This window comes from bacterium, assembly GCA_028820935.1.
Classification (GTDB): domain Bacteria; phylum Actinomycetota; class Acidimicrobiia; order Spongiisociales; family Spongiisociaceae; genus Spongiisocius.
In genome coordinates this window covers 55975-113645 of record JAPPHZ010000030.1, presented here as the reverse complement: position 1 = coordinate 113645, position 57671 = coordinate 55975, and the positions used below count along the sequence as shown (strand labels likewise).

Below are 57671 nucleotides of genomic sequence, written 5' to 3'. Positions count from 1 at the left end.
GATGAAGCCTCCCCAGAAAATGGCGTTGTACATGGTCGCCGCGTACTGGCTGATTCCCCCGCCGACCGAGTCGGACACCCGGTCACCCACCCAGGTATCCGCCGGCACGTAACCCTTCGCGGCGGTCCGCCGCCCTACCAGCCTGTTGAGGCTGAGCCGTTCGCCAGCGTCCACCACCACCCCGGTCACGGTGTCGGAGAAGAGTTCTAGGTTGGCAACCCGGGACTCGCAACAGTCGTGATGGATGGTGTACCCGGATATCAGGTGGAGGATCCCATGCTCCTCCGCCACCTCCTCGTAGATTGCGGGAGGCGCCAGGTCGAACGCCCTGGCCAGGACGGTGACCATCTCGACCCGGGTGACCGGTTGGCCGGAACAGAAGCGGAGCCCGTCCTCGGAACAGGCGGTCACCAGCCCGGCCGCCACCGCCGAGTCGATGTTCGGGGAATGCACCGTCCCGGCCAGGTCGATGAAGCCCACCTCCTCGGCAGGTCCCAGACCGAACGCCCTGGTGAGGAAGGTGGCCATCTCCCCCCTCGTTACCGGGCCGGAAGGGCAGAAGCGCGGCGGGATCAGACCGCATCCTTGAGTGATCCCCAACTCGGCGAGCCGCTCCGGGTAACCCGACCACCACGCCTCCCGGTCAACGTCGGTGAAACGGCCTGCCAGAGGACCGGGTTCGTCCATGTGGTCGACCGCCCTCACCAGCCAGACGGCCATGACCCATCGCTCGATCTGCTCGTCGGGACAGAAGCGCCGGGGTCCGCACTCGGTTCCACCCAGGATTCCGAGCGCGTCGAGCGCATCGATCATGGCGGCGTCGGGACCACCCGGCGGGACATCCGCGAACGGGCGGTCCGCCGCGGCGACGCTCGGTGGCGCCGTCGTTCCGGCCGCCGCCGGATACACGAGCATGGAGGTCAGTGCCAGCAACAGGCCGGCGACCAAGACCGGGGTTCGCCTCATCCTTACCGGTCGCCCGCGGGCACGGCGCCGGGAGCTAGCCCCAATTCTTCATGGTGGGGGTCTGAGCGGGTGAGGAGACTAGGAGCCTCGGGCCCCTGGCCTGGGACTATGACTATTGGTTGCTCCGTTCGGGTCTAGGCGCGACACGAATCCGCCAGGTTATGCAGGCCGCCTGCGAAGCTCAGTTTGAAGTGGCCTGAAAGCGCCGGTGTGTCGGAGACAGGAAGAATCAGGGCTGGGAACAGGTCAGACCTCTTGGAAGACAAAGCGAGCCAGCACTTCGAGGCGATCGCCGAAGCCGCCCGGATGCAGGTACCACAGGGTCGCGGCCACGGTGGACAGCATCGGGTTGCCGTCCTGGGGCGTGAAGCAGAACCCGACGATGCGGTTGCCTCCCCGCACCGCCAGCGTCTCGACCGGAACCACCGTCTGGCTGAGTATGCGCCCGTAGTAGCCGTGATCCCGCCCGAAGGAGAAGATCTCGCCGGCCGAACGCTTGTAGGTGACCGCAACCCTCGGGTTCTCCATGAGGCGCTCCTGGGCCTCCTCAACGGTGATCTCCCGATCCAGCACGATCTCGAAGTGCAGGGCGTGCATGTACTGGCTGTTGACCTTGATCGCCGACGAGAACAGGTCGAGGTCCTCTCCGATGGTCCGGAAGAGGTGGTGGGCATCCCGCGCGTGGTGGGTGCCGAATCTCCCCTTGGAATGGGTCCCTACCTCCGGAGACGGGATGAACCCGCCTGCCTGGCTGATGTCATTGGCCCGCCGGATACAGAGGAAGGACCCCTCGACTATGTGGTTGGTCCCGTCGGCGTCGAATCCGAGCGTCTTGAGCAGAACCGCGATGTTGTGCGTGTTGCATGACACGATGTGGAGGAACCGGTCCTCCTCCCGGTCGAGAGCCTGATCGTTGATGCCCCGGGCGTACATCTTGCCGAAGCCGAACTCCGAACCCTGGGCGAGGAAACCGCGGACGCCGGAGGCCTTCCCGTAGTACTTGTCCTTGTTCTCGTTGCCCGCCGGGGTGCAGTCGACCACCACCGTGGCCCGCTCGATGGCTTCCCAGGCCTCCAGCTTGGGAGCGTGACCCAGCTCCTCGAAGCCGGACCACCGATCCCGGTCGACCGAGAGATGAGCGCCCCGGCTCACCAGATCGTTCACCTTGCCCCGCTCACGCAGCAGGGGCGTTCGCTTGTGGAACGTCACCTCGTCGATGCCGAATGCTTCCTGGTTGTCGGCCATGAGACCGATCAAGGGTTCCCCGATGGTCCCCGTTCCAACGATATGCACGATCCTGGCCATTCAGAACTCCGCCTCCCGGCTATATCCGACGGGATCTCATAGTAGGCGGCCGGCAGCCGGATCGCACGACCGGGACGGGGCGGAGTCCCCGGCCGTCCGCCTCCTTTCGACGGGAGGCATGCGCAGGGCCGGCAGCGTGTACCTTTCACCTCTGAGCGGATCGGTATGGCCGGTCCCGCAGTACCCATCCGTCCTGGGAGCTTCCGTTGAACCCGCCCGACCTGCCATCGCCCGCAGACACCGGCCCGGCAATCCGCGAGCTGCGATCCGGGGAACGCAAGGCGGCGGTCGGGGTGATCAACACCGCGGCCGGTTGGTACCGCGAGTTCCTTCCGCCCGAGGAGCTGCAGGGTCCGGAGATGGACGAGTCCGGCTGGGATGCCGAGGCGGAGCGGATGACATGGTGGGGCGCCTTCTCGGACCATGGCCTGGTGGGGGTCACGGGTAGCGAGCCCATCGGGGACGTGGTGCTCCTTCGCCACCTGTACGTCCTTCCCGAGCACCAGCGAAGCGGTGTCGCCGGCGCCCTCATCCGCCATGTCGAGGCGTCTGCGCCCGGCTCCACCAGGATGATCGTGGCCGGCACCTACCAGGCCAACTACAAGGCCCGCGGCGTCCTGGAGAAGCACGGCTACCGGCCGGCCGGCGACTCCGAGTCCGTTCTCCGCACCTACTACGACATACCCGAGGACCGCCTCCTCGGCTCGATCGCCTACGTGAGGCGAGTGGGCCCGCCACGGCGATAGCCGGGAGAGAGATGGAGCGGGATTACGGGGTATCCTGGTCGGGATGGTCCCTGTGACACCGGGTTGGCTCGCCGCTACGGGCCCGAACCATCGCCCCAATACGTCCATCGTGCGGCCGACCGCGGGATCGATGCCTTGAGCGCCCTGTTGCGCATGTTCGGTCCGGCCTCCGGATACCGCCGGGATGACTGGCGGCTGCTGGGCCTGATGTACCTGGCCGGCCTGTTCCAGGGATACGTCCAGACCCAGGCCGTCAACACCCTCCCGTTCGTCCGGCTCGCGTTCGACCTGTCCAAGGCCGACATGAGCTACCTGTTCGCCGTCGCCCGCATCGGTTCCCTTGTAGCCGTCGTGTACGCGGTGTTCGGCGACCGCTGGGGACGTCGAGGACCCTTCCTGGCGGCGTACCTGATGCTCATGTTGGCCACCGGCGCCACGGCGGCGGCCTTCTCCCCCACCGTGTACACCGCCCTGCAAGTGGCCGCCCGCATGGGTTCGGCAGCGATGGCGATGCTCGCTACGGTCCTGCTGGCCGAGCGGGTCAACTGGAACAACCGGGCCTGGGCGATCAGCCTCTACTCCACCGCCGTGGCGCTCGGCTCCGGAGCGGGGCTCCTCGCCCTTCCGATCGCCCAGACCAGCGAGGCCGGTTGGCGCCTCCTGTTCGCGGCGTCGGTGGCCGGCCTTCCCATCTACCTCTGGTTGAGGGTGAGGGTCGAGGAGAGCAGGGTGTTCCAGTTCGACACCGGCGGTGGCAGCGTGTTCCCACCCCTGTTCGGTCGCTTCTCCGGACGTTTCTGGCTGGCCGGCATCTACAGCCTCTCGTTAAGCGCCTTCTCGGTGGTGGCGGTCACCTTCGCTCTCGAACGCCTCGTCAACGGTCTGGGCCTGACCTCCTCCGAGGCGGCGCGCATCCTGCTGATCGGAGGCACGCTGGGAGGAACCGGCTTCTTCCTCGGTGGGCGCATGGGCGACACTCTGGGACGCAAGCCGGCCATTCTCCTCTCGCTGGTCGTGGGGCTGGCGGGCGGGATCGGCTTCTACTGGACGTCGAGCCGGGACCTGCTCATCGTGGCCGCCACGCTGTCGGCCTTCGGTAGCTCGGCCGCCCTGCCCGTGAGCGCCGCCCAGCGGACCGAGCTGTTCCCCACGGCCATCAGGGCCACCGCCACCCAGTGGCTGCATACGGTGGCCGTGCTCGGGTCGATTATCGGCCTGACCATCGCCGGCACCACGATCGAACTCTGGGGCTTGCCGCTGACCGTGACCGCGCTGGGCGCGGGGGTGGTGGTAGCCATGCTCGCCCAACTCGTCATCCCCGAGACGTTGGGCGACGACATGAGTCACATGACCACCACCCGGTAGCGCCGGTACAGGGTTGCCAGGCGGAGGGCGTTCATGGTGAGCAGCGCCCACCAGACGGCGCTGATCGAATCCGCCATGACCATCAGCGAGCACGCCACCACCGCGGCGAAGACCATCGCCTTGGCCATGTACGCGAAGTCGGTGGCACCGATCATGATCCCGTCCAGCACGAAGATCAGGCCGTTGAGGGGCTGGCTCAGCGCGACGAACGGCATCAGGATGACTACGAGCGCAGCCACCGCCGGATCGGTGGTGAACCACCCGGGCAGGTCGTTGCGCACGAACCAGAAAGCCACCGCCAGGAGCACTCCCCAGCACAGTCCCCAGAAGAGCATCCGCTGGGAGAAGCGGCGGGCGGCCGCCCGGTCGGTGGCGAGATGGCCCGCCACCAGGTTCTGGGCGGCGATCGCTACCGCATCGACCACGAGGCTCAGGAAGATCCACACCTGCGCCGCCACCTGGTGGGCGGCCACCTCGGCGTCGCCCAGGCGAGCGGCGACCGCCACCGCGACGGTGAGTGCGGCCACGATCGCCGAAGTCCGCACGAAGAGGGCCGACGCGGCGCCGACCAGTTCCCTCAGGTCCGCCCACCGGGGCCGGACCCGGCGCAGGACCAGCCCGGTGTGCCCGGTCACGAAGAAGAACAGGAAGGCGCCGCCGCCCGCTGTCTGGGCGATCACCGAGGCGAACCCGGCGCCGGGAAGTCCCCATCCGAATCCGAAGATGAACAGGGGATCGAGAACCAGGTTGACGAGGCTCAGGCCGATGCTGATGAACATCGGGGTCCGGGTGTCGCCCACCCCCCGGTACACCGAGTGTCCGACGGAGATCATGAGGAGAGCAGGCAGGCCGAGGCCGCGGATCCGCAGGTAGGAGACCGCATGCGGCGCCACATCCGGCCCGGCGCCCATCAGGCCGACCAGCTGGGGGGCGGCCCCCTCGAGCAGGATCAGGCCGGCAGCCCCCAGCACCGCGGCCACTAACAGCGACTGGCCGGCCAACTGCGCCGCCCGGTCGTGGTCGCCGATCCCGATCGCCCGGGCGATGAGCGGGGTTCCGGCATAGGCCAGAGCGATGAAGACGAAGAACGCCAGGCCGAGAATGCCGGTCACCACCCCCATCGCCGCCAGAGGATCCTCGCCGAGCCGCCCCACGAAGGCGGTGTCGACCAGAGCCACCAGCGGCTCGGCCGCCAGCGCGCCCAGAGCAGGTACAGCCAGGCGGGCGATGGTGCGGTCGTCTTCGGTTATCCGGAACATGATGGAGCCCCGGAAGCTTATGCCGTCGACCGCCGTCGGCGCGCCTGCGGGGTCCGGACGTACATCTAACCTGCGAAGACTATGGCAAAAGGTGAGGCACGGGCGGACGGGACCGTCCCGACCGCAAGGCAACGGGGCTACGCCCGGCGTATCGTCAACCGGCTCGCCTCCCGATATCCGGAGATCAGCACGGCTCTCGCCTACACCAACCCCTTCGAGCTGCTGGTTTCGACGGTCATATCCGCGCAGACCACCGATGAGAACGTCAACCGGGCCACCCCGGACCTGTTCGCCCGCTGGCCGACCCCCGACGACCTGGCCGCCGCCGACCCCGAAGAGGTCGAGAGGGTGATCTTCTCCACCGGCTTCTACCGGCAGAAGACCCGCTCGATCATCGCCCTGTCACAGGACCTGGTGGAGCGGTATGACGGAGTCGTTCCCGATGAGATGGCCGAGTTGGTGACGCTGAAGGGTGTGGGGCGCAAGACCGCTTCGGTGGTGCTGGCGGAGGCGTTCGGCCAACCGGCCATCGCGGTGGACACCCATGTCCGGAGGATCACCAACCGGCTCTCGCTCACGACCGAGGACGACCCCACCAGGATCGAGCAGGACCTCAAGGCCCTCGTGCCGAAGCACGAGTGGCAGCATCTCTCGATGCGGATCATCCAGTTCGGCAGGGACGTCTGCAGCGCTCGCAAGCCCCGGTGCTGGGAGTGCGAGCTCGCCAGGCTGTGCCCGTTCGAGCCGAAGTCCCTCCCGCCGGACTGAGCCGGCCCCCGGCGTCGGCGGACCTGGTGCGGGTTATCGTGCAGGCCGCATGGACCTGGAGCGGTACATACTCGAGCGGTCAAGCGTCAGCGGTGAGATCATCAGCGCCGACACCTTCCTCAACCATCGGGTCGACCCCTCCGTCATGGTCGAGTTCGGCCGCCGGATAGCCGCCATCGCCGCACCGCTCCGGCCGGATGTCATCGTCACCGCCGAGGCGAGCGGGATACCTCCCGCCCTCACCGCCGCCTCGGAACTGGGGCTCCCCATGGTCTATGCCAAGAAGTACGTCCTGCCCGGGCCGAGGAAGGCGGTGAGCAAAGAGGTCAGGTCGGCCACGAAAGGCTTCGAGTACACGATCGAGATCCGCAGGCACGTGCTGGAGCCCGGCATGAGGGCGCTGATCGTGGACGACTTCCTCGCCCAGGGCCGGACCGCGGTGGCGCTGGGCGAGATCGTCGAGGAACTCGGTTGCGAGATGCTGGGGGCGGTGTTCGCCATCGAGAAGGCCTGGGTGGGCGCCCGCCGCCTGCTGGAGGAACGGGGTTGGCCGGTCTGGGCGGTCACCAGCGTGGTGTCGGTCGAGGGCGGCGTGATCCGTTTTGGCTGAACCTGTCCCGCCGATCGCCCCGATAGTCGATGCTCTCAGGCGACATACCGGCGACGGCTGCTTCGCCTGCGGGCGGTCCAACCCGATCGGCCTCCACATCGACAATTTCGACATCCGGGGGGAAGAAGTCGTGGCGACCTTCACCGCCCGCGACGACTTACAAGGCACCATCGGGAACCTCCACGGAGGGATCGCCGCCGTCGCCCTTGACGAGATCCTGGTGTGGGCCGGGATCCTCCAGGAGGAGGTCCTATCGGTCACGGGAAGGCTGGAGCTGCGCTACCGCCGGCCGGTCGGCGTCGCCGGGGAGATCGAACTGCGGGGCCGGGTCGAAGAACGCAGGGGCAACCGGCTGGTGATCAGTGGATCGCTCGACCCGGGCGACGGCGGCATGAGCGTGACCGCCAAGGGCCTGTATCTCGTCAGCCACACCATCGCCGAGATCATGGAGGAGGCCGGCTTATAGGAGGTCGGTTACCGGAGGCGGTCGGCCCACTCGGCTAGATCCGAGTAGCGGGATCGGGCGTCCGCATAGCGGCGGTCCTTTTCGACCCGGCTGACGATCCGGGAGATCACCCGGACGGCGGCGGCAACCATGAGCAGCCCGAGGCAGATGCGGGCCGCCACTGCCGGTCCGGTCAGGAAGGCGGTATCGCACCTCGCCAGACCGTCAGCGCACAGGCCGTATCCCGTACCACCGGTCAGCAGGCTGATCAGCATCACCAGGGGGATCACCGCCAGCAGCAGAGCGACCAGGATCAGCAACCCGCGAATCGCCTTCAGGAGACCTATCACAACCGGGCAGTTTATAGGGTCGAGGTGCTATCGCCTCGTCACCCGCCTAACTTCCATGCGGCCAACCGGGCACCGCCACCGGAGCCACTGCCTGGCCGGATACCGCCTCGAGCAGGTCAGCCGCCGCGGTGCCGTCCGGGTCGCGGGCATCGGGCCATACCTCGACCAGAGGTTCCAGGACGAACCGGCGCTGCCGGTAGCGAGGATGGGGAACCTCCACGGACGCCGTACGGATAGTGCGGTCGCCGTACAGGATCAGGTCGAGGTCGATGAGCCGGGGGCCCCATCGCGGCCCTCTCACCCTGCCCATCTCCCGCTCGATGCCGAGCAGCCGGCCCACCAACTCGACCGGGTCGAGCTGGGTGTCGACCAGGACCACCGCGTTGTAGAAGGGCTCTTGGTCGACCACGCCCTGGGGAGCCGTCTCGTACACACTGGAACTCGCCACTACCCGCCCCACCAACCGGATGCCCTCCACAGCCTCTTCGAGGTTGGCCGCCCGGTCACCCAGGTTGGTCCCCAGGGCGATGGCCGCCCGCGTGCCGTGCGACGACCTCACCACCGTCACGGAGACATCCTCGAACTCGACGTCGATGGGCGCCCGGGGTTTGTGAACGGTCACCGCCACCCTCGAGACGCGGCCGTCCTCGAGAACCAACCGGGCTACCCGTTCCGCCACCCTCTCGATCAGGTTCCATCGTTCGCCCGACACCCGGCGGTGTATCTCGGTGGCCAGCTTGCCGTAGTCGATGGTCGCGTCCAGGTCGTCGTGCCCTCCGGCCTCCGAGAGATCCAGCCATACCGTCACATCCACCACGAACGGCTGGCCCTCCCGCCGTTCGCTGTCCAGGACACCGTGATGGGCCTCGATCCGCAGACCCTTCAGAGTGATCGAGTCGCCGGACTCCCCCGGGGCCGTCCCGCCGGATGTGATCAAGACCTCGCTCACACCCCCGCCGCCGGAATGAGGCCCCTCCCGCTGGGACCGAGCGGCCGTCCGATGATCTCCTGGATGACCATCGCAGCCACGCGGGGATCGTCCACCAGACCGGCGAAGACCACGTACCCGGCCAGGATGCCACCCACCGTGTCGTCAACGAAGTCCCTGTGGACCAGTACCTTGGCGTCCGGATCGGCCAGGACCTTGGCCAGGACCTCGAATGCGTGCTCGACCGCCGCCTCTTCGTGTTCGCTGTCAACCGGCGCCAGGTGGACCTCGATGCCGGCTCGCTCGTAGCTGCGAACGTTCTGGTTGCCGGGGAGCAGCGACACCACGGTGGTGAATCCGGCCTCGACCAGCCAGGATATCTCCTGCTCCCGCCGGACCCGCCGGTGCTGGATGCCCTGACCACCCACCCGGGAAGATGCGGCCAGGCGATCCTGGATAACCCAGGCAAAGTCCCGTGGCCTACTGCCGGTCGGCATCACCCTCATCCATGGCCGCCACCATAGCGTCAGCCAGCGCCAGCGCATCCCGGGTGGAGGGCACGTCGTGGACCCTCATCACGGAAGCGCCCAGGATCGCCCCGATACCCGACGCCACCGCGGTCACGCCGTCTCTCTCCTCCACGGACCGGTCGGTGAGGGCGCCCAGGAAGGCCTTCCTCGAGGCTCCCACCAGGACCGGCCGGCCCAGGCCCGCGAGGTCGGGCAGGCCGTTGAGCAGGGCCAGGTTGTGGTGGAGCGTCTTGCCGAAGCCGATCCCCGGATCGACCGCGATCGCACGCCGGTCGACGCCCGCCTCCGTGGCCGCCCCGATCCTCCGGCGGAGGTACTCGCCGACCTCGGCGACCACGTCGGCGTAGTAGGGGTCGACCTGCATGGTCCGGGGGTTGCCTTGCATGTGCATGAGCACCACCCCCACCCCGGTGGACGCGCACAGTCGCGCCATGGCGGGGTCCTCCAGAGCCGTGACATCGTTCAGCACCGCCGCCCCGGCTTCGATGGCTGCCTCGGCCACCCCCGGCTTCGACGTGTCGATCGACACCGGCACACCGGCGGACGCCAACCTCGCCACCACGCCGACCACCCGCCCGAGCTCCTCCTGCTCGGAGACCTCGGCTGCGCCCGGTCGGGTCGACTCGCCTCCCACGTCCACGATGTGGGCGCCCTGGCGCCACATCCGGAGACCCATGGCAACGGCCGAGTCCTCGGACAGGCAGCGGCCGCCGTCCGAGAAGGAGTCCGGGGTGACGTTGACCACCCCCATGATGACGGTGCCCCGGTTCGGGTCGAGGACGGCACCCCTGACGTGCCACCTCGGTCGCCTCACACGCGGCCCCGGTTGATCAGCGAGAAGGCCTCGGCCCGGGTGGCGGCGCTACGCCGGAACTGTCCCCGCACCGCGGAGGTCTGGGTGACGGCGCCCGGCTTCTCCACCCCTCGCATCTCCATGCACAGGTGTCGAGCCTCCATGACCACCAGCGCACCCCGGGGCGCCAGGACTTCCACGAGGGCATCGGCGACCTGGGTGGTGAGCCTCTCCTGCATCTGGGGCCGGCGGGCGAAACCGTCCACCAGCCGCGCCAGCTTGGAGAGACCGGTCACGCGGCCATCCGGCACGTAGGCCACGTGGGCGGTGCCGTAGAAGGGAAGCAGGTGGTGCTCGCACATCGAGTAGAACGGGATGTCGCTCACCAGCACCATCTCCTCGTGCTGGTCGGCCACGAAGACCCGGTACAGGTCCTCCCTGGGGTCGCGCTGGATCCCGTCGAACACCTCGGCATACATGCGGGCCACCCGCAGCGGGGTCTCGGTCAGGCCCTCCCGGTCGGGATCCTCTCCGATCGCGATCAGTATCTGCCGTACGGCGTCGCGGATCGCAGCCTGGTCGATCCCCTGGCTGCGCATGATCAGCGCGAGATCGGATCGGCCGCTGCCGCGGCCGCCACCCCCTCCACCAGCCCCGGACTGCCGGCCGGCGCCTGGATGCGGGGATCCGAGCCATGCCTGGCCTCCCACTTGGGCACGTCAGAGAGTATCTCAACGATCTCGTCGGCCGCCAGGGTCTCGACCGTGATCAGCCGGTCGGCCAGCCGGTGCAGTGCTTCGATGTGCGTGGTGAGTATCCGCCTGGCCTCCTCATGAGCCTGGCCGAGCAGTGCCCGGACCGCGTCATCGATGGCCGCCGCCACCTCGTTGGAGTAATCCTGCTGGCTCGAGTAATCCCGGCCGAGGAACACTTCGGCGTTGTTCTTCCCGTACTTCATGGGACCGAGCTCGTCGCTCATCCCGTACTCCATGACCATCCGCCGGGCCTGCTCGGTGGCCTTCTCGATGTCGTTGGACGCACCGGTCGTGGGGTCGACGAATATCAATTCCTCGGCTGCCCGTCCCCCCATCAGCATGGCCAGCTGGTCGGTAAGCTCCGACCGGCGCATGTAGTTCCGGTCTTCCGTCGGGAGCGCCAGCGTGTAGCCGCCCGCCCGCCCCCGGGGGATGATGGTCACCTTGTGGATCGGGTCGGCGTTGGGAAGGGCGAAGCCCACCAGGGCGTGCCCACCCTCGTGGTAGGCGGTGACCTTCTTCTCGTGATCGCTCATCACCCGGCTCTTGCGCTCGGGACCGGCGATCACCCGGTCGATGGCCTCCTCGAGTTCCCCGGGCTCGACCAACTCCTTGTCACGGCGCGCCGCCAGCAGGGCGGCCTCGTTGATCAGGTTGGCGAGGTCGGCGCCGGTGAATCCGGGGGTCTGGCGGGCGATGGCCTCCATATCCACGTCGTCGGAGATCGGCTTGCCCTTGGCGTGGACATCGAGGATGGCTCTCCGGCCCCTGAGATCGGGACGATCGACCACCACTTGTCGGTCGAAACGGCCCGGCCGGAGCAGCGCCGGGTCGAGGATGTCGGGCCGGTTGGTGGCGGCGATCACGATTACCCCGCTCGCCACGTCGAAACCGTCCAACTCCACGAGGAGTTGGTTCAGCGTCTGCTCCCGCTCGTCGTGGCCTCCCCCGAGACCGGCGCCCCGGTGCCGTCCCACCGCGTCGATCTCGTCGATGAAGATGATCGCCGGCGCCGAGGACTTGGCCTTCTCGAAGAGGTCACGGACCCGGCTGGCCCCCACGCCCACGAACATCTCGACGAAATCGGATCCGGAGATCGAGAAGAACGGGACGCCGGCCTCACCGGCCACGGCCCTCGCCAGGAGGGTCTTGCCGGTGCCGGGAGGCCCGTAGAGGAGTACTCCCTTGGGAATCTTGGCGCCCATTGCCCGGAACTTCTGCGGGGACTCCAGGAAGTCCCTTATCTCTCCCAACTCCTCGATGGCCTCTTTGAGCCCGGCCACGTCTTCGAACGTGACCTTGGGCTGGTCCTTGGTCACCTGCTTGGCCTTGGCCTTGCCGAACTGCATGATCCGGCTTCCACCGCTCTGCATCTGCATGATCACGAAGATCATGAAGCCGAAGATCAGGAGCCATGGCAGGAATCCGACGATCAGACCCCAGAAACCGGGGGGCTCCGGATCGATGATCACCTTGACATCGTTACTGAGGAGCAGTTCGGTGAGCGCTCCCTCGTACTCGGCCGGGTAGAGAACGCGGAACTCGGTCGGTACGTCCGGGACGAGTGTTCCGGGAGCCAGCATGCCCTCGATGGCGTTGGAACGCTCGAGGATGGTCGCCTCGGCTACGGAGCCGTCCTCCACCACCTGTTCGAATACGGTCAGATCAATCTCACCCGATTCGGCCGCCTGGTCGAGAAACCGCTGGCCCAGCAGCACGAGGGCCATCACCACGAGACCGTAGAGAACGATGGTGCGGGTGGTCTTACTCAATTCATCTTTCCCCTGTTGTTGCCATGGCGCGGCGAGAGACCCGGTGAGCCCGGTATGGTGGCGTAGCGGAGGTTCGCGTTCCCCATCCTACGGGAGAAACGAGCGTATGACCACCCCTCTAAATCATATGTTCGTCAAGGACCCCCACATAGGGAAGGTTTCGGTAGAGCTGGTCGTAGTCAAGGCCGTATCCCACCACGAACTCGGGGCCGATCCGGAAGCCGACGTATCTGGCCTCGACCGGGACCCGTTGCACCCCCTCCTTCAGCAGCAGCGTGGCCAGCTCGATGGAGCTCGGGTTCCTCAACCGGAGGGTGCGCAGCAGGTAATCGAGGGTGAGTCCCGAATCCACGATGTCCTCCACCAGCAGCACGTGGCGGCCGGCTATCTCCTCATCCAGGTCCTTGAGAATCCGCACCACACCCGAAGTCTTGGTGCTCGATCCGTACGAGGACACCGCCATGAAATCGAACTCCACGGGGATGCTGATATGCCGGGCCAGGTCGGCCATCACCATGAAGGCCCCCCGCAACACCCCCACCACCAGCAGCCTCTCGCCGTTGTAGGCACGGGAAATCTCGTCGCCCATCTCCTTCAGGCGTTGAGCGATCTCCTCCTCGCTGATCAAGACCCGACCGGCTTCCACCTGTCCTCCCTCGTCGCCTCTACCAGGACGAACCCCATCGTATCCTCGCCGATCCATCCACGGTAGGCCCGGCGGACTCCCGGCACCCATACCACCTCGCCACCCACGGCCAGCACCGGCCATGCCGCCCGCTCGGCACGGGGGATGCGAGCCTCGGACAGGGCGTCCGCCACCCGCTTGCCTCCCCGGGCCATGGCGATCCGGTCATCGTCATCTGCCGGCCGGACCACCGCCTCGCCCCAGGGCAGGGCCCGGGCGTCGAAAGCCTGGCGCCACCGGGAGAGGGGAAAGGCCTCGGGCCGCCCGGGATGCTCCCGCGCCTCCCAGTGCCAGGCGCCCCACCGGGTTGCTCCCCGCATCGACAGGGGCACCGACGGCGGGACGGCGGGACGGTCCTCGGCGCCGATCATCACGTACGCCCCCACGCGAGCCACCCGGTGTCCTCCTGAGACGCGGCCCTCCTTCCCGTCAAAGGCCGCCCTCAGGACAACATCCACGTCGCGCCGGGCGCCCGGGTGTCCCTCGCCGAGCGTCCGGAGGGCCCGCCGGATGGCCCGGGCCGCCAGGGCCGGCGGAAGGGTTCGGACCTCACCGGCCGCCACCCGCACCGATCCTCCGACGCTCTCCACCCTGGCCGACGCGCCGGCCTGCTCGAGGAAGGCCACGTCGGACTCGACCAGCCGGGCCAGACCGGCCAGCCTCCGGCCGATGCCGGGGGCCAGGGTCCGCTCCCACCCGGCCAGGGCGCGGCGGATCCTGACCCGCCGGTAGGAGGCATCCTGGTTGGCCGGATCGTCCGCGAACGGCAATCCCAGCAGGGCGGCCAACTCCCGGGTCTGGGTCCGGGTCACTTCGAGCAGGGGACGCACCAGGCCGGGACGGGACCGGTGGATGCCCCTCAGCCCGTCCAGCCCGGACCCCCACAAGAGGTTTCCCAGGACGGTCTCGGCCTGGTCGTCCAGCGTGTGGCCGGTGGCGACCCGCTCGCCGGCGCCGAGCCGGCGCTCCAGCGCCTCGTAGCGGGCCCGGCGGGCGACAGCCTCGGGCGAGCCCGGCGCGGAGGTGTCCACCCTCACGACGGTGAACTCGAGGCGGAGCCGGTCCGCGACCGCCTTGGCCGCAGCTTCCATCCGCTCCGAACCGGGCCAGCCGTGGTGGACATGTACGGCTCGGGGGCTCCGGCCGCACTCCTGGATCGCCCATGCCAGGACCGCGCTGTCGGCGCCTCCGCTAAGGGCCGCCGCCAGCCGGCCGGGGTCGTCGCCGAGCGCCTGGCCGACCAGGGCGACGACCTCGGAGCCGAGTCGCTCTAGGCGACGCGAGCCAACCACGTCTCGGGGGCCTTGATCTCCGCCCTGGTGGGCAGGGTCTCGGGCGACTCCCAGGCTCGATCCACCGCCGCCCATCCGGCCCGCTCCACCACCGCCAGGATGAATTCGCGTCCCTCTTCGTACTGTCGCAGCTTCATTTCCAATCCCGACAGGCGCAACAGGGCCGCTACCCGAGGATGGTGGCGGCGCCGGGTGAAGAGATCGGACATCCGTTTCCACGTGGCCAGCTCTCGCTGCCCGATCCGGTCCATCACCACATGCCCGTGACCCTCCACCAGCGACATGAGCGCCTGCACCCGGTCGAGATGCTCCAACTCGGAGGGAGTAGCCATCAGGCCCAGCACCCCGGCCTCCCCCACCGGAGGCCTGCCATCCCTGATGGCCTTGGCTGCCCGGGACAGGAGTATTTCGAGCCGCGACGGATCCTCGGGAGCGGACAGAGACACCAGGGTTCCCGCCAGGCCCAGAAAGTATTCGCGGAGCCATGGGACACCCACGAACTGGAGCCGGTGGGTGACCTCGTGAAGAGCCACCCAGAATCGGAAGTCGTCGGGACGCAGCTGGAACTTCCTCTCCATCTCCAAGATATTGGGGGCGGGCAGGCAGATCTGGTCCGCTCGACCGTCGGATGGGAGTAGCAGCTCGTACTGGCCCAGGACGCGCCGGGACAGCAGCCCCAGAACGGCGCCAGACTCCAAGGCCATCAGGAACTCGGCGACGCGGTGGCCCGACCCGGCCTCCTCGGCATGATCCTGCAGTTTCTCCTCCACGGGACGCAGCAACTCGGTGAAGAAGGCCAGGTTGCGCTCCACCCACGTGAGCCGGTCGATGACCATGACGCGGGGCTGGCCCGGACCGGAGAAGCCGGTCTCCTCCTCGACCATGGCGCCGGCCCGGTGGACCAGGGCGGGGGCCACCTCTTCGAGGGCGGCCAGGTGGTAACTGCCGGCCAGGGGATAGGTGCCCGCCAGGTAGCCGGCCACCTGCAGGGTTCGGGCCTGCTCCTCGGTCTGCATCAGACCGGGGCCCATGGGAGCCGGCCCCATCGCGGCCGCGCCGGTCTCACCTGATCACACGGTATCGGTTCTTGGTGACCCTCACGAAGTACATGATGATGGCGCCCACCACCGCGACGGTACCGAGTAACAGGGTGGCCGGGACCAGGAACCGGTAGGACCATTCGGGTTCGGGTTCCGCGGGCGGATCGTCGGGAACCGGGATGGCGGGCACGGGCGCATCCGCGGCCGGAGCCTCCGGCTCATCGGCTGCGAGCACTGAAGTAGCCGGCCAGGCGCAGAGGACCAACCCCACGAGCAACCAGGAGACCGGCCCCGTAAGCGCCCTGATTCCTGCCGCCCCTGCCATGGAGGGGATAGTACCAGCGTCTGTGGTCTGGTCTGTAGTCTGTAGTCTGTAGTACTCTAAGATAACTAGTAACTAACAACTAGCAACTAGCAACTAGCAACTAGCAACTAGCAACTAGACCTTCCAGCCGGGCGGGATGTCGACGGGTAGGGGCTGGCGGAGTACTCCTTCGGGAACCGGGCAGCCGGTGCGGATCAGCGCCAGGCTCCAGGTGGGCGAGAACCCCAGCACCGACCGGAGGAGCTTCACCGCCAGAGCACCGGCCGGACGGCCACCCCGACGCCGGATCCCGAGCAGGCCTCTGATCCGATCCGGAATGGTCGAGACCGCCCCGAGATAGAGGAGTCGGTAACCGACCTTCTGCAGCCCCGCCAGCGGCGGGTCCGCCAGGAAGTCCACCGCCTCCCGCATCCCGGGCGACGGGGCCAGGTCTGCGTGAGCCGACACCCAGCGCGATAGCGGGTCGGCCTCCACGGGCACGGGCTCCGCGCCGAGCATCCGTCCGATGCGGGCCTGCTCGCGCACGAAGCGATCGGCGTCGGTCGGGGTCAGGGCTACCGCCCCGAATGCCTGGTGGGCGGCCAGGAAAGAGTCGGTCAGCACGTTGTGCACCCAGGCGGACAGGCCGGGAGCACCGGCCGAATAGGGCCGGCCACGGTGGGAGGTCCCCTCCACGCGGCTGTGAGCCCTTCGGACCGCCTCCACGGCGCGTTCCACCTCAGGGCCGGCGCCGAATGTGGTTGCCGTGACGTAGGCGGAGGTCCGGGACAGCCGTCCCAGCGGGTCGACCCGGTAGCGGGAGTGGTCCGCAACCCCGGCCACCACCTCCGGATGGGCGCTCTGGATCAACAGCGCCCTGATGCCGCCCACGAAGGCGGCCACATCCGAGATCACCGACCAGGATGCCGAGCCGGGACCGCACACGCCGGGGTCGCCGGGGAAGTCCAGGGTGTGGCGTAGCGGGTACTCGATGTGGCCGAACGGACCTGTGGCGGAGGCCCGGACCCGGGACCGCCACAACTCCCCCATCCTTATCGAACGAGGTCCGATCACCTAGACCACTAGGAGTGCCGGTCCCGGATCAGTCGGCGGATGCGCTCCACCACCTCGGGTGGAGCATCGACCCGGGCCCGTTCGCGAATGAAGCGGCGCAGCCGCTTCTCGAAGTGGAAGGCGCGCTCGCAATTCAGGCATCGCCTGAGGTGCAGCCGGATCCGGATCCTCCGGATGGCCCGTATCTCGCCGTCAAGATACGAGTAGAGCCTGGTGGCGGCCCGGAAGCACGACTTGCGGTGCATCAATCCCCTTCCCCGTCGGGGGTGCGGAACCCCCGTTCCTCCGCGGTCTGCCACAATAGCTTCTGTAGCGCCCTTCGTCCGCGATGGAGCCTCGACATCACGGTTCCGATGGGAATCTCCAGCATCCCGGCGATTTCCTTGTAGGAGAAGCCTTCGAGGTCGGCCATCAGCACCGGCATCCGGTACTTCCGGGGGAGCTTGTCGATCGCCTGCCGTACGTCCGATCCCTCCAGCGCGTCGAACACCTCGTCCTCTGCCGAGCGCGCCGCCCGATCGGTCTCGGTCGTGGCCACCCGCTTGTAGAGGTAGAGCCCCTCCACCCCGTCCAGATCGACCTCGCTAGGACGGCGCTGCTGCTGCCGGTAGCGATTGATGAACGTGTTGGTCAGGATCCTGTACAGCCAGGCGCGCAGGTTCGTCCCCTCCTTGAAGCCCTCGTATCCGCGATACGCCTTCAGGAATGTCTCCTGCACCAGGTCCTCGGCATCGGCCCGGTTGCGGGTCATGCGCAGTGCCGCCGAGAAGAGAGGATGTGCGTACTGCATCGCGTCCCGCTCGAAGTTCGCCCTGTCCGCCATCTGCCTCGTCCCTGGCTATCCAGTGCCCACGAGCGATCGCCAGTCTGACCTGGCGGCCGGGGAGGTCCCGCCTCTCGGCAAACTAACCGCGCCATGCATGCGAGCCGGAGAGGGGATTCGAACCCCTGGCCTGCTCATTACGAGTGAGCTGCTCTACCCCTGAGCTACTCCGGCAGGTCCGCCAATTCTAGTGCTGGAAACTCTCCACCTCATCCGCCGGCCGGCCCGTCCGGGTAGGCGGCTTCCAGCCGGCGTAGCTCCTGGTCGAGGGCGAAGCGGATGGACTCGTTGAGGGCCGGCACCGGGTCGGAACGTTCCATGAACGGCCTGGGGTCGATCGGTGTCCCGACCACCACCCTGATCGGGGCGCGCTTTACCCTCATCCCGTCCATCGGCATGGCGTGCTGGCTCCCCCAGATGGCCACGGGGACGGCCGGAACCGACGCTCGTAACGCCAGCCAGGCCGCGCCGGTCTTCAGCGGGACCTCCCCCCAGGCCGCCACCCGGCGGCCTTCCGGGAACACCCCGATCGGACGCCCCGACTCCAGGTGACGGAGTGCCGCCCTCAACGCCCCGAGCGCCCGGCGGTCGGACCTGGCAACCGGGATGGAGTCGAAGGACGTGAGCACCGCGTCGAGAGCCGCATTGACGCCCCAGATCTCGTCGAGGGCGAGGAACCTCACCGGCCGGCGGAGGGCCAGGCCCGCGACGGGTGGATCTAGTAAGGAGAAGTGGTTGATGACCGCCACGAACGGACCCTTCGGTAACCGGGCGCGGCGGACGACCGAATACGGGAACCAGGCGGCCACGACCCTGGCCGGCGGCCACAGCAGCACCCAGGCGATCCTGCTGAGAGGCCCCCGGAGAGCGGCCGGAACGATGGGTCAGGTCCCGGTCGTGTGGGCCTGGAGCCGGCGCAGGTGGTCGTCGGTGCCGAGCGCGATGATGATGTCCCCGGGTTCCAGAACCAGCTGCCTGTCCTGGTTGGTCAGGAAGGTCTCGCCGCGCCGGATCGCCAGGATGGTGCTTCCCGTCCGGCGCCGGATACCTGCTTCGCCCAGGGAGCGACCGGCCAGCTGCGAGCCCGGAGCGATCTCGAAGTGCGCCATCCGCACCTCGAACTCGCCGTCTCGCATCACCACGTCGAGGAACTCCACCACCTCCGGCTGCGCCACCATCGCCGCCATATGCGCCCCGCCGATCTGGTGGGGGTTCACCACCCGGTCGGCTCCGGCCTGGCGCAGCTTGCCGATGGCCGCCCCGTGGTTGGCCCTCGCCACGATGAATATCTCGGGGTTGATCGAGCGGGCCGTCAGCGCCACGAACAGGTTGTCCACATCGGAGTCGAGGGCCAGCACCAGGGTTCGGGCCCGCCCCAGCCCCGCCCGATGCAGGACGGCGTCATCGGTGGCATCGCCCTGCACCATCGGGATGTCGGAAGAGCCATCCGCGCGGTCCGGGAGCAAACGGTCGACGATGACCACCTGCTTGCCGCTCCGGATCATCTCCTCACAGATGGCTTCCCCTACCTGGCCGAAGCCACACAGGACCACGTGGCCCTTCAAACGATCGATTCTTCGCCTCATCCTTCGCCTCCGGAAGTGTCCCGTAACCCTGGCCTCGAACATGGTGTCGATCAGCACTCCGAGGGTATACAGGCCGGTGCCGGTCCCGAACAGGATCAGGAGGATGGTGAACACCTCGTAGCGAGTGCTGAATGTGCCCAGCTCCCGGTAGCCCACCGTCGAGATGGTGATGACGGTCTGGTAAAGGGCGTCGAGCCATGGCAGGCCCAGCACGACGTAGCCCGTCGTGCCGAGAACGAGCACCAGGGCCAGCAGGCCCAGCCCGGCCCGGAAGCGCGTCCAACTGACCTCACCGGCTTCGGGAGCTCGCATGGAGGAGCCGATCTTCATGTCGCCGTCAGGCCTTGCGGGCCATGAGCACGCCGTCCGCCACCGGCAGGAGGGTTACGTCCACTAACCGGCCATCCCGACCGACCTCGGCCGCGAGGTCCCGGAGGATGGAGGTCTGCCGGCCCGTGTCGGCCGGGTCGGCCACGCGACCGCTCCAGAGGATGTTGTCCAGGATCATCAGCCCGCCGGAGCGCAACAGGGACAGGCAGCGCTCGTAGTACCCCGGATAGTTCTCCTTGTCGGCGTCGATGAAGGCCAGATCGAACTCCCCACTCCTACCTTCGCTGATCAAGCCGTCCAGCGTTTCGAGGGCGGGGCCGATCCGCAGGTCGATCCGGTCCGCCACGCCCGCCCGCGCCCAGTAGCGGCGGGCCACGTCGGTGTAGTCGACGCTGATGTCGCAGGCCACCAGGGTGCCTCCGTCTCGCATCGCCCTGGCCATGCAGAGGCTGCTGTAGCCGGTGAACACCCCGACCTCGACAATACGGGTGGCGTCCATGAGCTTCACCAGCATCCCCATGAACTGGCCCTGGTCCGGCGAGATCTGCATGTTGGACTCGGGTAGGAGCGCGGTCACCTCCCGGAGATCGCGGCCCAGGTCATCCTCGCGGAGAGAGGTGGCCAGGATGTATTCGTACAACTCCGCCGAGATGAACTGGTTGCCGATACTCATCCTGCTACCTCGTGTTGCCTTCCTGAGTGATGGTACATCCGGCCCCGTAGCCGACGGTCATTGGCCCAGCATTATCATATACAACTAGCAACTAGCAACTAGCAACTACTCATACGCCGTCTGCGAGGCGGTTGAATAGCCAGGCCAGCACCAGCCTGGGCCGCTGGTTCTGGCGGAGCTGGACGCCGGCATCGATCACCAACTCCGCCGAGCGCGCCGCCGGACGGGCCGGCACCTTCGCCAGCTCGGTCCTCGGCACGTCCGGATTGCGGACCGGCCCACCGTGCTGCACCGAGGCCGCGTCCAGGTACCAGGAAGCCAGCATGTCCAGGCCGGCCACCAGCAATGACGTGCCGGTCCGCCGCAACGTGCGGTCGTAGCTGTCGCGTAACGCCTTCGGCATCCGGTCTCCGCGCGACTTGTAGGCCTCCTCCTCCTCATAGCGGCGGGCCTTGATCCCCTCCAGCAGGGGCTCGTGGGCTGCCAGCATCTCCTCGGCCAGCCGGAAACCATGGCCGGGCTCGGATGGGAGACGGCCCGGGACCGCCAGCCATGACCGCCGGAAGGCGGCCGCTTCCCGGCTCCTCACCAGGTCCAGGGCCAGACCCGGCCTCCCCCCTGCAATCCGGGCGACCATCGACGCCCGTTCCGCTTCCGCGCCGCGGTCCACCAGCGCGGCGGCCAGCTCCCCCTCCGGCACCCGCCCGAAGCGGACCAGCCGGCAACGGCTCGCCACCGTGGGAGGCAGGTCGTCGGCCGACTCGGCCACCAGGACGAAAACGGTCCCGGGCGGCGGCTCCTCCAACGTCTTGAGCAGGGCGTTGGCCGCTGCCTCCGTCATCGTCGAGACCTCGTCGAGAATGAACACCTTCCGGTCGGCCTCCACCGGGCGCAGGCTGGCTGCCGTGATTGCCACCCGGGACTGGCCCACCCCGAAACCGGCGCGGCCCTCGGGTCCCATCACCACCACATCGGGATGGCTCTTCCGCATCACCCGATCCCGGTCAGCCTCTGACCGGCCCGCCAACTCCGCCGCGAATGAGAGCGCCACGGTGGCCTTCCCGACACCGGCGGGTCCGGTGAACAGGTAGGAATGGGCCGGCGACGCCACCTCGGCGCACAGCGCGTCCAGGGTGGCGCGGTGGCCGATGATCCCGGCGCCCCCGTGCAGCCCGGCCATCAGGCTGGGACTCCCAAGGCGTCCCAGGCGCCGGCCACCACCTGTTCCACCGGACACCCGGCGTCGATCACCACGAAGCGACCGGGTTCTTCTTCGGCAAGCCTGGCGAAACCCTCGGCGACCGCCCCGAGGAACGGAACGCCCTGGGCGCCGATCCGATCCGGTCTGGACTGGCGCGCCAGGCCGTCGGGGGGAGAGACGCTGAGCAACACCACCAGGTCGGGCCAGGTTCCAAGCAGGCCGGGTTCGTTGATCCGGCGGACGCGGTCCATGCCCAGCCCGCGGCCCGCACCCTGGTAGGCGAGCGACGAGTAGACGGAGCGGTCGCTCAGGACCCAGGCGCCCCGATCGAGAGCGGGACGGATCACCTCGGCGACGAGCTGGGCCCGGGCTGCGGCAAACATCAGCGCCTCCGCCCATGACGTGACCGGAGGCCCATCCAGGAGGATCTGCCGCAAGCCCTCCCCCACCGCGGTCCCGCCCGGTTCCCGCACCCGCACCACGTCGTGGCCGGCCTCCTCGAGGAGAAGGGCCAGGGCGGTCGACACGCTGGTCTTACCGGCCCCGTCGATGCCCTCGAGCGCTATGTAGCGGTTCACCGCGCTACCGCCCCGCCCGGTGCCCGCTCAATCGCGGTACCCGGAGTCGCCCCGCCGGCCTCTCATCAAGCCGAACGCGCGGGAGGCATCCCGTATCGACCGGCGTACCTCGGGCGGGACGTCCGGCTTGAGCAGGGCCGACCGGATGGCGAGGATCAGCAGCGAACCCGTGCCCAGGATCAGCACGCCGGAGATGGCGAACAGGTTCCGGATGCCGCTGTCGAACGGCGCGGGGAAGATGCCGTCCAGGGCGTTCGCGACCACCACCGCCAGCGCGAACGAGGCCAGCATGGCCATGCGGACCAGCGTGAACAGAGCCGCAAAGGTGCGTCCCCGGAGGGTGTCGTCCACCTCGCCATGGAGGTGGGTAAAGCCCGTGACATAGGCCACGCCGGTCCCGATCCCGCCGACCAGCACCCAACCGGCCGCTCCGCTGATGGTCTGGGCGAAGGCGGCCAGCGCTATGGCCAGACCGGCCAGGCCCAGGCTCAGCGCGTAGGTCAGGTCGTAGCGGGTCCGGTCGGAGCTGAACACGGCTACCCCCATCATGCCCACGCCCACCCCGACGCCCAGCGCGGTGACCAGCACCCCGAACCCGGTGTCACCTCCTCGCAGGACGGTACTGGCGAACGACTGGCCGAGGGGCAGGAGGGCGCTCCCGCCGAACAGGGCCACCGCCATCCCGAACACCACCCGGCGGACAGTACGGGTCCGGGTGACGAAGGCGAATCCCTCGACCATGTCGCGCAAGGGTTGTGACCAATCCCTCCCGGCCCGGTCCCGGGCGCCGCTCGCATCGGCCAGCGTCGGCTTGGGGATGGCGATGGTGGCCACGATCGCCCCGGAGACCAGGAAGGTCACAGAGTCCAGGACGAAGGCCAGGTCGGGGGCCCGGTCGATCGGACCCACCGCGCCCAACACCGCGTAGAGAGCGGCCACGCCCGACCAGGTCGCCGCCCCGATCGGCGCGGTTCCGTAGGCGGCGGCGGCGGAGAAGCTGTTGGCCTTCACCAGTTGTTCCGTCTCGACCAGGGTGGGTACAGCCGCTTCCCGGGCCGGCTGGCGAACCATGGTCAGGATCTCGAGGATGGAAGAGATGACGGCGATGGTGACCAGATCGTTGGCCAGCACCAGCCAAAGCACCACCACCGCGCGCCCGGCATCGGATGCCACCATCGTCCACTTGCGGTCGAATCGATCGGCCAGCACGCCCGCCAGCGGACCCAGCAACAAGCTGGGAATGATCCGGCTCACCAGGGGGACCAGGACCGCGGTGCTGCCGCCGATATGATCGGCCAGGGCGAGCGTGGCGAAAAACGTGATCCAGTCGCCCCACGAGGAGGCTGCGCTTGCCCACCAGAGCCTCGCGAAAGCGCCTTTGCGTACTAGTTCTATGGTCGTCCCTCTAGGTCATGTCACACCCTCCGGGTACGCTCGTAGCCGGAGGGCTCGGGCACTATCACCGGGCCGACCGGCCGTCGGGACGACCGGCCCGTTTTGACAAGCTCGACAGAATGAGGATATTAAGACCTCATGGCCAAGCCGCTCATCATCGTCGAATCCAACGCCAAGGCGAAGACCATCGGGGGCTACCTGGGAAGGGGCTACCGCGTGGAATCATGCCAGGGTCACATCCGCGACCTACCCGACCGCGCCCAGCAGATCCCTGCCAAGTACCGGGACCAGGCCTGGGCCAAGAACTGGGGAGTCGATGTAAACAACGACTTCGAACCCCTGTACATCGTTCCCGGCGACCGGCGCCGGATCGTCACCAAGCTGAGGCAGGCCGCCAAGGAGGCGTCCGAGCTGTACCTGGCGACCGACGAGGACCGTGAGGGAGAGGCCATCGCCTGGCACCTCACCGAGGTGCTGAAGCCCAAGGTTCCAACCCACCGGATGGTGTTCCACGAGATCACCCCCGGCGCGATCAGGGAGGCCCTGGCCAACCCCCGTACCATCGACAGCTCCCGGGTCGATGCCCAGGAAGCCCGGCGGACCCTGGACCGGCTGGTCGGCTACGGCGTGTCGCCCGTGCTGTGGCGCAAGGTCAGGAGGGGTCTCTCCGCCGGTCGGGTTCAGAGCGTGGCCGTGCGCCTGCTCGTGGAGCGGGAACGCCGGCGGATCGCGTTCCGATCGGCCAGTTTCTGGAACGTGGAGGCCCGTCTCGTCACCCGCGGCGATGAGAGCTTCCAAGCCCAGCTGGTGACCGTTGACGGCGTGCGTACGGCCGGGAGCAAGGACTTCGACGCCAGGGGGAACCTGAAGTCCGCCGCGGTCGTGCTCCTCGATGGAGACCGATCGGCCCGACTGGCGGGAGCGATCGAGGGCTCCCGGTTGCGGATCCGGAAGGTGGACCGCAAGCCCTACACGCGCAGGCCCCAGGCGCCCTTCCGTACCTCGACCCTCCAGCGAGAGGCCTCCACCAGGCTGCGGTTCGAGCCGGGCCGGACCATGCGGGCTGCCCAATCCCTCTACGAGAACGGCTACATCACGTACATGCGGACCGACAGCATCACCCTGTCCGAGACCGCCCTGACGGCAGCCCGGTCCGAGATCGCGAAGCGGTTCGGCAAGGAATACCTGGCCTCCGGACCCATCCGGTACACCGGCAAGGTGGCCAACGCCCAGGAGGCGCACGAGGCCATCCGGCCCGCCGGCGACCGGTGGAGGACGCCCGAGGAAGTGGTGGAACTGGTGTCCGACCGCGACCAGCACCTGGTCTACCAGCTGGTGTGGGCGCGTACCCTGGCCTCGCAGATGGCGCCAGCCCGGGGCGAGTCCACCAGGGTCCGGGCGGGAGCGTCGATCGATGACGGAACGGACGTGGAGTCCGAGGCGTCGGGCCTAACCATTCGGTTCCCCGGCTTCCTGAAGGTCTATGCCCAGACCGACCGGGAACGGCACCTGCCCCGCCTCGAAGAAGGCGACCAGGTCACCGCCCGGAACGCTCTCGCCAGGGAGCACCGCACCGAGCCGCCGAGCCGGTACAGCGAGGCCTCCCTGATCAAGGAACTCGAGGATCGGGGGATCGGGCGGCCGTCCACCTACGCCTCCACCGTCTCCACGATCATCGAACGCGACTACGTGTTCAAGAAGAGGACCGCGCTGGTCCCGTCGGTGACGGCTTTCGCCACCACGGTGCTGCTGGAACGCCACTTCGACCACCTGGTCGACTACGGCTTCACCTCCCGCATGGAGGGGGACCTCGACAAGATCGCCCGTGGCGAGGAACGGAAGGTCCCCTGGCTGAGCCGCTTCTTCCACGGGAACGGATCCCCCGGCCTCCTGGAATTGATCGCCTCCGACCGTGTCAAGGAGATCGACCCGCGCAGCCTGTTCATACCCATCGGGGAGGACGCCACCGGCGCGGAGGTGGTGGCGCGGGTGGGGAGGTACGGGCCGTATCTCGCCAGGGGCGAGGATCGAGCCTCGATACCCGACGACCTGCCGCCGGACGAGCTGACCCTGCAGAAAGCCCTCAGCCTCCTGGAGGCTCCTTCGGGCGACAAGATCCTGGGCACCGATCCCGACTCGGGCCTGACCGTCCTGGCCCGCAACGGACGCTACGGACCCTACGTGCAGCTCGGTGAGCAGGTTTCCGGGTCCCGCCAGAAGCCCAAGCGAACCTCGCTCCTGGCCGGGATGGACCTGGACTCGCTGAGCCTGGAGGAGGCGTTGCGCCTGCTCTCCCTGCCGCGCTCGGTGGGGGTCCATCCTGACACCGGCCAGACCATCGTGGCGGGTCTGGGACGCTACGGACCGTATCTGAAGATGGGTACCGAGTACCGGAACCTGGACAACCCGCAACTGCTCTTCGGCATCACCCTGGAAGAGGCGGTCACTGTGATGAACCGGCCGAAGGCCCGGCGGGGCCGTCGCGCCGCGCCGCCTCTGAGGGAACTGGGCAAGGACCCGGAGTCCGGGGGGGAGGTGGTGGTCAGGACCGGGCGGTACGGACCGTACCTGACCGATGGGGTCGTGAACGCCTCGGTTCGAGAGAACGCCGTGGCCGGCCTGGGCCTCGAGGAGGCCGCCCGGCTGCTCGCCGCCAAGAGGGAGAAGCTGAAGAGCCAGGGCAAGTGGCCGCCCAAGAGAAGGTAGTTGCTGGTTGCTAGTTGCTAGTTGCTAGTTGCTAGTTGCTAGTTGCTAGTTGCTAGTTTATGTTGGATTATATTGGTCCACTGACCACTGAAACTGGGACAGCCTAGACACGCCGCCACCGCTGTGGGATGTGGCGGAAGGCGACACCGAGGGCGAGGACCGGCAGCACCGTCGCCAGGACACCTCCCACATACGGAACCTGAAGGAGGATCACGAACACCAGCGCGGCCGCCACGAAAGACCCGTACGGTCCCATCCGGAACCTGGTCACCAGACCCCACGCCCACACGATCACCGGCACCGACCCCGAGATGAACGCGAGCAGGAACGCCAGGAACGCCGGAATGAGGCACACCAGACCCGCAATCACGGCAGCCATCACCACTCGGGGCGGCCCGGCCCAGATGGCCAGGGCGGGGACGGTCACCGGCAGGGTCAGGATCAAGAGGGCCACCACCCCCCGGACCACGATCCCGGCGGGGCGCCTGCGCACGCGCTCGACGCAGGCATGGAGCCATCCCGGCCGGAAACGGATCGCCAGCAACCCCATGGCCATGAACAGCAGGAAGACCACCAGACCTCCCAGGAGGCGTCCCGCCCGTAACCAGATGTCCGGCGACAGGGGCGCCCGGCGCACCAGGGTGCCCCCGATGGTCGCTCCGGGATCGATCTCGGCATCGTCGGCGCTTCGATAGCCCAGGTCTCCGCCCACCACGGCGCCCGGCCCGACCCTGAGGTGGTCGATGGTCATCTCCACGTCCCGGCCCACCCGACCGTCGATCGTGGCGTGGAGGGTACGGCCGCCCAGGTCACGGCCCAGCCCTCCGTCGGTCAGCAACCGTATCGCCCAGACGAGCGCATCGCCACCGATCTCGCCCCCCAGCACCGCGTCCCGGGCCAGGACGGCCACCTCCCCTCCCACCTTGCCGGAAACCTCGAGGTCGACACCGGCCAGCCGGACCGAGCCCTCCACCGTGCCCTCGATCGAAGCCGCCCGGGCAAAACCGACCACGTCCCCCTTGACCGAGCCCGTGACGTGGAAGCGGCTGGTGGCCAGGACCACCAGGTCGCCCTCGATGGTCCCGTGGACCCGGACCACCGAGGCCGAGACGTACAAGGTCTCCCCCACCACCTCATTCTCCGGGACGATGTAGATGTCCCCGCCGACCGTCTGGAGGGCCTCGGGGGCGCCGGCTGCAGTCAGGAGCAGGGCCGCCACGCCCAGCCCGAACAGCCTCACAGCCAGATGCCTAGGCACCGACCCGGTTCAAGACGTCAAGCAGGGGGCCGGGGAAGACCCCTAGCACTACTGATACGCCCGCCGATGCGACCAGCACCCACCGGATGCTCCGGGCCACGACGAGAGTCGCTCCCTCGCCCTCGTCCCCACGGAAGTACATCACCACCACCAGCCGCAGGTAGAAGAAGAAGGCCGCCACCGACGCCAGCAGGCCGGTGATCACCAGCCATTCGTACCCGCCGTCCCAAGCGGACGTGAACACCTGGAACTTGCCGATGAACCCGGTGGTGAGGGGCATGCCGGACATGGCGATCATCAGGGTGGCCAGAACCGCCGCAACCACCGGCGACCGCCTGGCCAGACCCCGGTACTCCTCGAAGGTACTGCCGGTAGCGGCCTGGCCGCTGACCGCCGTAACCGCCGCGAACGCTCCCACCAGCATCACCGAGTAGGTAGCCAGGTAGAACAGGACGCCGGGGCCGGCCACCAGTCCCGCCGCCAGCCCGGTCAGGATGAAACCAGCATGGGCCACTCCGGAATAGGCCAGCATGCGTCGCACGTCGGACTGCTGGATGGCGAGCAGGGTGCCCAGGACCACGGATACCGCCGCCACCAGCGCCAGGCCATCCCCCCATGCCCCCGAGTAGCGTTCGAAACCCCCGGTCAGGATGTTGATCAGAGCGGCGAATCCTCCGACCTTGGCCGCGGCCGCCATGAACCCCACCACTCCCGCCGGAGCTCCCTGGTAGACATCCGGCGCCCAGGAATGGAACGGCGCCGCAGTGACCTTGAAACCCAGGCCGACCACCATGAGGCCGATCCCGATGAGGAGCACCGCCGGACGGGCCAGGTGAACCGCCGACAGGAAGGCTGCTATCTCGCGGAGGTTGGTGCTGCCCGTGGCCGCGTAGACCAGTGCTCCGCCATAGATGAATATGGCGGAGGCGAACGCACCCAGCAGGAAGTACTTCATGGCCGCCTCGTCCCCGGCCGGGGAGCTACGGACGATTCCGGCCAGCACGTAGAGGGCGATGGAACCCACCTCCAGCGCCACGAAGGTCATCACCAGGTCGGCCGAGGCGCCCATCAGCATGAATCCGACGGTCGCCACCATGACGAGGGCGATCCCCTCTGCGGCGCGGCGGCGGAGCCCGACCAGCATCCGCCAGGCCGCGGCCGTACCCAGCACCGCCACCACCAGCAGGATGGCCCTTACCGTCACCGCCAAGTAGTTCAGAACGAGTGTTCCCCCGAAGGACACGCCTGCCCCGTCGATGCCGATGCGGTGCCACTGGAACCCGATCGAAATCGCAACCAGCGCGTAGGTCGCCGAGACCAGCCACCCGTGCACCCGGGCCGAGGGTCGGGCGAACACGTCCACCATCAGCACCACCACCGCCCCCGCGGTGAGGATGATCTCCGGCGCTATCGCCAGGTAGGAGACGCCGCTCATTCGCCGCTCCCCGACGCCACGACGTGATCACCGCCCGGTTCGGGCGCCGTGTACCCGGTGGTGGCCTCAACCCGCTCCAGGACGGCGTCCGTGGACGGACCGATCACGTCCAGCGCCACCTTCGGGTAGACGCCCAGCACGATGATGAGCGCCACCAGCGGTACGAAGACCAGTGTCTCCCCGATGGACAGGTCCGAGACCTGGCGGTTGGCCGGAGCGGTGATCTCGCCGGTGAAGACCCGCTCGTACGCCCACAGCAGGTAGACGGCCGCCAGGATGACACCGGTGGCGGCCAGCACCGTGTACACGGGCAGGGTCGGGTAGCTCCCGACGAGAATCAGGAACTCTCCCACGAAGCCGTTCAGACCCGGCAGCCCGATCGAGGCGAAGGCGATGAACAGGAACAGGCCCGCGAAGACGGGCATCGACGAGGCCAGACCCCCGAAGTCGGCTATGGCCTTGGTGTGGCGACGCTCGTAGAGGATCCCGACCAGGAGGAACAGGGCGCCTGTCGTGAGACCGTGGTTGATCATCTGGACCACGCTTCCCTCCAGGCTCTGGGAGGTGAGGGCGAAGGTCCCGAGGACTATGAAGCCCAGGTGGCTGACCGAGGAGTAGGCCACCAGCTTCTTCAGATCGGGCTGGACGATGGCCACGACAGCCCCGTAGATCACCCCCACCACCGCCAGGGTGGCCAAGAGGGGCACGAAGTCGAGGGTGGCTTCGGGGAACAGCGGCAGGTTGAACCGGAGGATCCCGTAGGTGCCGAGCTTCAGCAGGACTCCGGCCAGCAGCACCGATCCGGCGGTGGGCGCCTCCACGTGGGCATCGGGCAGCCAGGTATGGAGCGGGAACACCGGGACCTTGATGGCGAAGGCGACCACGAATGCCCCGAACAACCACCGCTGGGTATTGAGACCGAGATCGAGGTCCAGCATTCCGAGATACGAGAAGCTGATCTCGCCCACCTGCTCCCGGTGGATGAGCGCCAGAGCGATTATGCCCGCCAGCATCAGGGCCGAGCCCAGCGCCGTGTAGAGGAAGAACTTGACCGCCGCGTAGATGCGGTTCTCGCTCCCCCAGATGCCGATGATGAAGGCCATCGGGATCAGGATCGCCTCGAAGAACACGAAGAAGAGGAACAGGTCGAGCGACAGGAACACTCCGATGAGGCCGGCCTCCAGCAGCAGGTTCATGGCGACGAACAGCCGGACCCGGTGATCTATCCCGCCGGACGCGGCCAGGGCCACCGGGACCAGCACCGTGGTCAGCAGGACCAGCAGTAGCGAGATGCCGTCCACCCCCAGGTGCCAGCCGACGCCGAGGCGTTCGATCCATACGGCCCGCTCGACGAACTGGAATCCCGCCTCGCCCCGTTCGAAGGCCAGGAACAGCCCGCCGGCGAGCGGGACAGGCAACATGCTGAGCACCACCCCCAGGGGCCGCACCAGCTCCCGGCGGCGCTCCGGGACCAGCATCACGACCACGGCGCCGACCACCGGCACCAGGATGAGGGCGGTGAGGGCGGAGAACCCGGTCATGTCAGATGCCCCTCACAACGATCCAGCCGACCACCACCAGCGCGCCCGCCGCCAGCAGCGAGCCGTAGGTGCGCACGAACCCCGACTGGAGGGGCCGGAGCCGGGCCCCGAGCCGGCGCACCGCGACCCCCACCCCGTTGACCAGCCCGTCGATGGCGCGCTGGTCCAGGACGCCCGCGCTCCATTCGGCGATCCGCGATCCCGGCTTGACGATCAGGTTCCCGTACACGTCATCGATCCAGTAGCCGTGCTCCCACGCCATGAGAGGCCGGCGCACCCTGCCCAGCAGGCGCTCCCGGACCTCGTCTGTGGCCCGCCCGTAGACCAGGTAGGCGATGAGGATGCCCACCAGACCGGCGGCCACCGAGACCAGCGCCAGCGCGGCCAGCAGGAAACCGTCCCCGGGGGCGTGGGCCACCGGTACGGAGTGGAACACCGGATCCAGGAAGTGCTCGAAACTCAGCCGGAACGGGGTGTTGACGAAACCGATCACCAGCGTCAGGGCGCCCAGGATCACCAGCGGGATGGTCATCACGCGGGGCGACTCGTGCGGGTCCGCCCCGGCGTCCCAGCGACCCTCGCCGGAGAAGACCATGAAATACTGGCGGGCCATGTAGAAGGCGGTCAGAAGGGCGGTCACCAGGCCCACCGCCCACAGCACGGTGAAGTACCCACCCTTATAGAACATCACCGCCAGGATCTCGTCCTTCGACCAGAACCCGGCCAGCGGCGGGATACCAGCTATCGACAGGGTGGCGATCAGCATGGTGGCGTGGGTAAGCGGCAGCTTCCTGCGCAGGCCACCCATCCTGTTCATGTCCTGCCGGCCTGCCATGGCATGGATTACCGATCCGGCCCCGAGGAACAGCAGTGCCTTGAAGACCGCGTGGGTTACGAGGTGGAACAGGCCCGCCACGTAACCTGCCACGCCGACCGCCATGAACATGTAGCCCAACTGGCTGATGGTCGAGAAGGCCAGCACCCGCTTGATGTCGCGCTGGGCGATGGCGATGGTGGCGGCCATCAGCGCCGTGAGCGCCCCGACCGTGGCCACTACCCCACCGGCCACGTCCGACAGTCCGAAGATGGCCGCGCAGCGCGCCACCATGTAGACACCCGCCGTGACCATGGTGGCGGCATGGATCAGGGCCGACACCGGAGTGGGGCCCTCCATGGCGTCGGGCAGCCAGACGTGCAGGGGTAGCTGGGCCGACTTACCGGCCGCCCCCACCAGCAGCAGCAGGCCGATGGCGGTGGCGGTGCCGGCGCCGATCACCATTCCGGGGTCGTGGAGTACCTCCGTGTAGGAAAGGGTGCCGAACGAGAGGAAGATGATCATCAGGGCCACCATGAACCCGAAGTCCCCGATCCGGTTCACCACGAACGCCTTCTTGCCGGCCGCGGCGGCGGAGGGACGGGTGTACCAGAAGGAGATCAGGAGGTAGGAGCAGAGGCCCACCAACTCCCAGCCCACGAACAGGAGGGCGAAGTTGTTGGCCAGCACCAGGATCAGCATCGAGGCGATGAACAGGTTCAGGTAGGTGAAGAAGCGGCCGAACCTCGGGTCGCCGTGCATGTACCCCACCGAATAGATGTGGATCAAGGCGCCCACGCCGGTGACGACCAGGGTCATGGTGGCCGAGAGGGGGTCCCACAGCAGCTCGGCCCTGGCGCCCAGGCCCGGTATCCAGTCGAACAGGTGCACCACCGCCACCGCATCTTCGGAGGCATCGGCCGAGATGAAGAAGTCGCGGGCCGCCACGGCCGCGTAGGCGAAGGATCCGAGCACCGCCAGGATGGCCGGGCCGGCCGCCCGGGGCTCCCCGATCCGGCGTCCCAAGAAATGGTTGAACAGGGCGCCGGCCAGCGGCAGGGCGATGACGATCCAGAGGTAGCCGGTCACGGCGCCGCCCGCACCGACCGCCGCGCCGGAGGCCGGGAGCAACCCGCCGGCCCACCCGCCTCGCGGGCGCGGGTCATCCTGAGAGCTCCGAGAGCTCGTCCACCGACGCGGTCCGGCGGGATCGGAAGATCGACACGATGATGGCCAGGCCGACCGCCACCTCGGCCGCCGCCACCACCAGCACGAACAGCACCGCCATCTGCCCCCCGATGTCACCGTGGGCGCGGGCCGCCGCCACGAAGGTCAGGTTGACGGCGTTGAGCATCAACTCCACGGACATGAACATGACGAGGGCGTTGTTGCGGAGCAGCAGCCCGCCCGCCCCGATGAGGAACAGGACGGCGGCGAGCGTCATATACCAGCCGGCGGTGACGATCATGGACCCGATCCTGACCCGGGGCCGGCGTCCCGGCTGCCGGATGCCTCGTCCTTGCGTCGCGGGCGGTAGAAGGCCAGCGCGATCGCCCCCACGGCCGCGACGATAAGCAACAGCGACGTGGCCTCGAACGGCAGCAGCCACCTCGAAGCTTCGCGACCGGACGGCGGACCGACCGAGATGAGGTTCTCGCCGATCTCCTCGATGGTCCCCCGCACCAGCTGGGGCTCGCCGGAGGTGACGACCCAGTCGAAGCGGCCGGTGACCACCAGCGCGCCGGCCGCCACCACCACCCCCACCAGGACGATCAGCGCCACCGGTCGTTGCACCGCCAGCTTCTCGGTGAGATCCTCGGCCCGGTCCACGCCCACGAACATGATCACGAAGAGGAACAGGGTGATGACCGCTCCGGCGTACACGATCACCTGCACCACCGCCACGAAGTGCGCCAGGTGGACCACGTAGAAGACCGCCAGGGTGAAGAGGGTGGCCATGAGGCCCATCGCCCCGTAAACGGGGTTGCGAGCCCGGACCACACCGATGGCGCCTGCCAGGGCCACTACCCCCATGAGCGCGAAGATGACCAGCTCCACCATCAGCCGTCAGCGTCCTCTGAGTCCGCACGGTCCTCGTCGGAAAGCTCGGACTGGCCACGCTCCGGCGGGCGGATACCCACTCCCGCCGATCCCGACCAGGCCACCCGGCCCTCGTACGAAGCCCGGCCCTGGGGCGCCGTGGCCCGCAGCCATCCGTCCGCCTTGGCCAACTCGCCGAAGTCGGCGAACCGGTCCGTGTCGAACATGTGGTTGGGTTGGCCGTCTTCGTCCACCAGCAGCTCGGTCTTGGTGTAGATGGCGTCGCTCCGGTTGGTGGTCGACATCTCGAACAGCTGGGTGTGGGTGATGGCCTCGGTGGGGCAGGCCTCGACGCACAGGCCGCAGAAGATGCAGCGCAGCATGTTGATCTCGTACACGAACCCGTAGCGCTCGCCGGGACTCACAGGGTCATCCGGCGGGTTGTCGGCTCCCCGGACGTAGATGCAGCGGGCCGGACAGGCCCCGGCGCACAGCTCGCAACCGATGCACTTCTCCATGCCGTCCTCGTAGCGGTTGAGGACGTGCCGGCCGTGGAAGCGCTGCGGTTTCTCCCGCATCACCTTCGGGTACTGGGTGGTCACCAGACCCCGGCCGGTGATGGTGGCGATGAACTGGCGGCCGGTCACCGCCATTCCTCGCAGGAAAGCCTCTACCGGTCCCATATCACCCCCATGGAAGCCCGAACTGTCGGACAGCCATCGCTCCCCCGATGAAGAACAGCCACACCAGCGAGGCCGGTATGAGCCGTTTCCAGCCGAGGGTCATCAGCTGGTCGTAACGGAGGCGCGGGAGCGTGGCCCGCAGCCATACGAAAATGAACAGGAACACCACCACCTTCAAGAAGAACCAGACGGTCGGGAGGATGGCGCTCACCAGCAGCGGCACCGAGCCGTCCCAGGTGGGCCCGGCCCAGCCTCCCAGGAACAGGGTCACGGCCAGGCCCGACATGGTGAAGATGTTGATGTACTCGGCCAGGAAGAACAGCGCGAAGCGCAACCCGGAGTACTCCGTGTGGAACCCGCCCACGATCTCCTGCTCCGCCTCGACCAGGTCGAAGGGGGCCCGGTTGGTCTCGGCCACCGCGGCGATGAAGAAGATGATGAAGGATGGGGCGAGAACGATCACGTTCCAGGCCGGGAGGCTGAGCGCCCTGCCGAAGAAGGTCAGGCTTCCCGCCTGGGCGGCCACGATCTCGGAGAGGCTGAGAGATCCGGTGAAGAGCACCACCGGCACCAGCGACAGGCCCATGGCGGCCTCGTAGGAGATGGCCTGAGCGGTGGCCCGCACCCCGCCGAGCAACGGGTACTTGGAACCCGAGGACCAGCCGGCCAGCACCACCGCGTAGACGGCCACCGACGACATGGCCAGCACGTAGAGCAGGCCGACGTTGAGGTCGGCGCCCTGTACGGGGATCAGCCGCTCCTCGCCGCCCAGGGTGATCCGGACGGGACGGCCGAAGGGCACCACCATGAACATCAGGAAGGCGGGAACGGCAGCCAGCATCGGTGCCGCCAGGTAGAGGCCGAGTTCGACCTTGCGGGGCGTCACCTGCTCCTTGAAGAACAGCTTCAAGCCGTCCGCAACGGTCTGGAGTATCCCGAACGGACCGGCCCGGTCGGGCCCGATCCGGTTCTGCATGTCGGCCACCACCTTGCGCTCGAACCAGATCAGCAGGATGGTCACGACCTGGAGCAGCCCGAAGATCACCACCACCCGCAGCGCCACCAGACCCAGATCGATCCAGTCCATCAGGACGGCTCCCCTACGGAGACGCTGACGTCGAGCGAGTTGTCCACGACTCCCGTACCGGGCTGGTTGAACGGAATGTAGACCGAGCCCTCCGCCAGGCTCTGATCGATCCGCGCCGGCAACCGCACCGTCCGGCGCCCCACCCGGACCACCACCTCATCGCCCTCCGCCACAGCCAGCGAGGCGGCATGGGCCGGGGTTATGTAGGCGCCCGCACCCGGCGCCAGCGGCGCCAGGGAGGGGCAGTGCCGGAGCAGCACGCCGTCGTCATAGAGGGTACGGGCCAGGTGGAGGGTGTGGCCTTCGACCCTGCCGTTGAGATCCTGGTGGCGCGGCTCGTGGACGAAGGGCTGGTCAGCGGGGTCGATCGGGGCAACCTCGCCCTCCCGGGCATCCCATTCGAGGTGGTCCCAGGTAATGCCGGCGTAGGCAGGCGCCAGCCGGGAGATCTCGTCGGCGATATCCCGCTCCGATCCCAGGTTGAGCGGGCGGCCCAGGCGATCTGCCAGATCGTCCAGGACCGACCAGTCGGCCCGGGCCTGCCCGGGACCCGGCACCAGCCGGTTCACAATCTGGACGCGGCCCTCCAGGTTGGTCACCGCGCCCTTCTTCTCCCCGAATCCCAGAGCGGGGAACACCACATCGGCCCGGCGGGATGAATCGGTGAGGAAGAGGTCCATCGCCACCACGAAGCCCGCTCCCGACAGGGCGGCGGATCCGTCGAAGCCCACCAGGTCGCGGACCGGATCGGCGCCGTACAGGAGGAGCACCTCGATCTCGCCCGCGCTGCAGGCGGCGGCGATCCCGACGGCGTCGAGGCCGGGGCCCGCAGGAATCGCTCCCCAGGCGTCAACCAAGCGCCCCGCCGCGCCCTCGATCGGCAGGCGGCCCGGGAGCAGGTCGGGCGCCACGCCCATGTCGAACGCTCCGAATGTGTTGCCCCGGTGGACGAGCGGGAGCAGGGACGCGCCGAGGGACCGGGCGAAGGCCGCGACCGACTCGGCCAGGCGGGGATCCTCGGCCAGTCCGGGACGTCCCACCAGCGCTACCAGGGGACCCCGGCCCAGCGCATCCCGCACGGCCTGGAGCTCCCCGGCCCCGGCCTTCAGCCGCTCCAGGATCTGCGCACCCTCCCCCGGCCGGTAGGTCAACTTGTGGTCGGCCCGGTCGTCAAGCCCGGTCCGGCGGGGATGGACCACGATCAGCGTGGCTCCCAACTCCTGGGCGGCTCGCCTGACCCGCAGGTAGAGGATGGGGTGGGTCTCCTTGAGGTCTGGACCCCACAGAAGGATGGTGCGAGCGGTCTCGAGGTCGTCGATCCGTCCGCGACCCGCCAATCCGGTGAGGAACCGGGCGGGGAGACCGTCGCCGAGCCCGGCGTCGAGGTGGTTGGATCCCACCGCCACCCGCATGAACTTGGACAGCGCGTAGGCGTCCTCGTTGGTGCCCCGAGCCCCTCCCAGGGCCGCCACCGATGCCCCGCCACCGGTCGTGAGCGCCGCCAGGAGCCGCTCCGCCACCAGGTCCAGGGCTTCACCCCACCCTGCCTCCCTGAATCCGTCCCCATCCTTGATGAGCGGGGTGCGGAGCCGCTCGGGAGAAGCGATGAACTCGAATCCGAACCGTTCCTTGTCGGACAACCATCCCTGGTTGGTGGCGCCGATGTCGAGACCCAGGAAGCGGAGCACGCGGTTCTGGGAAACGTGCACCGAGATGCCGGCGCCCTCGGTGTGCATGGTCCCGGTGCTCTCGCCGATGTCGAGATCCCAGGGTCGAGCCCGGAAGCGGTAGGGAACGGCCGTCAGCGCGCCTACCGGGCAGATCTGCACGGTGTTGCCCGAGAAATAGGAATTGAACGGCTCGTCCGGGAAGGTCAGCACCTGGGTGTGGCCGCTCCGGCCCTGGAACTCGATCAGCGGATCCCCCGAGATCTCGTCCGAGAACCTGGTGCAGCGGGCGCACAGGATGCAGCGCTCCCGGTCGAGCAGGACCAGGTCGCTGATCGGCACCGGCTTGGCGAAGTGGCGCTTCTCCTCCACGAAGCGGCTCTCTCCGGGGCCGTAGGACATGGTCTGGTCCTGGAGCGGGCACTCACCGCCCTTGTCGCACACCGGGCAGTCCAGAGGATGGTTGGCCAGGAGGAACTCGAGCACGCCTTCCTGCGCCTTCTTGGCGGGGGCCGACTCGGTGTGCGCCACCATCCCGTCGTTGACCGGCTGCACGCAGGAGGGGACGAGGATCCTGCCGCGCGGGGTCTCGATCTCGACCAGGCACATCCGGCACATTCCCACCGGGTTCATCCGCGGGTGCCAGCAGAAGCGCGGGATGTAGACGCCGTTGTCCTCGGCCGCCTTGATCAGCAACTCTCCGGCGGGCGCCTCCACCTCCATACCGTCGATCGTCAGGCCGACCATCGCCCGGTCGTCCCCGCTCATCTCGCGCCGCCGATCGACACGGGCACCAGGTTGGCCTGCGCCAGCAGTTCGGCCTGCTCCAGGTAGCTGTCCACCTCGTCTCGAAAATGCTCGAGGAGCGACACCACCGGCGAGACGGCCGAGGGTCCGAGCGGGCATATGGTGGTCATGGCGGGGGGCCACCGGAGCCCGGGCGAGATGTTGTCGGACACGTCCAGCAAGAGATCGGCGTCCACCGGGCGGCCCTGGCGGTCCATGATGCGCCGCAGGATCAGGTCGATCCAGACGGTCCCCTCGCGGCACGGGGTGCACTGCCCGCAGGACTCGTGGGCGAAGAACCGCACCAGGCGTTCGGCGGCCGCCACCATGTCGGTGGTGTGGTCCATCACGATGACCGCTCCGGAGCCGGTCATCGATCCGTGCCCGTCGATCGCCTCCTTGGTCACCTCGGTGTCGAGGTGGAGCTCGGGGACGAACCAGGGCGCGGAGGCCCCGCCCGGCACCCAGGCCTTGAGCCGGTTCCCGTTGCGGATGCCTCCCGCCAGGTCGAAGATCAGCTCCCGCCAGGTCAGACCCTCCACGATCTCGTAGTTGCCCGGACGGTTGACGTGGCCGGAGATGGAGCACATCCGCTTGCCGGGCGAGCCTTCGGGGCCGATGGCGGCATAGGCGGCGCCGCCCGCCGTGATGATCCAGGGAACGTTGGACAGGGTTTCCACGTTGTTCACGATGGTGGGCATCATGTAGAGCCCCTTGGCGGCAGGGAAGTAGGGCGGCTTGATCCGCGGCTCGCCCCGCCTGCCCTCGAGGCTGTTGAGCAGGGCGGTCTCCTCCCCGCAGATGTAGGCGCCGGCGCCCAGATGGACGGTCAGGTCGAGGTCGTAACCCGATCCGAGGATGTCCCGACCGAGGTACCCGGCCCGGTAGGCCTCCTCGACCGCGGCCTCGACACGCCGGGTCGCCTTCGGATACTCGCCCCGGACGTATACGAAAGCGTGGTTCACCTCGGTCGCGTAGGACGAGATGATGATGCCCTCGATCATCTGGTGCGGATCACGCTCCATGAGCTGGCGGTCCTTGAAGGTGCCCGGCTCCGACTCGTCGGCGTTGACCACCAGGTAGGACGGGCGCGCCGGCGCCAGGAAGCCCCACTTGACACCGGCCGGGAACCCGGCCCCGCCACGGCCCCGCAACATGGAGGCCTTGATGTCATTCGTGATCTCGGCCGGGGTCATGCCCGGGTCGCCGAACACCATGCGGAGCGCGGAGTAACCCCCGGTTGCCTCGTAGGTGGCCAGGGCGTGGCTGTTAGCCGGGTGATGGTTCATCCGGTCGGTGAGGATCATCGGGAGATCGCCGTTCCCCACGGTCTTGGACGTGTCCAGCTCCGGGACGTGGCCGTTGGATTCAACCGCCGTCCCCAGCGACGCGCAGGCCGGAACGGGTCCGGCGGCGCCAGCCGGCTCGGGAATGGCCCACGGGAACGCGGTCCGCCCGCCGAACCTGGCCTGGAGTTCGTCACCGGTCGCCGCATCGGGCTCCTCGGTGCGGAGCCAACGGACCATCTCCCTTGCCTTGGCGGGCGTGACCCCCTCCACGAACTCGTAATTGACCTGGAGCGCGGGCGACCCTCCGCAGGCGCCGATGCACTCCACGTGCTCGGGGGTGATCGCTCCGTCGGGGTCGGTGTGGCCGGACGGAACCCCGGCCTCGGACTCGACCGCGTGGAGCACCTCGTCGGCGCCGTCGAGCCAGCACGAGAGGGACGTGCACACCGACACCAGGTACTTGCCGACCCGGTCCCGCTTATACATCGTGTAGAAGCTGGCCACCGCCACCACCTGGGCGGGGGTGACACCCACCAGGTCCGCCACCCGGCGCATGCCGTCCTCGGTGAGCCGGTCCGCGCCCCGGTCCAGATCCTCCTTCATGGCGATGTAGAGAAGGGGCATGATCGCGGAACGGGGCCGGGGGTAGCCGGCAATGATCTGCCGGGCCCGTTCCTCGGCCGCGTCCGACCAGGCGTACGTCATCTCCGCCTACCGATCCACATCGCCCATCACCGGATCCAGCGACGCTATGCACGCCACCGTGTCGGCCACCAACGAGTCCGCCATCATGATCGGAAGCGCCTGGAGGTTGGAGAAGGAGGGCGCCCGGGTGTGCATTCGCAGCGGCGCGCCGCTCCCGTCGGACACCAGGTAGCAGCCCAACTCCCCTCTCGGCGCCTCGATGGCCGCATAGGTCTCTCCTGCGGGGACCTTGAACCCTTCGGTGTAGATCTTGAAGTGATGGATGAGAGCCTCCATCGACTCGTCGATACGCTCCCTGGGAGGGGGCGACACTTTGCGGTCGTCCGTCTTGTAGTCACCGCGGGGCATGGTGGCGGCCGCCTGCTCGACGATGCGCAGCGACTGGTGTATCTCACCGATCCGGACCCGGTAGCGGTCGTAGACATCCCCCCGGCTCCCGGTCACCACGTCGAATTCGTACGCTTCGATGCCCGAGTAGGGCTGGGCCTTGCGCAGGTCCCACGGCACTCCCGCCGCCCGCAGGGTCGGGCCGGTGACGCCGTAGGCCAGGCACTCGTCCGCGGTGATGATCCCGATTCCCCGGGTCCGGCCCGTCCAGATGGGATTCTCCTTCAGGAGATCCTCGTAGTCCCGGATGGCCACCGGGATCCGCTCGAGGATCTCGGCCACGTCCTCCTCCCACCCGTCCGGCAGGTCGGCCGCCACGCCGCCCGGACGGATGTAGTTGTGGTTCATCCGCAGACCGGTGGTCTTCTCGAAGAAGGCCAGAATCAGCTCCCGTTCCCGGAAGCCGTACATCATCATCGACAGCGCTCCGATGTCCATCCCGTTGGTGGCGGTGGCGACCAGGTGTGAGGACACCCGGTTGAGCTCGGTCATCAGGATCCGGATGGCCTGGGCGCGCGGCGGGATCTCCACGCCCAGGAGTTTCTCTGTCGCCAGCGAGTAGCAGAGCTCGTTGTGGAGGGGCGCCAGATAGTCCATGCGGGTGACGTTGGTGCCGCCCTGGAGGAAGGTCAGGGTCTCGGCGGTCTTCTCCATACCGGTATGGAGGTAGCCGATTATCGGCTTGACCCTGCGAACGATCTCGCCTTCCAGTTCGATATTGAGCCTCAGCACCCCGTGGGTGGAAGGGTGCTGGGGTCCCATGTTGACGATCATCCGCTCGTCGTCGTCAACGGTGTCGTCGACCACCCAGTCGTCAACGACGCGGGAGCCCCGCTGCTCGACGCTCCTCTCGACCGTCTCATCGCGCTCCATCTCCTGAGCACCCTCGTCGGTCCCGGCCACCATCCACTCCGAGACCTCGGGGGCTTCGGTGCCGGACACCCAGATGTCGGTGGTGGCGGTCGGCTCAGCCATCATGTCACCCGGGGCGAGGCTTTGAACTGGACCGGGACGGCGCCCACCTCGAAATCACGGCGGAGGGGATGGCCCATCCAGTCGTCGGGCATCAGGATGCGGGTGAGATCGGGATGGCCGGCGAAGCGGATGCCGAACATGTCGTACGCCTCGCGCTCCAGGAAGTTGGCGCCGGGATAGACCGGAACCAGCGACGGCACCTCGGGATCGCCTTCCGGGACCGGCACCAGTATGCGGAGACGGCGGTTGTGCTGCACTGACACAAGGTTGACCACCACCTCGAACCGAACCCTCCGCTTGCCCAGGTAGTCCACGACGGTGATGTCCGAACACATCTCGAAGCCCTGGGCGCGGGCCGCCCCGGCCAGCCTGGCCAGATCCTCGGCCGGGACGCGGACGACATGATCACCCAGCGAGTGGCCGGCCTCGGCAGAGGGAACCGCTTCGCTGAGGCTCGCCAGCACCTCGTCGGCGCCGGCTGCGGGACCGGGCGAGCTGTCGCCGGACATCAACGAGCCAACTCCCCCGACACCACCTTGTCCTGAAGGGTAAGTATCCCGTGCATCAGCGACTGCGGGCCCGGCGGGCATCCCGGCACGTAAACGTCGACCGGGACGATCTGATCGACGCCCTGAACCAGTGCGTAGTTGTTGAACATGCCACCGGTCGAGGCGCAGGCGCCCATCGAGATCACCCATTTGGGATCCGCCATCTGGTCGTACACCTGACGGAGGACCGGAGCCATCTTCTGGGACACCCGACCGGCCACCACCATCAGGTCGGCCTGGCGGGGAGAGGCCCGGAACACCTCCATGCCGAACCGGGCCAGGTCGTTGTGGGCCGTGCCGGTGGCCATCATCTCGATGGCGCAACAGGCCAGGCCGAAGGTGGCGGGCCACATCGACTGCTGCTGAGACCACCGCATGGCCTTCCCCAGCGTGGTGGTCAGGAGCTGCGGAGGAGAGGTCAAATGAGCCATCAGGCCACCGGCTCGCCGACCGGAGCATCCACGGCCGATCGGTACCGGGCGCGCCGCGACACGTTCCAGTCCAGGGCGCCGCGCTTCCACACGTAGCCGAGGGTCTCGACGATCAGCAGGGTGAAGATGGCGATAGCGGCGACCCCACCCCAGCCCAGCGTCCCGAACACCGACGCCCAGGCGAACAGGAAGATGATCTCCACATCGAAAATGACGAAGAGGATGGCGACCAGGTAGAACTTGACCGGGAAGCGCTGGATCGGCTCGGCCTCGGTAACGATGCCGCACTCGTAGGGCTCCAGCTTCTCGGCGGTGGGACGCTTGTACGAGATGAGGTAGGAAACGATCATTGATACGCCGGCGAACAATGTGGCCAGCACCAGCATGACCGCTATGGGGAGATAATCGGAAAGCTCCACGCCACCTCTCCGCGAGAAGCCAATCCTACGAACGGGCGCGATGATCGCCAAAACGGGGCCGCCATGTCCCGGGCGAGCGGAAGGCGGACAACCCGAGATGAGGACGCGGTGGCAGCCGATGCCCGCCGGTGGGGCCGGCGACATGGGGACGCGGGGCGAAATACCGGGTTCTGTCACAGGCTCGTGGCACGATGGTGTTGATGTGCCGGACCCATGAAACCACCCCGGTGATCCGCGGCGGCGTGGCGGTCGTCGCCTGCGAGGAATGCAGGACCGTCACCTTCCGCAACCGGGACTCCTTCGGGGGTATGGCGGCGCTGTTCGCCGACTACCGCCTGGTCGGCCGGGTGGAGGCGATCGGCGCCCCGGCCGGTGAGGTCATGGCTTTCCGGCCCGCCAACCCCTCCGAACGATCAACCATGGACGCGCTGCCTCCCCACCGTTGGTTCAGGGCCAACGAGCACCTGTGGGTGTGCCAGGACGGCTCGGTCCTGCTTCTCGCCCACCGTTTCCCCGTGGTGTCTCGAATGCTGGGGGCCTGACCCGCTCGCTAGCCCTGATTATTCCTGTTCCCAGCACACCAACGCGGATCAGGCCACTTCAACCCACATAATTCGCAAGCGGCCACACCTCACCCTGCGGTTGATTCCGCACCGACTGGAAGACGGGGGCCATCAGATGGGTGTAACCCAAGGCCAGGAGTACGAAGGCTCCATTCTCGTCATCCGGACAGACCCCCACCATGAATAATCGGGGCTCGGAGGGTACTGAAAAGTGTCCGGTTAGCCCGATATCCGGTCATAAAGCCCCTGTTCACGGCATCGCAGGCTAACCAACCGCCGTCTCTTTCAGCACCCTCCTCGAGTCCTTCCTGCGGAACTGGGTGCGGTACATCCGGGCGTACAGGCCGTCCGTCTCCAGCAGGACCTCGTGGGTGCCCTGCTCGACCAGGCGACCCCCGTCGAGCACCAGGATCCGGTCGGCGGCCTGGATCGTCGACAGGCGGTGAGCGATGACGAGCGAGGTGCGCCCCACCATCACCCGTTCCAGGGCCTCCTGGATGAGGGCCTCGGACTCCGAGTCGAGGTGGGCGGTGGCTTCATCGAGGATGAGGATGCGCGGGTCCTCGAGGATCACCCTCGCCAGGGCGATCCGTTGCTTCTCCCCACCCGAGAGGCGGTAGCCGCGCTCCCCCACGACCGTCTCGTAACCATCCGGCAAGCCGGCGACGAAGTCGTGGATGTTGGCGGCGCGGGCTGCGGCCACCAGCTCTTCCTGCGTGGCGTCCGGATTGGCATACCGCAGGTTGGCCGCGATCGTGTCGTGAAACAGGAAGGTCTCCTGGGTGACCACGCCCACGGAGCGCTCGAGCGACTCGGTTGTAGCGTCCCGGACGTCCACCCCGTCGATCCGCACCGCTCCCCTGCTCACGTCGTACAGCCGGGGGATGAGGTAGCTCACGGTGGTCTTTCCCGCCCCCGACGGCCCGACGAGGGCCGCCACCTCACCGGCCTCGATCCGGAAGTCTGCATCCTCCAGCGCCCAGCGTCGGGACGGAGGCTGCGGGGACGGGGGAGGCTCGTCCGGCCGGCCGGGTCTGGCTACGGCCGTCAACCCGGTCGGTTCCGCCTGCCGGTACCGGAAGTACACCCCGTCAAACTCCACCGTCCCGCTCACGGGGCGGAGGTCGGTGGAGTTCAGACGCTCCACTATCTCCTGGCGGAGGTCAAGCACCTCGAAGACGCGCTCGAACGAGACCAGGGAGGTGGCGAACTCCACCCGGGCGTTGGACATGGCCGACAGCGGCCCGTACAGCTGCACCAGGAGGCTCGAGAACATGATGACAGTCCCCAGGCTCATAGAGCCCTGGATGACCAGGTAGCCGCCTACCCAGAACACGGCGGCCGTACCGATGGCGCCCACCAGCCCGAGAGCGGCGAAGAACCATCTCCCCACCACCGCGGACCGGACGCCGAGGTCGCGGACCATCCCCGCCTCGGTGGAGAAGCGGGCCATCTCCTCGTTACGGCGCCCGAACAGTTTGACCAGCAGGGCCCCGCTCACGTTGAAGGTCTCGTTGAGGATGGCCGCCATCGCTCCGTTGTGCCGCATCTGGCGCCGGGTGATGGAGCGCAGCACCTGCCCGACCCGGCGGGCCGGATAGACGAACAGCGGCAGTGCCGCCACCGCCAGGAGGGTGAGGCGCCACTCCGCCTGGATCATCACCGCCAGGATGGCCACCACGGAGACCACGTTCGAGACGATGGTGACGAAGGTGCCGGTGATGGCGGTCTGGGCGCCGACCACGTCGTTGTCGAGGCGGGATACCAGCTCACCGGTCTTGGTCTCGGTGAAGAACCGCAGCGACATGCCCTGTAGGTGGGTGTACAGGGCCCGCCGCAGGTCGTAGATGATCCCCTCCCCGGCCGTGGCGCTCATCCAGCGCTGGAGAGCGCCCACCGACACGCTGATGAGCGGCACCACCACCATGGCCACGCCCAGGAAGGTCAGCCGCCCCACATCGGCGGCCGGGATGGCGTTGTCGACGAGGTCCCGGATCAGGAGCGGCGGCACCACCGTGAGGCCCGATACCACGAGGATGGTGACCAGGACGCCCACGAGCAGCATCCGGTAGGGCTTGCCGTAGGCGAACACCCGTCGTAGCAGCGCCCGATCGATCTCCGGACCGCGCTGGTCCCGGTCATGGCGCACGTACGACCACCATCCCCCACCGAAGTCGTGAAAGATCGGGACCTCCTGCTGTACACGTCGATCTTAAGGGCGACGCCGACCTAGCGGAACGCGCCCCTTACGCACTCCCCGAACTCGATGCCGGCTCGAGGTGAGCGATCCGGTACGACCTACGCGGATTTCAGGGGGCGGCGTTCCCCGGCCGGTAGGAGTCCAGGAAGACCTCCCTGCCCTGCCGGGAGGAGTCGTAGATGGCCGAGATGATGGCCAGCGACACCCGGGCGTCCTCACCGGTGAGCACCGGATCACGATCCTCGCGGACGGCGTCGACCATGTCCTGGAGCTGGATCCGGTGGCGAGTCTGCGGGTAGGCCCACGGATCGTCGATGTCGGTCAACGCGAAATCCGTGGCCAACTCCACCCGACCCTCGTCATCCTCCACATCCCACACAAGGAACTTGTCGTACTGGGCGTTGGCGACCACGGTGCCCAGTTCTCCGTGCAGCTCGAGCCGGGACTTGAGGGCGGTTCGGACCGAGGAGGTGCTCTCGAGGATCCCCATGGCGCCGTTGGTGAAGCTGACCACCGCAGTGGCGGTGTCCTCCACCTCGATGTCGTGAAACTGGGTAGCCACCCGTCCCATGACCGACCGTACCGGTCCCATCAGGTACTGCAGCAGGTCGATGATGTGGATGGACTGGGTCATCAGGCAACCCCCGCCCTCGAGCGCCTTCGTTCCCCGCCAGGCTGCAGAGGCGTAATAGGCAGCCGTCCGGCTCGACTTGTCAACCGCATCGCTCAGGAACACCCGCCCCAGACGACCCGAGTCAACCGCCTCCTTGAGAGTGCGGGCCACCACACCGAAGCGCATCTGGAAGATCACCCCCAGCTTGGTGCCGTTCGCCCGGCAGACGCCGATCATCCGATCAGCCCTATCCAGGGTGGTTTCAAGAGGCTTTTCCACCAGGGCATGCTTCCCGGCGTTAGAAGCGGCGATCGTCACGTCGGCGTGCAGGCCGGTGGGGACCGATACGACCACCACATCGACCTCATCGTGTTCCACCAGCCGCCGGTAATCGGTGAACCAGTGTCCGGCACCGTGGGTTCGGGCAAACTCCCGAACGTTGGATTCGTTCCGGCTGCACACCGCGACCAGCTCGCCGCCGTCGACGAAGTCGAGCTCCTTGGCCATGAACCCACCCGACATGCCGGTCCCGACCAGACCGAAGCCTATGTTGCCCTCTCTCACCGCCATCGCCCTCCCAGGCCGAGTGTACCGGCCGGGTCGGACCGCTCCGGGTCGGCCGGATGGTGCGGTGATCACCCGGTTGGTGGCGTAGGGGGAACTAATCAGCCCAACTGGCCGGCCGGCCCGCCTACGCTCTGGTAACCATGCGAATCCTCTTGCTGAACGGCCCCAACCTCAACCTCCTGGGCAGGCGCGCCCCGGAGGTCTACGGCTCGGACACCCTCGCCGACGTCACCGAGCGGTGCCACGCACACGCGGCCCGGCTGGGTCACCGGCTCGACGACTTCCAGTCCAATCACGAGGGAGAGTTGATCGACGCCATCCACGCCGCCAGGGAGACCGCGGGCGGGATCGTGTTCAACCCCGGCGCGTACTCCCACACCAGCTATGCCCTCCATGACGCCATAGAGGCGGTCGGGATCCCCACCGTCGAGATCCATATCTCCAACGTTCGGGAGCGCGAGCCGTGGCGGCGCATCTCGGTGACCGAGCCGGCCTGCGTATACCAGATCTTCGGCCGGGGCGTCACCGGCTACCTGGACGCCATCTCCCACCTTCACTACCGGGCGGCCCATCCACCTGTCACGCTGCCCTACGGACCGCACCCCGACCAGGTGGCGGATCTCCGGCTCCCCGATGCTCCCGGACCCCACCCGGTGGCGGTCCTCGTCCACGGTGGCGGGTGGATGGACCCCTACACCCGTGATCTGATGGACGGGGCCGCGGTCGACCTGGCCGCTAGGGGCACGGCCACCTGGAATCTCGAGTACCGACGGATCCCACCGGTGGGCGGCTGGCGGGATTCCATCGCCGACGTTTCCGCCGGGGTCGGCGCCCTGTCGTCCCTTTCCGGCGACCACGGACTCGACCGGGGCCGGGTGACGGTGATCGGGCACTCGGCCGGCGCGCAGCTGGGGTTCTTCGCCGCCAAGACCGCATCCGTACGTCCGGCCCGCTTCGTCTCGCTGGCAGGGATGCTCGATCTCGGGAACGGCGGCCCCGGCTTCGACGGGCTGCTCTCGGCCTTCTTGGGCGACGGCGGGCACGCTCGCCTCCCGGCGGTCGACCCCATCCGAGCCCTTCCCGCCGGTGTCCCGACGGTGGCGGTGCTCGGCCTCAGGGACCGATCGGTAACGCCGGATCAGAGCCGCCGGTTCGTCGAGGCGGCCCGAGCGGCCGGCGACCGATGCCGCCTGGTCGAGCTGCCAGAGACCGACCACATGGACGTGATCTCCCCCCTCGCCGCCGAGTGGGACGATGTGGCGCGGGCCTGCCTGGGCGCCTAGCCGGCTCTACGGACGAAGCACCTCAGCACGTCCCGGATTGTCTTTGCAACACATTCTGGGCATGGATTGCAACACATTCTGGAAATGGATCGCACTACATTCTGGGAACAAGTGGTACCTTCCGAGAATCGGTCGCGCGACATTCTGAGAGTCACGGCCTACGGACACTGGTTCGATCTCGTCTAAGACAATCTATCGCAGGAAACTAGTGACTAGCAACTAACAACTAGGAGCTAATCATCTATGCGAGGGCAGCCTCCCCGAAAATGCCCCTCACCTCGGCGTATAACGACGACGACAACTCCACCTTGTCGTCCAGCCGGAAGACCTTCCGGTCCTCCCCGGCGGTTAGGTCGATGAAGACCGGCGCCGGCCCCGGATGGTTGGACACCACCTGCTTGAGCTCGCGCAGCGAATCTAAGAAGGCATCCTGATCCGTCAGTGCCCGGTGGGGCTCCAGACGCAGCCTGAGGTCGCTGTCGGGGACGAGCTTGGGTCTGGTGATCCGGAAGGCGCGGACCTTCACCTCGTCCCGGTTGCTCAGCCTGCCCTCCACCACCATGATGGCGTCCTCCTCCAGTATCTCGTCGGCCGAGGACAGGGTCTTCGCAAACACCACCACCTCGACCGAGCTGTCAAGGTCCTCGATGTTGAAGTAGGCCATCTGCTCCCCCGAGTTGGTGTAGCGACGGGTGATGCCGCTGACGATCCCGCCGACCCTCACCCGCTCCCCGTCCGCCAGCCCCGCCAGCCCGGACACGGTCGCGTTGGCGTGCTCGGCCAGGGCCCGGCCCAGACCGTTCAGCGGATGGTCCGATACGTAGAGGCCCAGCATCTCCTTCTCGTGGGCGAGCAGGACGGACTTGTTCCACTCATCCTCGGGAATCGCCACTTCGTCGAACTCGGGAACCTCGGCTTCCCCGCCGAACAAGCTGAACTGGCCCGCCTCCTCGTGCCGCCTCCGGGCCAGCGTACGCTCGATCATCAGCTCCGCCACCTCGTTCAGGCCCCTCCGGGCGTGTCCGAGGTCTTCGAAGGCGCCCGCCCTGATCAGTGAGGCAACCACCCGCTTGTTGAGGGCCATGGTGTCCACCCGGTTGGCGAAGTCCTGGAAGTCCGCGAAGGCGCCACCGGCGTGGCGGGCCTGGATGATCCTCTCCACCACCGCCGACCCGACGTTCCGCACCCCGGAGAGTCCGAACACGATCCTGCCGTCCCGGACGGTGAAGTCGCTCTCGGAGGCGTTGACCGACGGCGCCGACACCTCCAGCCCCATCACTCGACACTCGCTCAGGTACAGGCGGTTACGGTCCTTCTCCCGGTGCGAAGACGTGAGCAGGGCGGCCATGTACTCGGCGGGGAAGTGAACCTTGAGGTAGGCGGTCTGGTAGGCGAGCAGCCCGTAGGCGGCGCTGTGCGACTTGTTGAAGCCGTAACCGGCGAAGCCTTCGATCGAGTCGAACAGCTCTCCCCCGAACTCCGGCGTGTTGCCGCCCGCCACCACGCCCTCCACGAACTTGTCCCGTTCCTGCTCCATGATGGCGGGTATCTTCTTGCCCATGGCTTTGCGCAGGGCGTCGGCGTCGACCATCGAGTACCCCGCTATGTCGCGGGCGATCTGCATGACCTGTTCCTGGTAGATCATGAGGCCATAGGTCTCGCTCAGCACGCCCTCGGTGGCCGGATGGGGATAGTCCACCTTGCTGCGCCTGTTCTTGCGGTTGGCGTAGGCGTGGTGCCAGTCGTTGGACATCGGGCCCGGCCGGTACAGGGCCACGAGGGCGATCATGTCCTGGAATCGGTCCGGCCGTAGGCTCCTGATCAGGGAGCGCATGGCGGTACCTTCCAGTTGGAAGACCCCGATGGTGTCGCCTCTACAGAGCATCTCGTAGGTGTCGGCATCGTCCAGGGGGACCCGGTCGATGTCGGGCCGGGCCCCGGTACTCCGTTCGATCAGGTCCAGCGTCCGGTCGATGGTCGACAGCGTGCGCAGGCCGAGAATGTCCATCTTGAGCAGGCCCAGCTTCTCGATGGCATGCATCTCGTACTGGGTGACCACCTCGGCGTCCTCGCCCTTGCGCTGCACCGGCACCAGGTCGGTGAGCGGACGGGGAGCGATCACCACCGCCGCGGCGTGGATCGAGTCCTGCCGGCGGAGCCCTTCCAGACCCCGCGCGGTGTCCAGGACCAGGCGGGCATCCTCCTTGTCCCGGTATTCCTCCCGCAGCCCGGCGGCGTTGGCATACCACTCCTTGGTGATCCCATCGGCGTCGTGGGCCGGGGGGTTGAAGCAGATGTCGAGCGATGCCTCCCGTCCCAGGACCGGATCCGGCATCAGCTTGGCCAGGCGGTCTCCCATCGCGTAAGGGAAACCCTGGACCCGGGCCGAGTCACGAATAGCCTGCTTCCCCTTGATCGTGGAGAAGGTGACGATCTGCGCCACGTGATCGGATCCGTACCTGTCGGCCGCGTACCGGATGATGTCGCCCCGGAAACGCTCGTCGAAGTCCATGTCGATATCGGGCATCTCGCGCCGGCCGGGGTTCAGGAAGCGCTCGAAGATCAGGCCGTACCCGATCGGGTCCAGATCGGTGATACCCAGCGAGTACGCCACGATCGATCCGGCCGCCGAGCCCCGCCCAGGGCCGACCCTGATCCGGCGCGACCTCGCGTAGCGCACCAGGTCCCACACGATCAGGAAGTAGTCGGGGAAGCCCATATCCTCGATGATCCGCATCTCGTGCTCTATCCGCTGCCCGACCTCGCCGCCGGTCCGGCCCTCGTAGCGGCGGCGAGCGCCCTCGGTTACCAACTCCCGCAAATAGGACATGGCCGTGTGGCCGTCCGGGACCGGAAAATGGGGCAGGAGCAGCTGGTCGAAGTCCAGGTCCACGTTGGCGCGCTCGGCGATCAGGAGCGTGTTGTCGCACGCATCGGGATAGGTGTCCTCCGGGAACCGGTCCCGCATCTCCCGGGGGGTCTTCAGGTAGAACTCCTCGCCCTCGAAGCGAAGGCTCCGGTCCGGGTCATCCACGGTCGATCCCGTCTGGATGCAGAGCAGCACATCGTGGGCGGCGGCCTCGTCCTGGCGGGTGTAGTGGGCATCGTTGGTGGCCAGAAGCGGAGCGCCGACTCGCTGCGAGATCTCCACCAGGTCGGGAAGGATACGCTGTTGGCTTTCCAGGCCCAGGTCGTGAAGCTCGATGAAGAACCGGTCCCGGCCGAAGATGTCCTGGTAGAGACCGGCTGCCTCCACGGCTTTCTTCATATCCCTCCGGCCGCCGCCGTACCCGTCCTCTCGCGGCGCGTCCGGGGCCAGCAGCGTGGGGACATGACCGGACAGGCAGCCACTGGTGGCGATGATCCCCTCGGCATACTCGGCCAGCAACTCGTGGTCCATGCGGGGCTTGTAGTAGTAACCCTCCAGGAAGGCCCTGCTGACCAGCTTGACCAGGTTGGCGTAGCCGGTCTGGGTCTCTGCCAGCAGGGTGATGTGATGGCGGACGTTGTCGGGCCCGGTGGGCCGATCGAAGCGGGAGCCGGTGGTCAGGTAACCCTCCACGCCGATTATCGGCTTGATGCCCGCCGCGGTGGCGGCCCGGTAGAAGTCGACCGCGCCGTAGAGCACTCCGTGATCCGTCAGGCCCAGCGCCGGTTGGCCATGCGACACGACCGCCTCCACGGCGTGGTCCAGGCGCGCCGCGCCGTCCAGCATCGAGAACTCGCTGTGAACGTGGAGGTGGACGAAACCTTTACTCGCCATGGCTATTCCTTGACCGCTACCCGTCGGCCGGTCAGGGGCACCCAGCGATCCGAAACATTAGCGAATTCCGGTTGGCCGAACGGGCATGACCGGGTTTATTCCCGCGGCGCCTCTCCGCCGGACGGCCTGCCGAGGGCTTCGAGGCTCGACCGGAGGTCGGCCGGAAGCGGCGCCTCGACGTCGAGGTTCTGGCGGGTGACCGGATGTACGAGACCCAGCCGGTGGGCATGGAGCCAGACCCGGCCCGGATCCACTCCGGCCCTGGCGGGCCGGCCGTAGACCTTATCCCCCACCACCGGCCGATCGATCGAGCCCAGATGCACCCGGATCTGGTGTGTACGCCCGGTCTCGAGAGTCACCTCCAGCAGGCTCAGCAGGGGACGATCCCACGTGGCCAGCCACCGGTAGTGGGTGACGGCGGGTTTTCCGCCGGGTCCCACGAAACTTCTCGCCCGCCGCCGATCGATCGGCGCGTCGATCGTCCCGGAGGCGACCGCGAAGCCGCCGTGGGTGAGGGTGAGGTAGCGGCGGCGCACTTCCCTGGCCGCGATCGCCTCGGTCAGGCGACGATGGGCAAGCGGATGCCGCGCGATGAGGATCGCCCCCGAGGTGTCCATGTCGAGGCGGTGGACGATCCCCCACCGCGGGTACTCGCCCACCCCCTCGACCTCCGGCCACCGATGGAGCAGCGCCGAAACCAGCGTCGCCTCGCCGTGACCGGGTCCCGGATGGGTGACCATCCCCGAGGGCTTGCCGATCACGGCCAGGTAGCGGTCCTCGTAGCGGACGTCGAGCTCGACCGGATGCGGCTGTAATGCGGGCGTCTCGGGAGGCACGAACCAGAGGCCGTCACCGGCGCCGAGCCGGGCGGGGGGCCGGTTCCCGCTGTCCGGCCCGGTTGATGTCAGCCCGGCCCGGCCGGACTCGATCATCCGCCGGGCCCTCGCCCTGCTCACCCCGGCCAGGCGGGCCAGGATCAGGTCGAAACGGGCGCCGTCCAGCGATTCCGGGACGGTCAGATGCGTCTGGCCGCCCATACGAGGATCACCACGCCCACCGTGATGGCGGAGTCGGCCAGGTTGAAGGTGGGCCAGAAGCTGAAGTCGATGAAGTCCGTGACGGATCCGGACATCCACGGTCCGCGCAGGAGCCGATCGACGACGTTCCCGATCGCCCCGCCGAGCACCAGACCCAGCCCCACCAGCTCGGTGGTGCTCCTACTGCGCTCCACCACTACCAAGATCAGGAAAGCGACCGCGACGGCTGCCAACCCCAGCCAGGAGCCGTAACCCTGGAACAGCGAGAAAGCCGCCCCCGAGTTCTCGGTGACCGCGAGCCGGAACCAGCCGGGAATGATCACGAGGTCGTGGTCGGCCAACGCCGTTCGCGCCCACAGCTTGCTGATCTGATCGGCTACCAGAACGGCCCCGCCTAGGAGGCCGGCGCTGATACGTCGGCTGGTCAGCGCCGGCGCGACGCGCACTTCACGCACAGGCTGGTCTGCGGAAGGGCCCGCAGGCGCGCCACCGGGATGGAGCTTCCACATACCCGGCAGTCGCCGTAGGTGCCGTCCTCCAGTGACTGGAGGGCGTTACGGACCTGGCCGAGCAGGTCACGGCTGTTGCGGTCCACCGACAGTTCCTTCTCGAACTCGAAGGCCATCGCGCCGCCATCGGCCGAGTCCGGATCGGGTCGGCGCTCAGCGGCGGTCTCAGCCATCCTGACCTCGCTCCGCTCGGCTTCGTGGTCGGCGATGACCGACACCAGGCTCCGCTCCCTCTCCTCGAGGAGCCTCTTGAAACGTGCGAGTGTGGACTCGGCCAGCTTGCGTCGAGAAGCCATACTGCTCTTCCTCCGGCGCGACTGTGGGGGCCGACCGAAGCTAGCAGGTCCGGAACCCGGTCGCTGGGATCGCTCCGCTCCGGCCGGCCGGTTCCGGCACCGCCAACCGCTACGGGTACGATGGCGCCCGCAGCTACTCACAGGATCATGCCAGGTAGCAAACCCGACTCCGCGCCGGTCTCCGACTTCACCCGAGTGCCTCCCGGGCTCGACCTCCCGGCCCTCGACGCGCGCATCCTGGAGCGTTGGGACGAGACCGGGGCCTTCCAGGCCTCCGTCGAGATGCGACCCCGCGAGCACGAGTACACGTTCTACGACGGCCCCCCGTTCGCCTCCGGGAGCCCCCACTACGGCCACATCCTGGCCGGGATCATCAAGGACATCGTTCCCCGCTACTGGACCATGCGGGGACACCGGGTGGAACGCCGCTTCGGCTGGGACACCCACGGCTTGCCGGTCGAGATGGAGGTCGAGCAGCAGCTCGGCATCTCCGGCCCCCGCCAGATCGAGGAGCTGGGCGTGACCGTCTTCAACGACGCCTGCCGCCGGATGGTCGAGGTCACCACCGCCGACTGGGAGGGCATAACCCGCCGCATAGGCCGCTGGGTCGACTTCAGGAACGACTACAAGACCATGGACCCCGAGTTCATGGAGAGCGTCTGGTGGGTGTTCCGAGCGCTGTGGGACAAAGGTCTCGTCTACCGGGCCTTCAAGGTACTTCCCTACTCGTGGGCCGCCGGCACCACCCTGTCCAACTTCGAGGTGAGCCTGGGCGGCTATCGCGACCACCCCGACCCCGCCGTCACGGTCCGCTTGGAGATCCTCGACACCCCCGACCCGAGCGGGCCGGCCCGCCCCGGCGACTACCTGACCATCTGGACCACCACTCCCTGGACGCTTCCGGGCAACCTGGCGGTGGCAGTCGGCCCCGACATCGACTACGTGGCGATCGAGGACGGCGGAGGCCGCTACTGGGTGGCTGCCGGCCGGGTGGAGGAGGTCTTCGGCGAGGCCCGGCGGCCGGCTGCGGTCGCCTCCGGCAGCGAGCTGATGGGGGTGCGCTACCGGCCGCCCCTCCCCTACTTCGAGGATCGTGCCGCCCGGAGGGCCTTCCGGGTGATCCCCAGCCCGTCGGTGACCACCGACGAGGGAACCGGCCTGGTCCATATGGCGCCCGCCTACGGCGAGGAGGACCTCTACGCCTTGGCGGACGCGGACCTGGACGCAATCGTCGATCCGGTCGACCTCGAGGCGAGGTTCACCGCCGCCACCCCCGACCTGGCCGGGCTCCACGTGTTCGAAGCGGCCGACACCATCATCGGCCTCCTCCGGGAATCGGGAGCGCTGCTGAAGAATGAGCAGATCGTCCACTCCTACCCGTTCTGCTACCGCACCGATCAGCCGCTCATCTACAAGGCCATCCCAACCTGGTTCGTGCGGGTCGAGGCGGTCCGCGACCGGATGGTGGAGCTGAACGGATCCATCCATTGGGTTCCGGGGCCGGTAGGGGCCAACCGGTTCGGCAACTGGCTGGAGGACGCCCGGGACTGGGCGGTCTCCCGCAACCGGTTCTGGGGGAGCTGCATCCCGGTCTGGGAGTGCGACTCCTGTGGCTACCAGGAGTGCATGGGTGGCCGGGAAGATCTGGCCGAACGGTCCGGCGTGTGGCTGGAGGACCTCCACAAGCACGTGGTCGACGAGGTGACCTATTCCTGCCCGTCATGCACGGACCGGCCAGGTGTCATGGCCCGCGTGCCCGAAGTGCTGGACTGCTGGTTCGAGTCCGGGTCGATGCCATACGCCCAGTATCACTACCCGTTCGAGAACGAGGAACGTTTCCCGCGGACGTTCCCCGCCGACTTCATCGCCGAGGGTCTCGATCAGACCCGGGGATGGTTCTACACCCTCCATGTACTGGCCGCCGCCCTGTTCGACGAGGTCGCGTTCCGCAACTGCGTCGTCAACGGCATGATCCTGGCGGAGGACGGGCGCAAGATGTCCAAGCGTCTCAAGAACTACCCCGAGCCCTCCGCAGTTCTGGACCGGTACGGGGGAGACGCGGTCCGGGCCTACCTGATCGACTCGCCGGTACTGCGGGCCGAGCCGCTCCGCTTCTCCGAGGCGGGGGTGCGCGAGGTGGTGCGGACGGTGATCCTGCCGTTCTGGAACGCCTATTCCTTCTTCACCACCTATGCCGAGGCGGACGGTATCCGGTTCGAAGACCTCAGGTCGGCGCCCGTCCCCGCCGACCGGCCCGAGATCGACCGCTGGATACTGAGCGTCCTGCAGTCGCTGATCCGGCGGACCAACGAGTTGATGGAGGGCTACTACCTCTATGCCGTGGTGGGCCCGGCTCTCGGCTTCGTCAACGACCTGACCAACTGGTACGTGAGAAGGTCGAGGCGCCGGTTCTGGCGGGCTCGGGAGGGCAACGAGGCCGACAAGCAGGCTGCCTTCGCCACCCTCTACGAGGTGCTGGTGACCTTCAGCCGCCTGCTGGCGCCGGTCCTGCCCTTCATCACCGAGGAGATCCACACCGGCCTGGTACCGGAAGCCTCCAGCGTCCATCACACCGACTACCCGGTGGTGGACGAGGACACGATCGACGAGGACCTCGAGCGGTCGATGGATGTAGCCCGCACGGTGGTGACGCTCGGCCGGTCGCTGCGGTCGTATCACTCGATCGGTGTTCGCCAGCCCCTGGCGCGGCTGGCGGTGGTCACCCGCGATCCCGACGTGACGGCCGCGGTCCATCGCCACGGCGCGGTGATCGCCGAGGAGCTGAACGTCAAGGAGATCGGCACCCGTGAAGACGAGCTGTCGGTGGTCGAGCTGGCGGCCAAGGCCAACTACAAGCGCCTGGGTCCCCGCCTCGGCGCCGCGGTCCGGGAGGTCGCGGCCGCGCTGGCGGGACTGCCGTCGGACGAGGTGGCGTCCCTGCTCGAAGCGGGCGCGATGACCATCGCCGGCCACGAGTTGAGCGCCGACGACGTGGTCATCACCAGGAACCCCCTTCCGGGACTGGCTGTGGCGTCGGATGGTTCGCTGTCGGTGGCGCTCGACACGGTGCTCACCGGCGGACTGCGGAGCGAGGGCCTGGCCCGCGAGGTGGTGTCACGGATCCAGCGCGCCCGGCGCGACCTCGGGCTCGAGGTCACCGACCGGATCGGGCTCCGGTATCACACCGACGACGACCTCCTTGCCGAGGCCGTTCAGACCCACGCCGGATTCATCGCCGGCGAGGTGCTGGCTGTGGAGATCCTCCCCGGGCCCGTGCAAGGCGGGACACGGTTCGAGATCGGTGAGAGCGCCCTCTCGGTGCGCCTCGAGAAGGCAGCCGGCTAGCCCTCTAGCCGAACCGGCGGGGCGAGAAGGGATCCAGCTCGAGGTCGGTGGGTCGGTCGCAGATGATCTGGGCCACCAGCCGGCCGGTTACCGGCCCGTGCGACAGGCCGAGCTTGCCGTGCCCGACGGCGTAGGTCACGTTGCGCCAGCCGGGTGACCGGCCGATGATGGGAAGCCCGTCGGGCGTCACCGGTCGCAGACCCGCCCATCTTTCCAGCACCGTGAGCTCGGGGTCGAGCCGGACGCGGGATCGAACGTTGGCCTCCACCGTGGCCAGCCGGCGTAACGACGGCCGAGTGTCGAGGCGGCCCAACTCGAGCCAGCCGCTCATCCGCAGTTGGTCTCCGATCGGGTTCACCGCCACCCATCGGTCTCCCAACAGGATGTTGTTGCGAGGACCTTGGCGGGGCGCCGCCACCGTCATGCTGTAACCCTTACCGGCCTGGATGGGGATCGACTCACCGAGCAGGGCGGCCACGCCGGGGGTCCACGCGCCGGTGGCGATCACAACCTCGTCAGCCGCCAGGTCGCCCCGCGCGGTCACCAGGCGGTCCACCCCGCCGTCCGAGGTCCGGAAGTCCAGCAGCCGCGTTTGGGGAACGAACACGACCCCGCGTTCGGAGAGCACCGACACGATTCCCGACATGAAGCGGGCGGGATCCAGACCGGCATCATCCACGCACCGGAATCCCCCGACGACCCCCTCGTCGAGTGCAGGCTCCTGCTCGCGGAGTTCGGCGGCGTCGTATCTCTCGACGGTGACGCCGTACCGCTCCATCGTGTCGGCCTCGTGCCGAGAGGCTTCGAAGGCCGCCGGATCTCCGTAGGCGTACAGGAGTCCCGACTTCTGGTAGGAACACTCGATGCTTTCACGCCTGATCCACTGCACCGCCAGGTCGGCGCTGAGGAACCCGAGTGTGGACAGGGCGATCGCCCCCGCATGGGCGGCCCGGGAGTTGCAATTGCGGGCAAACCGGATCATCCAGCGCAGGTACGACGGGTCGATCGACGGACGCACGGTGACCGGACCGGTCCGCCGGATCATCCCACCCACCACGCCGGACAGCACGCCGGGGGCGGCCATGGGGATCAGGTGGCTCGGGGTGATCAACCCGGCGTTGCCGGCGGCGCTACCGCGCCCGATCCGTCCC

The 57671-nt window shown here is 68.0% G+C and carries 50 protein-coding genes, 1 tRNA gene and 2 pseudogenes (2 of these 53 only partly in view); 9 read left to right on the top strand and 44 right to left on the bottom strand.

Annotated features, from left to right (window positions below; all coding sequences use genetic code 11):
- Both OXM57_08235 and OXM57_08230 read right to left on the bottom strand, forming a co-directional pair.
- Positions 1-966, bottom strand: the 5' portion of a protein-coding gene (locus tag OXM57_08235) for a VanW family protein (protein MDE0352666.1). 564 nt of this gene lie to the left of the window's left edge; 966 of the gene's 1530 nt are visible here — the first part of the coding sequence; its start codon is at positions 964-966; the stop codon falls past the left edge of the window.
- Between the two features lie 246 nt (positions 967-1212).
- Positions 1213-2271, bottom strand: a complete 1059-nt coding sequence (locus tag OXM57_08230; protein ID MDE0352665.1) for a hypothetical protein — start codon at positions 2269-2271, stop codon at positions 1213-1215.
- Positions 2272-2477: 206 nt separating this feature from the next.
- On the opposite strand from OXM57_08230, the gene OXM57_08225 reads away from it, so the two are divergent.
- A complete protein-coding gene (locus OXM57_08225; protein ID MDE0352664.1) occupies positions 2478-3017 on the top strand; it encodes a GNAT family N-acetyltransferase in 540 nt (179 codons plus the stop codon).
- A gap of 135 nt (positions 3018-3152) precedes the next feature.
- Complete coding sequence (locus tag OXM57_08220; GenBank protein ID MDE0352663.1) at positions 3153-4382, top strand: MFS transporter; 1230 nt, start codon at positions 3153-3155, stop codon at positions 4380-4382.
- Here OXM57_08220 and OXM57_08215 read toward each other — a convergent pair.
- Positions 4361-5641 carry an MATE family efflux transporter gene (locus OXM57_08215; protein ID MDE0352662.1) on the bottom strand — a complete coding sequence of 427 codons (1281 nt, stop codon included), beginning with the start codon at positions 5639-5641 and terminating at the stop codon, positions 4361-4363. The two genes, OXM57_08220 and OXM57_08215, sit on opposite strands and share 22 nt — an antisense overlap.
- 81 nt (positions 5642-5722) lie before the next feature.
- On the opposite strand from OXM57_08215, the gene nth reads away from it, so the two are divergent.
- The 3 genes from nth to OXM57_08200 are packed head-to-tail and all read left to right on the top strand — an operon-like array spanning position 5723 to position 7485.
- Positions 5723-6409, top strand: coding sequence for an endonuclease III (gene nth, locus OXM57_08210; GenBank protein ID MDE0352661.1), 687 nt, complete (start codon positions 5723-5725; stop codon positions 6407-6409).
- A gap of 49 nt (positions 6410-6458) precedes the next feature.
- The gene (locus OXM57_08205; GenBank protein MDE0352660.1) at positions 6459-7019 is read left to right on the top strand and encodes a phosphoribosyltransferase family protein; all 561 of its coding nucleotides are present in this window, start codon (positions 6459-6461) and stop codon (positions 7017-7019) included.
- Complete coding sequence (locus OXM57_08200; protein ID MDE0352659.1) at positions 7012-7485, top strand: PaaI family thioesterase; 474 nt, start codon at positions 7012-7014, stop codon at positions 7483-7485. The genes OXM57_08205 and OXM57_08200 overlap by 8 nt, the downstream gene beginning before the upstream one ends.
- Before the next feature lie 8 nt (positions 7486-7493).
- On the opposite strand, the gene OXM57_08195 is transcribed toward OXM57_08200, so the two are convergent.
- The 20 genes from OXM57_08195 to OXM57_08100 all read right to left on the bottom strand — a co-directional run bounded on the left by OXM57_08195 (position 7494) and on the right by OXM57_08100 (position 23573).
- Positions 7494-7784, bottom strand: coding sequence for a hypothetical protein (locus tag OXM57_08195; protein ID MDE0352658.1), 291 nt, complete (start codon positions 7782-7784; stop codon positions 7494-7496).
- Between the two features lie 76 nt (positions 7785-7860).
- Positions 7861-8763: a 2-amino-4-hydroxy-6-hydroxymethyldihydropteridine diphosphokinase gene (folK, locus tag OXM57_08190; protein ID MDE0352657.1), complete on the bottom strand. Its 903-nt coding sequence runs from the start codon at positions 8761-8763 to the stop codon at positions 7861-7863.
- Positions 8760-9239, bottom strand: a complete 480-nt coding sequence (locus tag OXM57_08185; protein ID MDE0352656.1) for a hypothetical protein — start codon at positions 9237-9239, stop codon at positions 8760-8762. Before OXM57_08185 ends, folK begins: the two co-directional genes overlap by 4 nt.
- Positions 9223-10086 (bottom strand): dihydropteroate synthase, encoded by an 864-nt coding sequence (folP, locus tag OXM57_08180; protein ID MDE0352655.1) that lies wholly within the window; start codon positions 10084-10086, stop codon positions 9223-9225. The genes OXM57_08185 and folP overlap by 17 nt, the downstream gene beginning before the upstream one ends.
- Positions 10083-10664, bottom strand: coding sequence for a GTP cyclohydrolase I FolE (gene folE / locus OXM57_08175; protein MDE0352654.1), 582 nt, complete (start codon positions 10662-10664; stop codon positions 10083-10085). Before folE ends, folP begins: the two co-directional genes overlap by 4 nt.
- Before the next feature lie 2 nt (positions 10665-10666).
- The gene (gene ftsH, locus OXM57_08170; GenBank protein MDE0352653.1) at positions 10667-12547 is read right to left on the bottom strand and encodes an ATP-dependent zinc metalloprotease FtsH; all 1881 of its coding nucleotides are present in this window, start codon (positions 12545-12547) and stop codon (positions 10667-10669) included.
- A 163-nt stretch (positions 12548-12710) separates the two neighbouring features.
- Complete coding sequence (gene hpt / locus OXM57_08165) at positions 12711-13238, bottom strand: hypoxanthine phosphoribosyltransferase (protein MDE0352652.1); 528 nt, start codon at positions 13236-13238, stop codon at positions 12711-12713.
- Entirely contained in the window at positions 13217-14569 is a 1353-nt protein-coding gene (gene tilS / locus OXM57_08160; protein MDE0352651.1) for a tRNA lysidine(34) synthetase TilS, read from the bottom strand. The genes hpt and tilS overlap by 22 nt, the downstream gene beginning before the upstream one ends.
- Positions 14548-15600: a zinc-dependent metalloprotease gene (locus OXM57_08155; protein MDE0352650.1), complete on the bottom strand. Its 1053-nt coding sequence runs from the start codon at positions 15598-15600 to the stop codon at positions 14548-14550. Before OXM57_08155 ends, tilS begins: the two co-directional genes overlap by 22 nt.
- A 31-nt stretch (positions 15601-15631) precedes the next feature.
- Positions 15632-15934, bottom strand: coding sequence for a hypothetical protein (locus OXM57_08150; protein MDE0352649.1), 303 nt, complete (start codon positions 15932-15934; stop codon positions 15632-15634).
- Between the two features lie 114 nt (positions 15935-16048).
- On the bottom strand, positions 16049-16987 hold the full coding sequence (locus OXM57_08145) for an oxygenase MpaB family protein (protein ID MDE0352648.1): 939 nt from the start codon (positions 16985-16987) through the stop codon (positions 16049-16051).
- Between the two features lie 8 nt (positions 16988-16995).
- Positions 16996-17232, bottom strand: a complete 237-nt coding sequence (locus OXM57_08140; GenBank protein MDE0352647.1) for a zf-HC2 domain-containing protein — start codon at positions 17230-17232, stop codon at positions 16996-16998.
- Positions 17232-17810, bottom strand: a complete 579-nt coding sequence (locus tag OXM57_08135) for a sigma-70 family RNA polymerase sigma factor (protein MDE0352646.1) — start codon at positions 17808-17810, stop codon at positions 17232-17234. Before OXM57_08135 ends, OXM57_08140 begins: the two co-directional genes overlap by 1 nt.
- Positions 17811-17912: 102 nt before the next feature.
- Positions 17913-17984: transfer RNA gene (locus OXM57_08130), tRNA-Thr, on the bottom strand.
- 35 nt (positions 17985-18019) lie between these two features.
- Positions 18020-18646, bottom strand: a complete 627-nt coding sequence (locus tag OXM57_08125; GenBank protein ID MDE0352645.1) for a lysophospholipid acyltransferase family protein — start codon at positions 18644-18646, stop codon at positions 18020-18022.
- A 48-nt stretch (positions 18647-18694) separates the two neighbouring features.
- The gene (locus OXM57_08120) at positions 18695-19726 is read right to left on the bottom strand and encodes a potassium channel protein (protein ID MDE0352644.1); all 1032 of its coding nucleotides are present in this window, start codon (positions 19724-19726) and stop codon (positions 18695-18697) included.
- A 7-nt stretch (positions 19727-19733) separates the two neighbouring features.
- Positions 19734-20399 (bottom strand): class I SAM-dependent methyltransferase, encoded by a 666-nt coding sequence (locus tag OXM57_08115; GenBank protein ID MDE0352643.1) that lies wholly within the window; start codon positions 20397-20399, stop codon positions 19734-19736.
- Positions 20400-20508: 109 nt separating this feature from the next.
- A complete protein-coding gene (locus tag OXM57_08110; GenBank protein ID MDE0352642.1) occupies positions 20509-21579 on the bottom strand; it encodes an AAA family ATPase in 1071 nt (356 codons plus the stop codon).
- Entirely contained in the window at positions 21579-22178 is a 600-nt protein-coding gene (gene tmk / locus OXM57_08105) for a dTMP kinase (protein ID MDE0352641.1), read from the bottom strand. The genes OXM57_08110 and tmk overlap by 1 nt, the downstream gene beginning before the upstream one ends.
- 27 nt (positions 22179-22205) lie before the next feature.
- Positions 22206-23573: an MFS transporter gene (locus tag OXM57_08100; GenBank protein MDE0352640.1), complete on the bottom strand. Its 1368-nt coding sequence runs from the start codon at positions 23571-23573 to the stop codon at positions 22206-22208.
- Positions 23574-23711: 138 nt separating this feature from the next.
- Between OXM57_08100 and topA the strand changes: the two genes are divergently transcribed.
- Positions 23712-26279 carry a type I DNA topoisomerase gene (gene topA / locus OXM57_08095; protein ID MDE0352639.1) on the top strand — a complete coding sequence of 856 codons (2568 nt, stop codon included), beginning with the start codon at positions 23712-23714 and terminating at the stop codon, positions 26277-26279.
- Positions 26280-26382: 103 nt separating this feature from the next.
- Here topA and OXM57_08090 read toward each other — a convergent pair whose 3' ends face one another.
- The 14 genes and pseudogenes from OXM57_08090 to OXM57_08025 form a co-directional block, all read right to left on the bottom strand.
- Positions 26383-27519 (bottom strand): polymer-forming cytoskeletal protein, encoded by a 1137-nt coding sequence (locus OXM57_08090; GenBank protein ID MDE0352638.1) that lies wholly within the window; start codon positions 27517-27519, stop codon positions 26383-26385.
- A gap of 10 nt (positions 27520-27529) precedes the next feature.
- Positions 27530-28972: an NADH-quinone oxidoreductase subunit N gene (locus OXM57_08085; protein ID MDE0352637.1), complete on the bottom strand. Its 1443-nt coding sequence runs from the start codon at positions 28970-28972 to the stop codon at positions 27530-27532.
- On the bottom strand, positions 28969-30513 hold the full coding sequence (locus OXM57_08080) for an NADH-quinone oxidoreductase subunit M (protein ID MDE0352636.1): 1545 nt from the start codon (positions 30511-30513) through the stop codon (positions 28969-28971). Before OXM57_08080 ends, OXM57_08085 begins: the two co-directional genes overlap by 4 nt.
- A gap of 1 nt (position 30514) precedes the next feature.
- The gene (gene nuoL / locus OXM57_08075) at positions 30515-32458 is read right to left on the bottom strand and encodes an NADH-quinone oxidoreductase subunit L (GenBank protein ID MDE0352635.1); all 1944 of its coding nucleotides are present in this window, start codon (positions 32456-32458) and stop codon (positions 30515-30517) included.
- A 31-nt stretch (positions 32459-32489) separates the two neighbouring features.
- Positions 32490-32795, bottom strand: a complete 306-nt coding sequence (gene nuoK / locus OXM57_08070) for an NADH-quinone oxidoreductase subunit NuoK (protein ID MDE0352634.1) — start codon at positions 32793-32795, stop codon at positions 32490-32492.
- Positions 32792-33388, bottom strand: coding sequence for an NADH-quinone oxidoreductase subunit J (locus tag OXM57_08065; protein MDE0352633.1), 597 nt, complete (start codon positions 33386-33388; stop codon positions 32792-32794). Before OXM57_08065 ends, nuoK begins: the two co-directional genes overlap by 4 nt.
- Positions 33388-34020, bottom strand: coding sequence for an NADH-quinone oxidoreductase subunit NuoI (nuoI, locus tag OXM57_08060; protein ID MDE0352632.1), 633 nt, complete (start codon positions 34018-34020; stop codon positions 33388-33390). The genes OXM57_08065 and nuoI overlap by 1 nt, the downstream gene beginning before the upstream one ends.
- A gap of 31 nt (positions 34021-34051) precedes the next feature.
- Positions 34052-35137, bottom strand: coding sequence for an NADH-quinone oxidoreductase subunit NuoH (gene nuoH / locus OXM57_08055; protein ID MDE0352631.1), 1086 nt, complete (start codon positions 35135-35137; stop codon positions 34052-34054).
- The gene (nuoG, locus tag OXM57_08050; protein MDE0352630.1) at positions 35137-37572 is read right to left on the bottom strand and encodes an NADH-quinone oxidoreductase subunit NuoG; all 2436 of its coding nucleotides are present in this window, start codon (positions 37570-37572) and stop codon (positions 35137-35139) included. The genes nuoH and nuoG overlap by 1 nt, the downstream gene beginning before the upstream one ends.
- Positions 37569-39584, bottom strand: a complete 2016-nt coding sequence (nuoF, locus tag OXM57_08045; protein ID MDE0352629.1) for an NADH-quinone oxidoreductase subunit NuoF — start codon at positions 39582-39584, stop codon at positions 37569-37571. The genes nuoG and nuoF overlap by 4 nt, the downstream gene beginning before the upstream one ends.
- A gap of 6 nt (positions 39585-39590) precedes the next feature.
- A complete protein-coding gene (gene nuoD / locus OXM57_08040) occupies positions 39591-40946 on the bottom strand; it encodes an NADH dehydrogenase (quinone) subunit D (protein MDE0352628.1) in 1356 nt (451 codons plus the stop codon).
- Positions 40946-41455 carry an NADH-quinone oxidoreductase subunit C gene (locus tag OXM57_08035; protein ID MDE0352627.1) on the bottom strand — a complete coding sequence of 170 codons (510 nt, stop codon included), beginning with the start codon at positions 41453-41455 and terminating at the stop codon, positions 40946-40948. The genes nuoD and OXM57_08035 overlap by 1 nt, the downstream gene beginning before the upstream one ends.
- Positions 41456-41460: 5 nt before the next feature.
- Positions 41461-41925 (bottom strand): annotated as a pseudogene (locus OXM57_08030) (NADH-quinone oxidoreductase subunit B).
- Positions 41925-42344: an NADH-quinone oxidoreductase subunit A gene (locus OXM57_08025; GenBank protein ID MDE0352626.1), complete on the bottom strand. Its 420-nt coding sequence runs from the start codon at positions 42342-42344 to the stop codon at positions 41925-41927. The pseudogene OXM57_08030 and the gene OXM57_08025 overlap by 1 nt, the downstream one beginning before the upstream one ends.
- Before the next feature lie 200 nt (positions 42345-42544).
- On the opposite strand from OXM57_08025, the gene OXM57_08020 reads away from it, so the two are divergent.
- Positions 42545-42886 (top strand): hypothetical protein, encoded by a 342-nt coding sequence (locus OXM57_08020; protein MDE0352625.1) that lies wholly within the window; start codon positions 42545-42547, stop codon positions 42884-42886.
- Between the two features lie 286 nt (positions 42887-43172).
- Here the strand turns inward: OXM57_08020 and OXM57_08015 are convergent, their stop codons facing one another.
- Together OXM57_08015 and OXM57_08010 are read right to left on the bottom strand one after the other, a co-directional pair.
- A complete protein-coding gene (locus OXM57_08015; GenBank protein ID MDE0352624.1) occupies positions 43173-45056 on the bottom strand; it encodes an ABC transporter ATP-binding protein in 1884 nt (627 codons plus the stop codon).
- Positions 45057-45216: 160 nt separating this feature from the next.
- Positions 45217-46290: a Gfo/Idh/MocA family oxidoreductase gene (locus tag OXM57_08010; GenBank protein ID MDE0352623.1), complete on the bottom strand. Its 1074-nt coding sequence runs from the start codon at positions 46288-46290 to the stop codon at positions 45217-45219.
- A 137-nt stretch (positions 46291-46427) separates the two neighbouring features.
- Here OXM57_08010 and OXM57_08005 point away from each other — a divergent pair.
- Positions 46428-46841, top strand: a pseudogene (locus OXM57_08005) (3-dehydroquinate dehydratase).
- Between the two features lie 970 nt (positions 46842-47811).
- Here OXM57_08005 and dnaE read toward each other — a convergent pair.
- The 4 genes from dnaE to OXM57_07985 form a co-directional block, all read right to left on the bottom strand.
- On the bottom strand, positions 47812-51333 hold the full coding sequence (gene dnaE / locus OXM57_08000) for a DNA polymerase III subunit alpha (protein MDE0352622.1): 3522 nt from the start codon (positions 51331-51333) through the stop codon (positions 47812-47814).
- Between the two features lie 95 nt (positions 51334-51428).
- Entirely contained in the window at positions 51429-52370 is a 942-nt protein-coding gene (locus OXM57_07995; GenBank protein ID MDE0352621.1) for an RluA family pseudouridine synthase, read from the bottom strand.
- Positions 52349-52825: a signal peptidase II gene (lspA, locus tag OXM57_07990; GenBank protein MDE0352620.1), complete on the bottom strand. Its 477-nt coding sequence runs from the start codon at positions 52823-52825 to the stop codon at positions 52349-52351. Before lspA ends, OXM57_07995 begins: the two co-directional genes overlap by 22 nt.
- The gene (locus OXM57_07985; protein ID MDE0352619.1) at positions 52795-53175 is read right to left on the bottom strand and encodes a TraR/DksA C4-type zinc finger protein; all 381 of its coding nucleotides are present in this window, start codon (positions 53173-53175) and stop codon (positions 52795-52797) included. Before OXM57_07985 ends, lspA begins: the two co-directional genes overlap by 31 nt.
- A 147-nt stretch (positions 53176-53322) precedes the next feature.
- Here OXM57_07985 and ileS point away from each other — a divergent pair, with 147 nt between their 5' ends.
- Complete coding sequence (gene ileS / locus OXM57_07980) at positions 53323-56520, top strand: isoleucine--tRNA ligase (protein ID MDE0352618.1); 3198 nt, start codon at positions 53323-53325, stop codon at positions 56518-56520.
- Positions 56521-56524: 4 nt separating this feature from the next.
- Here the strand turns inward: ileS and OXM57_07975 are convergent, their stop codons facing one another.
- A protein-coding gene (locus OXM57_07975; GenBank protein MDE0352617.1) for an FAD-dependent oxidoreductase crosses the window boundary here: on the bottom strand, positions 56525-57671 show its 3' portion. It continues 113 nt past the right edge of the window; the window shows 1147 of its 1260 coding nt (coding positions 114-1260); its start codon lies off the right edge, out of view — the gene reads right to left on this strand; the stop codon is at positions 56525-56527.

Bases quoted from the DNA above. Each gene is read 5' to 3' on its own strand.
- OXM57_08230 (MDE0352665.1), bottom strand. From the start codon at position 2,271: ATGGCCAGGATCGTGCATATCGTTGGAACGGGGACCATCGGGGAACCC.
- OXM57_08215 (MDE0352662.1), bottom strand. From the start codon at position 5,641: ATGTTCCGGATAACCGAAGACGACCGCACCATCGCCCGCCTGGCTGTA.
- nth (MDE0352661.1), top strand. From the start codon at position 5,723: ATGGCAAAAGGTGAGGCACGGGCGGACGGGACCGTCCCGACCGCAAGG.
- OXM57_08205 (MDE0352660.1), top strand. From the start codon at position 6,459: ATGGACCTGGAGCGGTACATACTCGAGCGGTCAAGCGTCAGCGGTGAG.
- OXM57_08185 (MDE0352656.1), bottom strand. From the start codon at position 9,239: ATGCCGACCGGCAGTAGGCCACGGGACTTTGCCTGGGTTATCCAGGAT.
- folE (MDE0352654.1), bottom strand. From the start codon at position 10,664: ATGCGCAGCCAGGGGATCGACCAGGCTGCGATCCGCGACGCCGTACGG.
- ftsH (MDE0352653.1), bottom strand. From the start codon at position 12,547: ATGGCCCTCGTGCTGCTGGGCCAGCGGTTTCTCGACCAGGCGGCCGAA.
- OXM57_08155 (MDE0352650.1), bottom strand. From the start codon at position 15,600: ATGGGCCCCGGTCTGATGCAGACCGAGGAGCAGGCCCGAACCCTGCAG.
- OXM57_08150 (MDE0352649.1), bottom strand. From the start codon at position 15,934: ATGGCAGGGGCGGCAGGAATCAGGGCGCTTACGGGGCCGGTCTCCTGG.
- OXM57_08140 (MDE0352647.1), bottom strand. From the start codon at position 17,232: ATGCACCGCAAGTCGTGCTTCCGGGCCGCCACCAGGCTCTACTCGTAT.
- OXM57_08135 (MDE0352646.1), bottom strand. From the start codon at position 17,810: ATGGCGGACAGGGCGAACTTCGAGCGGGACGCGATGCAGTACGCACAT.
- OXM57_08120 (MDE0352644.1), bottom strand. From the start codon at position 19,726: ATGAAGATCGGCTCCTCCATGCGAGCTCCCGAAGCCGGTGAGGTCAGT.
- OXM57_08115 (MDE0352643.1), bottom strand. From the start codon at position 20,399: ATGAGTATCGGCAACCAGTTCATCTCGGCGGAGTTGTACGAATACATC.
- OXM57_08110 (MDE0352642.1), bottom strand. From the start codon at position 21,579: ATGGCCGGGCTGCACGGGGGCGCCGGGATCATCGGCCACCGCGCCACC.
- topA (MDE0352639.1), top strand. From the start codon at position 23,712: ATGGCCAAGCCGCTCATCATCGTCGAATCCAACGCCAAGGCGAAGACC.
- OXM57_08085 (MDE0352637.1), bottom strand. From the start codon at position 28,972: ATGAGCGGCGTCTCCTACCTGGCGATAGCGCCGGAGATCATCCTCACC.
- OXM57_08080 (MDE0352636.1), bottom strand. From the start codon at position 30,513: ATGACCGGGTTCTCCGCCCTCACCGCCCTCATCCTGGTGCCGGTGGTC.
- nuoK (MDE0352634.1), bottom strand. From the start codon at position 32,795: ATGATCGTCACCGCCGGCTGGTATATGACGCTCGCCGCCGTCCTGTTC.
- OXM57_08065 (MDE0352633.1), bottom strand. From the start codon at position 33,388: ATGGTGGAGCTGGTCATCTTCGCGCTCATGGGGGTAGTGGCCCTGGCA.
- nuoI (MDE0352632.1), bottom strand. From the start codon at position 34,020: ATGGCGGTGACCGGCCGCCAGTTCATCGCCACCATCACCGGCCGGGGT.
- nuoH (MDE0352631.1), bottom strand. From the start codon at position 35,137: ATGGACTGGATCGATCTGGGTCTGGTGGCGCTGCGGGTGGTGGTGATC.
- nuoG (MDE0352630.1), bottom strand. From the start codon at position 37,572: ATGAGCGGGGACGACCGGGCGATGGTCGGCCTGACGATCGACGGTATG.
- nuoF (MDE0352629.1), bottom strand. From the start codon at position 39,584: ATGACGTACGCCTGGTCGGACGCGGCCGAGGAACGGGCCCGGCAGATC.
- nuoD (MDE0352628.1), bottom strand. From the start codon at position 40,946: ATGGCTGAGCCGACCGCCACCACCGACATCTGGGTGTCCGGCACCGAA.
- OXM57_08035 (MDE0352627.1), bottom strand. From the start codon at position 41,455: ATGTCCGGCGACAGCTCGCCCGGTCCCGCAGCCGGCGCCGACGAGGTG.
- OXM57_08020 (MDE0352625.1), top strand. From the start codon at position 42,545: ATGTGCCGGACCCATGAAACCACCCCGGTGATCCGCGGCGGCGTGGCG.
- OXM57_08010 (MDE0352623.1), bottom strand. From the start codon at position 46,290: ATGGCGGTGAGAGAGGGCAACATAGGCTTCGGTCTGGTCGGGACCGGC.
- dnaE (MDE0352622.1), bottom strand. From the start codon at position 51,333: ATGGCGAGTAAAGGTTTCGTCCACCTCCACGTTCACAGCGAGTTCTCG.
- OXM57_07995 (MDE0352621.1), bottom strand. From the start codon at position 52,370: ATGGGCGGCCAGACGCATCTGACCGTCCCGGAATCGCTGGACGGCGCC.
- OXM57_07985 (MDE0352619.1), bottom strand. From the start codon at position 53,175: ATGGCTTCTCGACGCAAGCTGGCCGAGTCCACACTCGCACGTTTCAAG.
- ileS (MDE0352618.1), top strand. From the start codon at position 53,323: ATGCCAGGTAGCAAACCCGACTCCGCGCCGGTCTCCGACTTCACCCGA.